Raw genomic sequence first — 57,671 nt, forward strand, 5'->3', positions numbered from 1 at the left:
GCGTTGGTGACCGGGTTGCCGCCGGCGGTGCCGGTGGCCGGGTAGTAGACGTAGGTGGTGCACGGGCGATTGCCCCGCCGCCAGTCGTACCGGCGCACACCCACGGCGAACGGCGTGGTCGGCGCGGGGTCCGCGATCGCTCGTCCGGCACCGAGCAGAGATGTGCCCGCGCCCACCGCTGCGACTGCGCCCAGACTCAGGAAGGTGCGTCGTTGCATCGACATGCTGACTCCTTGTTCAAGGGTTTACGAGTGGCTGTGAGGCTGGCCGCTCCCGGCCGCCATGGGGGTGGTTCAGAGGCTGCGGGGTCAGGATGCGGTCGAGGTGGATGTCATGCCGGCTCCGCTGCCGTTGGCTCGCAGCAACAACGTCTGAGTCTTTACCAGAGAAACGGGCGGGCGACGGGCGTGCCGGCGGCATCAACCGCGCCAGTTCCGCCGCCTGGGCCGCACCACACGGAGCTGGGAGCGCGACGAATTGCCCTCTTCGTCGCGCAGCCCGGCGCCGGCATCGGGTCGCCGTGTCTGCTCCTCACCCGGCTCCCGCAGGCCGAGATGTGTCACATAGTCTAGCCACGACATGCCAAGTGTCAAACGACTCATGTCAATGGGTTTAACTGGCGGCGCCGCGGGGACGCACAGGCCATCAGCGCTCCGGACGACTTGCCGCTGCGGATCTCGCCCTGGGCTATCGGCCGGATTACCACAGCCGCCCTGGTCGTCCTGCGCATCCAGCATCAGCGCGCCACCTGACGGACACCTTGCCCGAACGTCGCCGCCGTAACGGGGTAAGCCGCACCGCCCGCCGCGATCCGGGGTTAAAGCGTTTGTGGCCACAGGCCGCAGCTCAGGACACCACCCTTCGCCCGACCACACGCCAGACGCAGTGGTCGGAAGGGGTGATGCGGTCATTGACAGTGATGAATTGCTGTGGTTACTTGTCCTGACACAGTAAGCGTTTTACCCACCGACCGTCCCCGCCCCTACCCCCGGAGCGCCCGATGGCACGACTCTCCCGTCGCAGCCTGCTGTCAGGCGCTGCGATCACCGGCGCGGCCAACCGGTTCCCGCCGTTGGCTTCGCCGGCCGCCGAAGGCTCTGCCCACTCCTCGGCGGCCGACCCGCCCCGCACGCCCATCACCCGGACGGCGCCGTTCGGCTGCGGTGGCTCGACAAAGCGGTCAACGAGGTCAGCTTCGTGTCCACCCATGCCGGCTCCCAGAGCGGCCTGGCCGCCATCCAGTGTCTCGCCCTGGTCGGCGATCAACAGAGAGGGAAACCGATGAGACGCGTTCCGAGACTCGCTGTCGTCGCGGCCGCGGCCAGCCTCCTGACTGGCGCGGGGGTGATGGTCGCGCTCACCGCGAACGCGGCGACCACCCGGTATGAGGCCGAAACCGCCCCGGCCACCTGCGACGGAGCCATCGCCTCGAACCACGCCGGCTACTCCGGCACCGGCTTCTGCGACAGCAGCGCCGCCAGCGGTGCCGCGGCCCAGTTCACCATCACCGCGCCCAGCGCGGGTGCCGCCACCGTGGCCATCCGCTACGCCAACGGCGGCACCGCCACGCGGCCGGCGGACATCAGCGTCAACGGCGCGGTCGCGCAGGGCGGTTTCGCGTTCGATCCCACCGGAGCCTGGAACGCCTGGGCCACCCGGACGTTGACCGTGCAGGTCAGTGGCGGCACCAACACCATCCGGCTCGCCGCCACCACCGCGCCCGGGCTGGCCAACATCGACTACGTCGAGGTGACGATCGGCGATGACACCACGCCGCCGCCGTCCTCCGACGCCAGGCGGATGGAACGCCTGGGTCGCGGAGTCGTCGCGGTGCGCGCGAGCAACAACAGCGTGCTGGTGAGCTGGCGGCTGCTGGGGCTGGACCCGGCCGGCATCGGTTTCAACGTGTACCGGTCCGCCGCCGGCGGTTCACCCGTGCGGCTCAACTCGGCGGTGCTGACCGGCGGGACCAACTACTCGGACACCAGCGCCAACCTGGCGCAGTCGAACGCCTACCACGTCCGGCCGGTGGTCGACGGCGTGGAGCAGGCACCGAGCGGATCGTTCACGCTGACCGCCAACCACGCCACCGAGCCGGTGGTCCGCCTGCCGCTGCGCGCCGGCGGGGCAGTGAAGTTCGTGTGGGTCGGTGACCTGGACGGCGACGGCGAGTACGACTACGTGCTGGACCGGCAGACCTCCCCGCAGACGATCGAGGCGTACCGCGGCAACGGGCAGTTCCTCTGGTCGATGAACATGGGGCCGAACAGCACGAACCAGAACAACATCGAGGGCGGCTCGGCCACGGTCAACGTCGGCCACAACGACGGCGTCACCGTGTACGACCTCGACAGTGACGGCCGCGCGGAGGTCGCGGTGCGGATCGCCAACGGCGTCCGGTTCGCCAACGGGGTCACGTACAACGGCCTGAGCGACAACACCCGCCAGGCCATCGCCATCCTCGACGGCATGACGGGCGCGCCGCGGGCGACCGCGCCGGTGCCGACCGACTATCTGTCCGACGGCCCGATGTACGCCCGCTTCGCCGTAGGCCACCTCGACGGGGTCAACCCGAGCCTGGTCGCGTACATGAAGAACCGGATCGGCTCCGGCGACTTCAACCTCATGTTCACCGCCTGGCGGTTCACCGGCAGCGCCCTGAACATGCAGTGGAAGTTCCTGCGCGGCAGGCAGAACCTGCCCGACGGGCACAACACCCGGGTGATCGACGTCGACGGCGACGGCAAGGACGAGATCGCCGAGATCGGGTTCGTGCTCAACGGCAACGGCACCCTGAAGTACTCGCTGGCGCCCCGGGGCATCGTCCACGGCGACCGCTTCCACATCGCCAAGATCGATCCCAGCCGGCCCGGCCTGCAGGGTTACGGCGTGCAGCAGGACAATCCCAGCGGGCTGCGCGACTACTACTACGACGCGGCGACCGGCAACATGATCTGGCAGCACGTCGAGGCCGGCACCGCCGACGTGGGCCGGGGCATGGTGGGAGACATCGACCCACGGTTCCCCGGCATGGAGGTCTGGGCCTTCTCGGGTCTCTACAACGCGCCCAGCAACCGGCTCACCCAGTCCAACACCTCGCTGCGGCCGTGGCCGCAGACGGGCCTGTTCTGGGACGGTGACATCACCATGGAGCTGCTGAACGACGGCAAGATCGAGAAGTGGAACCCGAACGCGCCCACCGGCACCAGCAGCGTGCCGCGGCTGGTGACCACCTCGAACTACGGCGCCGTCGACGCCAGCCAGAACGTCCAGCCCACGTTCCACGGTGACATCCTCGGCGACTGGCGCGAGGAGGTCGTGTACACCAACGCCAGGTTCAACGAGCTGATCATCTTCACGACGAACCAGCTCACCAACACCCGGCTCTACACGCTGGCGCACAACCCCGCCTACCGCAACGACATGACAGTCAAGGGCTACATGCAGTCCCACCACGTCGACTACTTCATCGGCAACGGCATGAGCCAGCCCCCGAGGCCGAACATCACCTACGCCGGAGGCTGAACCAACCGCGGAAGTCGACAGCGGCGGCAGACACCCGGAGGCGCTACGCCCCGGGTGTCTGCCGCCGCCGGAAAACGACAGGAGAAGCGTCATGCCCACACGGCGCGTGCTGCTCGACGCCGCCGGCGCGGCGGCCAGGGCGGGCCTGTGGACCGTACTCGGACTGCTCTTCGTGGTGGCCGCACCGGCCACGCTCGCCAGCGCCCACCCGACCGGAGCCCCGTTCCAGGTCCACCAATATCACGGCCTCATCCTCACGCCCGATCAGGCGCGGGTGGTCGCGGCCGTGCACACGGCGGAGATCGTCACCCGGCAGGAGCGGCGGGTCGTGGACGCGGACCACGACGGCACGGTCGACGCCGCCGAGCGACGTCGGCACGCGCACACCGCCTGCGCGGAGCTGGCCGCCGGATTCGCCGTCGAGGTGAACGGCGAACGCCTGCGCTGGACGGTGACACCGGGCGGCTACGACTACGAACCGGGCTCACCCGGGTTACCCAGCGCCCGGCTCACGTGCGACCTTGCGGCGCCCGCGCGGCTGTCCGCCCCGGCCACGGTGACCATCGCCAATCACCACCGGCCCGACGGCACCGGATACCGGGAGGTGACCGCCGTTGGGCGCGGCGTGCGTCTGATCGACTCGCGCCTGCCGGAGCAGAGCGTGAGCGAGCAGTTGAGGGCGATTCCGCCGGCGGACGCCCTCGTCGTCAACGTGCCAGCGGCGACGGTGCGGGTGGAACCGGGAGCGGCCGTGGCGGGCGCACCGACCGCGGCGGCGCCGGCGGAACGCGCCGGGCTGCTGACGACAGTTCCGAGATGGGCGGAGCAACGGATCGAGGCGTTGGCCGCCGGCCGGCTCACCCCGCTGCTGGCGGTCCTGGCCGTGTTGACAGCGGTGCTGCTCGGCGCCGGGCATGCCGCCCTGCCCGGGCACGGTAAGTCCGTGCTCGCGGCGTACCTCGCCGGGCGCCGCGGCCGGCCGTCGGACGCGCTGGCCGTGGGTGCCACGGTCACGCTCAGCCATACCGGCGTGGTGCTGCTGGTGGGGGTCTTGATCAGCACCAGTACGGCGTTCGCCGCCGACCGGCTGCTCGGCTACCTCGGCGTGATCAGTGGACTGCTCGTCATCGCGGTCGGGGTCGGAATGCTGATCGCCGTCGTACGCGGTCGAGCCGGCCACCCGCGCGGCCACGGTCACGACCACCACCACGGTCACGACCACCACCACGATCACGCCCATCAGCACGGACGTCGGGCCGGACGGCTGGGGCTGGCCGGCATCGGTGTCGCCGGCGGTCTGGTGCCCAGCCCGACCGCGCTGGTGGTGCTGCTGGCCTCGATCAGTACGGGGAAGGCGGTCTTCGGCGTGCTGCTGGTGCTCGCGTACGGCCTTGGTATGGCCGGCACGCTCACGGCAGCCGGCCTGCTTCTGCTCGCGGTCAAGCGTTGGGTGAGCCTCGCCGAGCGCCGCCCCGTACGCATGTTGGCCCGCCTCGGCGCGGTGGCGGCCTGGCCGCTGACCACCTCGGCGCTGGTGCTCGCCATCGGCACCGGCCTTACCCTGCGCGCCGCTGCGGTACTCACCTGAGCCGCCGTCAGGAGGCCATGCCGCCGAGGTGGCAGGCCTACGTGCGCTGGCCAGTGTCGTGTCGGCGCCCGTCGCCGGATGCCGCCACCACACGGTGATCGCGACGCTGGTGGCCAGACACCCTCCTGACCGTCGATGACCTCGCCGCCAGGCTGGGCAGGCCCGAGAACACCCAGTTATGACCGCCTGTGGCCCACCAGCGACCTGCGGCGCCGGGCGACCGCCGTCCACCGGCGGGCCGGCTCCTGGCTCGCCCACGTCGATACGGCAACGGCGACGACCAGCAGCACGGCCCACCGCTCGTGGGTCCTCGCCCACTCCGTGTCGTCCGGCGGGACGAAGAGCGCCATCCGGTCCGGCAACAGACGCGCGGCCATCACCAGACCCAGCAGGACGGGGAAGGCGAGGAGGCCGCCGCTGTCCGGGCGGCCGCGAAGGCGGACAGCCGCCACCGCGAGTGCGACACCGCCGAGCGCGGCCGCCTCGACCGTGACGCCACCCAGTGGGAGCGTCGCGCCGATCCCGTCCTCGGCGCCGGCCACCGTCACCGCCAGGACGAGCGCCCACCACACCGCCGCCGCCGGCAGGATCACGCCGGCGCGGGCGGCGTACCGGACCGGGCGCGGCGTCGGTACGGTCGCGATGCTGCGCGCGGCCGGGTCGTCGAGGAGAAACCCGACGCCCAGCGCCCCGCAGACCGCCGCGACGCGCAGCAGACCCACGAGGTCTTCGCCCGTCAGCGTCACCGCGGTGGCGGCGGGCACGGTGACGATCGCCAGCCCGAGCCCGGCCGCGGCCAGGAACGTCCACCACGGCATGGCCCGCGCGACCGGCCGGAACAACCGGGGTACGACCCGAACGCTCACGCCTCGCATACGGTCCGCTCCTCCTCCGGCGGCAGCGGTGCCACCGCAACGCCGAACAGCTCGCCGGCTCGCTCCGTCGGCGTGCCCGCGGCGCTCAGCTCGGCCCACGAGCGCCGGACCAGCTCCGCGACCTCGTCGGCTGGACGCTTCAGCAGGGCCAGCGCCACCGCCATCTCGCGGTCCGGCACCGACAGCGCGACCGGGAACTGCCACTCGCCGAACGGCACACCGCCCCAACTGTTGGCGTCCACCTCTCGCAGGCCGTCAGTCGCCTTCGGGGTCGCCTGGCCGGCCAGCCAACCGACCAACACCCCCCGCGCCCCGCACACCTGTCCGCCCGCCGGGCCTCCGGCGCGCGCGACGACCTCGTACGCGACCAGGCCGGCGAACCCGATCTCGGACTCCCCATCGCCCCACCGCGTGCCGACCGTGACCGCGTTCGGGGTGCCCGCATCAGCGTCCACCCGCCGCCACGCCGCTGCGGCGGCTGCCTGCTCCTCGGCGGTCACCACCAAGCCGTTGGCAGCCCGGTCCGCAGTGGATATCCGCTGCCGCACGGCGAGCGGCTGCCGGGCCTGTGCCTCGGGTACCCGGCGCAGCACCCCGCGCACCACGGCGTCCCACCCGCCGACCCAGGGGGCGAAGTCGTCGAAGGCGCAGTATGTGACCTGGTCGATTCGCTGGCAGCTCTGCATCTCGGCAGGACGCTCGGCGGCCGTGGCCTGGGCGGTCCGGACGGCGTCACTTGTCGGGAAGAACTGCGCCGAGCCGGCCAGGACGGTGATCGACAGGCCGGCGGCGCCGGCCGCGACGAGCCGGCGGCCGCGGGCACCAGTGACGGCCAGCGCCGCCGCGGCCACCAGCACGATCAGGCCAACGACGTACGCCAGGTGCCAGCCGGCCGGGCGGGACATGAGGTCGACCGGCAGCGGCATCGGCGGCTCATCCATCGCGATCGGCAGCAACCAGCGCAGCCGGGCCGCGGCCGGAGTGGACGGGAGCAGCCCGGCCACCGTGACGACGGCCAGAACCAGTAGCAGCAGCGGCGCGACGATCACGGCCCGGACCAGTCGGGCGAGCAGCACGCCGGCGGCACCGAGCAGCAGGACGGCCGCGGGGTAGGCGGCCAACTCGTACGGGTTGGGCCGGCCCGCCGCACCAGGCACGGCGGCGAGCAGGCCGATCCGTACCGCGACCAGCACCGCGACCAACAGCCCGAACGGCACCACGGACAGCAGGAAGGCACCGGTGCGCCATGGTTGGGGTAGCACGAACGTGTCGTACAGGACGGTCGTGGCGTGCCGGTGGGCCCGCAGCGCCGCCAGGTTTGCCGCGATGAGGGCGGCGCCGCCCAGCGCCAGCAGGGCGAGGAACTGCTTGGACCGGTCCTCGTCCTGGAGGACCGGGTACCGATTCGCCCCGCCGGACAACCACCCGTACAGCTCGGGGCCGACGAACAGCAGGATGCCGGCGATCGTGACCGGATGGCGCAGGAGGCGCACCGCCTCCACCCGGGCAAGGGCGACCATGGCCCGGCGCGGGTCGCCCGGGGCCGGGTCGGGGAGAACCTGCGGCTGCTCCGTCATCACCGTGCTCATGCGTACGCCTCCTGGTCCGCCGTCGCGTCGACGAGCATGAGATATCCGTCTTCCACCGTCGGTTCGAGCAGTTCGGCGCCGGTCGGCGGGTCGCCGACGTGGCGGTAACGCCCGGTCCCGGCACGCCAGGACGCGAGCGCCTCGGGCGCGCGGGATCCGCTCGTCCACACCCGCCCGCGGGCCAGCGCGGCGAGGTCGACGGGGGTGCCCTCGAACCGGACCGTGCCCCGGTCCAGCACAATCACCCGCTGGCAGAGCGCCATCACCTCCTCCGTCTGGTGGGTGGAGAGCAGCACGGAGCGTCCCTCGCCCAGTTCCGCGACGACCTCACGGAAACGCAGCCGCTGCTCCGGGTCGAGGCCCACCGTCGGCTCGTCGAGGATCAGCAGGTCCGGATCGCCCAGCAGCGCCGCTGCCAGGGCCACCCGCTGGCGCATCCCCCCGGACAGCGCCCTGATCTTCTTTCCGCGCTGGTCCGCCAACCCCACCGCGGTCAGCACCCGGCTCACCTCCTCGTGGCGGACGCGGCGGTTGGTCAGCTCCTTGAGGATCGCCACGTAGTCCACGAACTCGAACGCGGAGAAACCCGGATGGAAGCCGGGATCCTGGGGTAGGTACCCGAGGCGGCGCCGGACAGCGAGCCGGCCGGATTCGGTGCGCGGGTCGGCACCCAGCACCGTGAGCTGGCCACGGTCGGGCACGAGCGCGGTGGCGACGATCCGCAGCAGCGTCGTCTTGCCCGCGCCGTTGGGGCCGAGCAGCCCGGTCACGCCGTCGCGCAGCGTGAACGCCACGTCGGCCAGGGCGAGCGTTCGGCCGTACCGCAGCGTCAGGTCGGACGCGCGGACCACAGGACCGGTCGCGGTGACGGTCACCAGAACCTCCTTGGGGTTTCGAACGCCCGGCGGATCCGGGCGAGCACGAGAGCGGCCAGCGCGCCGGCCAGCGCCAACGCGAGCTGTCCGGCCGGTACGAAAACGGCCGAGCCGCCGGAGCCGACGCCCAGCGTGGACGTCACCAGCGCGATCCACCCGAGGCCGACCGAAGCGGCGGCGAGGACCGGACCCAACCGGGGTGTGAGCGCCAGGCTGAGTAGGGTCAACGCCAGCGCCGGCAGGAACCAGCCCAGTGCCACCAGGCCGTAGTCAGGCAGCGCCAGGCTCGCCGCGGCGCTCAGCGCGGTAGTGGCGGACAGCACGGCCACGCAGCGCAGCAGAAGCAGCCGGAACGTGTGCATCGGCGCCACCACGGTGATCTCGTACGTGGGGTCCACCCGCGGTCCGAAGGAGAGCGCCACCCCGCCCACCGGCAGCAGCGGCGCGGTGGCCAGGAACACCACCGGGTGCGCCAGGTTGGCCAGCAACGCGACGAGCGCCAGCGTCGAGACCACCGCAGCCAGCCAGGACAGTCGCAGCACCGGCGTGGCGGCGAGCAGCCGCGCGGTGTGCTCGGCCACGCCGACCCTGACCAGCAGGCGCTCGACCGGCCCCGGGACGGGTGCGTCCAGCTCCGCGTCCAGCCTGGCCCAGCCCGCCCGCACCACCTGCGGGTCGACGACGGCGAGCCTTTCTCGGCACTGCGCACACGCCGCCAGGTGCGCCTCGATGGACCAGAGAACAGGTGGAACCAGCACTCGTTCCCCGTACCGCCGCAACTCCCTGTCTGGTGGGTGCCACCCGGTGGCGTCCATGGCTGCCTCCCCCTCGCTGATCACGACAACTCCTGACGCAGTTGCCGCCGGGCCCGCATGGCCCGGGTCTTGACCGTGCCGGCTGGAATTTCGAGCAGCACTGCCGCTTCCGCGGTGGTCAACCCGTCCAGCACCGTCGCCTGCACCACCGCCCGCAGCTCTGGTGAAAGCCGGGCGAGCGCCCCGGCGAGATCACCGTGCTCCACGCCGACCAGCACCTGCTCCTCAGCCGACGGCTCGTCGGCGTGCCGCCGCCGCGCGAGCAAGCCGGCCAGGCGTTGTCGAGCACCGTGCCCGCGCAGCGAGTCGATCAGCCGGCGCGAGCCAATCCGCCACAGCCACCCGGCGACGTCACCCCCGTGCTGCTCCCGGTATCTGGCCGTGCCGCGCCACACCGCGAGGAACGTCTCCTGCACCACGTCGTCGACCAGCGCGCCGTCCGCGCAGCGGTACCGCATGCGCAGCACCAGCCAGGTCGCATGCCGCCGGTAGAACGCCTCAAAGGCGCTCCGGTCACCGGCCGCGACACGTGTCAGCAACTCGGCGTCGGTAGGGGCGGTGCCGGGCGTACTCATCACACCCCTTCATCGGGCCCGGCACCGCAGACGGTTCACCGAACCCGGTAACTGGGGTGGAAACGACGCCGACCCACACCCTGACGACCTCGACACCGCGATCGGCCGGCTCACCGTTGCAGCACGCCTTGCCGGACAGCAAACCCGGTTTCGGGGCATTCGCTGATGGACCATGCTTGACGACATGGCTGACACCATGCGGGTGTGGCGCAGCGCGTCCCTGGCCCAGACCATCGGTGAGATCGAGGCAGAACTCGACCTGGCCTGGGCGCGCCTGCTCAGCGAGTTGGGCGTCGCCTGCGGTTCGTCGGACGAGACGGCGCTGAGCTGGCTCGTGGTCGACAGTCCCGACGAGCATGACTGGCGCGTCGTCGATGCCGCCCTCGACCGCCTGACGTGTACGGAGTGCGGATCCACCTTGACCAGGGGACCTGATACCTGCCGGCGGTGCACGTACTACCACGAAGTGCGCTTCGCGGCCCGAGAGGTGGACCGGCCGGATGTGCCGGCCGGCAACGAGCACGCCATCCGCGTCTCCTTCGCCGTTGCCCGCAGCCGCACGCGGTACAGCGCGCGGGCGAGGGTCGGCTACGAACTGGTCCTGCCCGCTCTCGTCACCGGTGACCTGCCCACCACGAGACAAGCCCAGGCAGCCAAAGCACTGATCAACAAACTGACACCCGAGGAGTGCGACCACGTCGCCACCCTCGCAGAAGTCGAAGAACTTGCACGTACCCGCCAATGAGTCAACGGAATACGAAGAGATCCACTACTCAACCCGGATCCTGGGCCTCACTGCAACAACGCGTCCACCGACTGATCGCGCCAGGAAGGGTGTACTCCACACAGCCCGCTTCGGTGACACGCTCGCTGTTGTCAACGTGCGGCGGCGCACCTGTCCACCGTCCGGCATCGGCGGTATCCGCCGGACACCACCGACGCGGAGTGGGTGCCCAAAGGCCTCCCGCGAGACGACATCGAGGGAAGGAGGATCTGCCGTGGCGCCGTTCGTCAACTTCGAGAACCGCCTTGCCGTGCTGACCGGCGGCGCGTCGGGAATCGGCCGTGAGCTCTTGCTCCAACTCGTGCGGCAGGGAACCCACGTGGCTGTCTGTGATGTTGATCAGGGAAAGCTGGAGGCGGCAGTTCGCCGCGCCCGCGCCGCCAATCCCCACGTCCGGGTGACCGCCCACGTGCACGACGTCGCCGACGAGGCTGCCGTCGGCCGGTTCCTCGACGAGGTGGTACAGGCGCACGAGTGCGACGCGGTCCACCTGCTGTTCAACAACGCCGGCGTGGTGGGTGGGGGCTCGTTCGTCGCCGGTCGGCGAGACGAGTGGGAGCGAACGTTCGCCGTGTCCTGGTTCGGTGTGTACCACTGCACCCGGGCGTTCCTGCCGATGCTGCTCGCTGCCGATCAGGGGGTTGTCGTCAACACGTCGTCGGTGAACGGGCTGTGGGCGAGCTTGGGGCCAGGGTCGGCGCAGACCGCCTACTCGTCGGCGAAGTTCGCCGTTCGGGGCTTCACCGAGTCGTTGCTGGTCGACTTCCGTTCACATGCCCCGCACCTGTCCGCTGTGCTGGTCATACCGGGCCACGTCCGCACCGGGATGCCGTCACCTCCCCGGTCCTGGCGCCGTGCGCTCGGCTCGCTGTTCGTCGACTACCAGCCTGTTCCCAGCGCCACCGCCGCAGCCATGATTCTGGACGCCGTACGCAACGGCGACTGGCGAGTCGTCATCGGCCAGGACGCCGCAGCGGTGGACGAGCGTGTCCGATCAGACCCGTGGACCGCCTACGACTGAGAACGAGCGCGGACGTCCCCGGTGTTGCGCGTGGCGAGAACCTCGTCCGTACTGGTCACGATCCTTCTGATCATTGCGATGGGAACGCGGGGTGCAGCCGCATGCCCGCTCAGCCTGGATGCAGCGGGTGACCGACGTTGAGCGGTGCGGGAGGCTAACCGGCTGTGGTGTGCCGTGGTAACCACGCCCGCGCTCGGGCCGGAGGCTCGGCGCTGCTGGGGTCATTCTGGCGGCGCCCAGGCATTGACCTGAGCGTAGGACGGAAGGTCTGGTCGTACGGCGAGGCCGTCGCGGACGGCTTCCGCGGTGTTCACGGACGCGGCCAAGGCGGCGCGGAAGAGCAGGGAGCCGGTGCTGACCCGCCGGACGCCCAGGTCTGCCAGGGCGGCGACGGTGTGCCGGCCGGGCAGGAACAGGACGTTGACCGGCACGTCGACCGCTGCCACGACGGCGGCGATGTCGGCCGGCTCCGCCAGGCCGGGAACGAACACCCCGTCGGCGCCGGCAGCCGCGTAGAGCCGCACCCGGCGCAGCGTTTCGGCGAGGTCGCCCGGTCGCTGCCAATGAGTGTCGGTCCGGGCGTTGACGAACAGCTGCGGCACCTCCTGCTTCACCGACCGGATCAACGCCGCGTGCGTCTCGGCAGGGCCCAGGGCGTCTTCCATGTTGACGCCGACCGCGCCGGCTGCGGCCACGGCGACCGCGGTGCCGACCGATCCGGTCTCGATGTCGACGGTGAGCTGGACCGGGAGCCGCGCCAGGCTGCGGGTGAGGCGCAGCGTCTCATCCTCGCCGGCGCCGGTGCCGTCGGGCAGGCCGGCTGCGGCCGCGACGCCGAGGCTGGTGGTGCCGAGCGCGGGAAAGCCGGCCTCGACCAGACACCGGGCTGAGGCGACGTCCCACACGTTCGGCAGGACGAGCGGGTGGCCGCTGCGGTGCAGGGCAGCGAAGCCCTTCATACGAGGGCCCCTTCGACGAGGGCGAGGGCATGCTCGCGCCCGGGGCAGCGGCGTGGCCCGGACCCGAACGCCAGACCGCCTGCCAGGCTCACCTGCACCACCTCGCCGGCTTCGACCCTGACGTCGCCGACGGTGCTCCTGACCAGCGCCTGCCGCTTGGTCGCCGGAACCGGTGGTTCGTCTCGCAACACGTCGTCGACAGGGCGGTGTCGAGTCCGTTCGATCAGGGCCGTGGTGGGTTCGCAAGCCTGCACGAGCAGCCCGATGCGGGCTGCGGTCGGCTCGTCGAAGACGCCACCGAAGACCGCAACCAGCCGGACGACCGCCGCGTCTGCCCTGAACTCGTCGCCAGTACCTGGCTGGTACGCCTGCGCGACATCGCGCACCAGGTCCACGACGGGCTCGCCGACGCCCATCTCGCGGGCGAGGGCCGCCACCGGATGCATCGGGCCGTAGCCTCGGAGCGACTCCGGCGCGATCGCGTCCAGGATTGCGATTGACATCGCGCGCCGGCGCTCGTGCGCCTCCCCGGTGCTGAACCGGCCGACCGTGGCGCGTAGCCAGGCGACTCCCGAGGACACGGGTGGGACCGGCGGCACCACGAAGGCCGAGTCGTTCAGGACGGCGAAGGCGGCGTCGCGGCCGCTGATCTGCTGCATGAGGCGAAGGTACGGCCGCAATCGTTCGGCGGCCGCCGAACGGAAACGACCTAGGCTGGGCAGGTGACCTCAGCCTCGGACCTGGCGTCGCTCGCGGCTCTGCTGGCCGACGAGACCCGGGCAGCGATGTGCCTCGCGCTGCTCGACGGGCGTGCGTGGACTGCGGGCGAGTTGGCGGCGCACGCCCGCGTCGCGCCCTCCACGGCGACCGGGCACCTTCACCGCCTCATCGGCGGCGGGCTGCTCGTCGAGCGGCGCCAGGGCCGTCACCGATACGTACAACTCGCCGGCGCCTCCGTCGCGCAGCTTCTCGAAGACCTGGCGGCCCGGATCGAGCACCGCCCGGCCTCGCCGCGAGGGCTGCGGGCGGTGACCGCGAACTCGGCTATGCGACGTGGTCGCACCTGCTACGACCACCTCGCCGGACGGCTCGGTGTCGCGGTGACCGACGCGATGACCCACACGGGGCTGCTGGACCAGACCAGCGGTTTCGCCCTCACCACGGCCGGCCTGGCCTGGCTCACCGACACGGCCGGGCTGAGGCCCGAGGACCTACGGCCAGGCAAACGGCCCCTCGCACGCGGATGCCTCGACTGGACGGAACGGCGGCAGCACCTCGCCGGGTTGGCCGGGGCGAAGCTGTGTGAGACGTTCCTCGGCAACGATTGGGTGGTGCGGATCGGGTCCGGCCGGGCGGTGCGGCTCACCCTGAACGGAAAAGCAGCGCTGCGGGACCTCCTGGGGCTCTCCGACGTCAACTGACGTGTGCGCTCGGTGGGTGCCCGCTCCGCGATGCCCCACAGCTTCCGCAGAACCGTCGGCGAGCACCCGGAGGATGGCAGGCGCGCTCGGTTGCTGCTGCCCGATCGCGCGGTTCCATCGGCCCGCGCGGTACCGCTGCTTTTGGCTGCCGTTCAGGTCTTTTCGACGATCCGGTTCTCCCAGGCCCATGCGGCGATCTCGACGCGGTTGCGCAGGCCGAGCTTTGTCTGGATGGTCGACACGTGACTCTTGACCGTGCTCAGGGAGATGAACAGTTCGGCCCCGATCTCCAGGTTGGTACGGCCGCGTGCGATCTCCCGTACCACCTCGATTTCGCGTTCCGACAGCGACGGCAGGGACTTGGTGGACGCGGGCACTGGTGTCGTCAGGTGGCGCAGTAGCCGTATGGTGACCGACGGGGAGACCAGCGCGTCGCCGTTGTGGGCGGCGCGTACGGCCTCGACGAGCAGGGCTGGGCCGGCGTCCTTGAGGATGAAGCCGACCGCGCCGCCGCGTAACGCCCCGTACACGTACTCGTCGAGATCGAATGTGGTGACCACGATGACCCGCATCGGGTGGGGTATGCCGGGCCCGGCGAGTGCCCTGGTCACCTCGATGCCGTCGAGCCGGGGCATGCGGATGTCCACCAGGCAGACGTCGGGGCGCAGCCGGCGGGCCTGGGCGATCGCCTCGACACCGTCTGGCGCCTCGGCGATGACGCTGATGTCCGGCTGGTCTTCGAGGATGAGCCGAAGGCCCCTGCGGATCATCGCCTGGTCGTCGGCGAGCAGTACACGGATCGTCATCGTGGCCGTCCGACCTGGGTGGGTAGGGTGGCCAGGACCGACCAGCCGGTGTCCGGGCGGGGGCCGGTGTGCAGCGTACCGCCGAGGGTTTCGACGCGTTCGCGCATGCCGATCAGGCCGTACCCGCCGCGGTGGGAGGCGCGGACAGGGCCCGGTGGTGCGTCGTCGACCACTTCGACCGTAACGCCGGAAGGGTTCTGGTCGACGGTGACGGTGACGCTGCGGGCGTGCGGCGCGTGGCGGGCCACGTTCGTCAGCGACTCCCGGATGATCCGGTACACGGTGCTGGTCACCTCCGGCGGCCATGCCGTGCTCTCGTCGGGTAGCCGCAGGCGCACCGGCGGGCCCTGCCGGCTGAAGCGTTCGACGAGTACGCCGAGCTCTTCCGGCCCGGCCGAGGCGGGCGGCGCGTCCTCGGTGTCGCGCAGCAGCCCGACCACGCGGCGCATCGCGCGCAGCGCCTCGGTGCCGGCGGCCTCGATCTCGGTCAGCGACTCGGTCACCTGCCCCGGGTTCTTGCGCGCGACGAGGTGGGCGGCCTGCGCCTGGATCAGCATGCCGGTGACGTGGTGGGCCACCACGTCGTGCAGTTCCCGGGCCAGTTCCAGCCGCTCGTCCCGACGAACCCTCTCGACGGTGGCCGTCGCGCGCTCGTCCAGCAGCCGCAGCGCCAGCCCGCCCGCGACCGCGCCGAGCCAGGCCGCTACGTTCATCATCCAGACTCCCGAGGCGCCCGAGGACTGCGGGCGAGCGGCGAGATAGGCGCCGCCGACCACCGCGAGCCCTCCGGCGGCGAGCGCACCCGCCGGTACGGGAGGCAGCGCCCGCACCGCCGACCCGACGAGTACGGCGAGCGCCAGTGCCATGGCCGGTCCCGGCTCGGTCGGGAGGTGGAACACCCGGGCCGCCGCGATGGCCAGCCCAGCGATGCCGAGCCCGGCGACCGCCGCCCACGCCCGCTGCCGCCGCCGTACCAGCGCCAGCACACAGACCACGACGGCGGCCGTACCGCCGGCGAGCCAGTACCGGGCACCCCAGGTCTGGGCGATCGCCAGGGCCTGAAGGACGATCGCGGCGAGAAAGGCCACGGCGAGTCCCGCCGTGGCCGTGACCCCGAACAGCCGATCGCAGGCCCTCATCCGATTCACGTTACGAGGCCCCGCCCGGCCACACCCAGGGTGATCCCGAACGCCACGGCAACCAGCCAGGCGACCGCGTTCACGACGGTCACCGCGGTGAAGCCCGCAGCCAGTTGCGCCCGCCCCGCTGTCCACGATCGGGTACGCCGTGAGCCCGAGCGCCAAGACGAAGACCAGCCCCCAGCACGGCGTTCGTTACCGTTCGGTGTGTCGTACCCATGCCGAGAACGCTAGGGAATCGCGGGCGCAGGCGAACCAGCCGAAAGTAGGGCCGCCGGCGTGCCGGACCCCGCTTTGGACCGATGCCCTGCCCCGCCCGCCGTTCGCAGGATGAACCCCATGCAAACACCACTCGTACTGCACGCCGAGCGGCTGACCAAACGGTACGGCCGCAGAACCGCACTGGTCGACTGCGACCTGCGAATCCCACGCGGGCATGTCGTCGGGCTGGTCGGCCCGAACGGCGCCGGCAAGTCCACGCTCCTGCAACTGGCCTGCGGCCTGATCCGGCCCACCTCGGGTACGTTGTCCGTCCTCGACTCCACACCGGCAGCCGGCGCGGCACACCTGGCCAGGGTCGGCTTCGTCGCCCAGGACACCCCGGTGTACGCCTCGTTCAGCGTCGCCGACCACCTGAGGATGGGCGCCTGGCTGAACCCGTCCTGGGATTCGAAGCTGGCCAAGCGGCGGATCGCGGAGGTCGGCCTGGACCCCGCGCAGAAGGCGGGTCGGCTGTCCGGCGGCCAGCGCGCGCAGCTCGCGATGGCCGTCGCCGCCGCGAAGCGACCCGAGCTGCTCATCTTCGACGAACCCGCCGCCGCGCTGGACCCCCTGGCGCGCAGGGGCTTCATGCACAGTCTCGTGGAGTTCGTCGGTGAGTTGGGGGCCAGTGCCGTGCTCTCCTCACACCTGTTGAGCGACGTCGAGCAGGTCTGCGACTACCTCGTCGTACTCTGCGGCTCGCGCATCCAGATCGCCGGCCCGGTACCGGATCTGCTCGCCTCGCACCGCCGGATCGCCCGCGATCCCGCCACGATGGCCGGGTTCGAGGTCATCTGGGCAGAGCGCGGCCGCGCCCTGGTTCGGGGAGACGCAACGGTACGGGCGGCGAGGGACGCCGAGCCGGTCACGCTGGAGGAGCTTGTCCTCGCCTACATGTCGCGGGCCACCGGAACGGGCGCCGCGCCCGGTGCGAGTGCGGCGGTGACGCGATGATCAGGATGAGCTTGCGGCAGTTCCGCATTCAGGCACTCGTCGGCGCGATCCTGCTGGTCCTGGCCGCCAGCTATCTGATTCATCTCGGCGGGGACATCCGTGCCGTGCGCGACACAGCCCAGCTCCAGACGCAGTACGGGCAGACGATGCTGTTCCTCGCCGCCGGTTTCGGTCTGGTACCCGCTCTCATCGGCGCGTTCTGGGGCGCGCCGCTCATCGCCCGGGAACTGGAGACCGGCACCCATCGACTGGCCTGGAACCAGAGCGTGACCCGCCGCCGCTGGCTCGCGGTCAAGCTGGCTGTGCTCGGTCTCGCCAGCATGGCCGTCGCCGGCACCCTCAGCGCGCTGTTGAGCTGGGCGGCGGGCCCCGCCGACCAGGTGAGCGGCGACCGGTTCAGCGGGCTCCTGTTCGGCGCGCGCGCTGTCGCGCCCATCGGGTACGCCGCCTTCGGCTTCACCTTCGGCGCCGTCGCCGGGCTACTGGCACGCCGCACCCTGCCGGCGATGGCGCTGGTTTTCCTGGCCGTGATCGCGGTGCAGATCGCCGTTCCGAACCTGCTACGACCGCACTACCTGCCCGCCGAGCGGGTCACCGTACCGATGAGCGTCGACACCATCAACCAGGCCCGGACGCTGGGCAGCATCACCGGCGGGCCGGTCATCGGAGGGATAGAGATACCAGACGCCTGGGTCACAGAAACCAGCAGCCTCCGGACACCCGACGGCCGGCAGCTCTCCGACACTGCTTTCAACCAGTGCCTCGACAACGCCCCGAGGACCGGCGCCACCGGCAGGTTCGGTGACGCCGCGGCATGCCTCGGCAAACTCGACCTCCACGTCGACCTGGCCTACCAGCCCAACCAACGCTTCTGGCCGTTCCAATGGATCGAACTGACGCTGTATCTCGGCCTCAGCGCACTGCTCGCGGCGGTCGGCATGTGGCGCATCCAGCGCCGGGTCAGCTAGTGCCGCGTCTTTGACCGTTGATCGGGTTATCCGTCAGTTCTGAGGACTCGTCCGGCAGGCTGTCTGCCGACGGTTGGTGTGCGGTGGCCCAAGTCGGCTCGATGGTGGGGAGGTGGTGCCCGGTGGGCAGACGCCCGAAGGTGTTCGTCCGGCAGGTGTCGATGGCCGAGGGCCAGCGGTTGCAGAAGATCACCCAGCAGAGCCAGATCCTCCCTCCGGGCGCCGGCCACAATCGACTCGATCTGCGGCATATCGCGGTAGCCCAAGCCCGCCGACACCCCAACACGCCGTAAACGACGCGGATCAGGCTGGACTGGGGACCGAGGCTGGGCAGGTGGCACCGCGACAGACCTCTACAACATCATCGTCGCCGGATGACACCGACGTCGCCTACCGGCAACGCTTTCACCGAGTGCCGAGGCATCCTTCAGTCCACAAGCCCAGGATCGAAATCTTGGAGCCCGGCAGAGCGCCGTTGCGCGAGAACATAGGTAATGAAGCTTTCCGGAGCGGTCATTTCACTGGCACGAACATCGGCAATCTGGGCGCGCCACCACGTGGGCCAGTCAGCGTGCGGAGGAGAGGGCCGGCGGCGGCGCTTCTCGGCCCTGATGGCCCGGTCAAAGGTGCGAAGCCTGCGGTCGTGATCCTTTTCCTCCGGCGACCGTGGCCCGTGCGCCACCGAGAACGCGGCCGCCAGTCCGCTGAAGTGAACCACGACGCCTGCCAGCGCCGCGAGCAGACCCCAGAGCGCTGTCCACCATGCACCCCTGAACAGTGCGAGTATGGAGACAACGGGTCCGCCAATGCAGACCAGCAGACCAGCAACAAGCATCGTGGCAGCGACAAGTCTCCTCATCATCGCAAGACCGTAGGCGCGGTGAGGCAAGTGAGTCGAGGTGAGTCATCGACGAGCCGGACGACGGCGGCCTGGGTGGGGCTGCCGGTGGTGGATCATCCCCAGGTACAGCAACCGCACGGTCATACCGGAGACCATCAGCCCGAGCGGAGAAATCCCAGCTGACAGCCTGAGCGACAGGTTTCGGCGCGGTAAGGGCATCCGTTGCAGCGAGCTTGTCGCCGGGTGTCTGCCGCTTCATCGGCTTGCCCGCGCCCCGCCCGTCGCGGTCATGGACGCACCCATGGTCGTGTCCTTGCGGTTGAGCAGGAACGTGGTCGGCGGGAACAGCCCGGCGGCGGTGCGCTCTCCCCGGGCTGTGGTGGGGTCGCCGCTGCGCAGGATGGTCGTCGTCCAGCCGCTCTGGTGCCAGGAGTTGTCCGCGTCGTCGACGGCGGCGCCGAGCTGGACGTCGCGGGCGTTGGCCAGGGCGAGGTTGCGCCTCAACCGCGAGGAGGAGTACCGGAACGCGAACCCCGTGCCGCCGTTGCGGTAGGCCGTGTTGTTGGTCAGCGTGAGCCGGCCCCGGTTACCGGCGTCCGTGAAGCCGTACCCGGCGTTGTCCCAGGACGCGTTGTCGGTGACGACGTGGTCCACGGCCGGCGCGGGGGAGCCGCCGCCGAGCTTCACCCCGTTGCCGGGGCCGTTGAAATCACTGATCTGCCACCGGTTGTGGCCGTTGCCGTAGGCCCAGTTACTGGTGACGGTCACCGGGTCGATGAAGCTGGTCAGATCCAGGCCGTCGCCGGAGTTCTCGGCGAAGCGGCAGCCCCGGACCAGGTTTCCCGCGCCGGAACCGCTCTTGATGGACAGGCCGTCGGCGTCGCCCCCGCGGTCGACCGTGTCGTGGTTGCGGGAGAAGTCGCTGTCGAGGATCTGGTTGCCGACGGTCCCGGTGCCGTGCAGTACCAGCCCGGTGTTGCCGTTGTTGTGCACCCACAACCGCCGGAAGACGTTCTGCCGGCAGGACCGGCACATGTACGCGTAGCTCGGCGCATTCTTGATCTCCAGGCCCTGCACGGTCCAGAACGACGCGGTGTGCGTGATCAGCCGGCCTCCGGCGGGCAGTCCCGCCGCATCGATCACGGGACGCTCACCCACCAGATTGCTCACCGTGATCCGCTGCTGCTCGGTGCCACTGGTGGTGATTGCCACCGGCTTTACCGGCCGATAGGTGCCGCCACGCAGCGCGATGACCTGCCCCGGACGCACCACCGACACCGCTTTGCCCAGGGTCGCGAACGGCTGCGCCGCGGTGCCGGGGCCGGCGTCGTCGCCGTCGGGCGCGACGTAGAAGTCGGCGCGGGTGACACCCACGGCGGTGCCGGCCACCGCGCCCAATGCCGGGGGCGCAGCCGGCCGGGCGCTCACCGAAGGCCCTGGTGTGGTGCCAGCTGGCGTTTGCCCCGCCGGCGTCTGCCCCGCCGGCGGCAGCGCGACCAGACCGGCCGGTGGTGCCGGGACCGGGTCGGCCACCTCCGTGACCATGTGGACGGCCAGGACCGCGGCCGCAGTGGCTCCGGCCAGGCCCGCGCCGGCCAGACCCGCGCTCTTGACGTTGACATACCCAAGCGTCCGCCGGATGGAGTCCGCGACCGCCGCGATGGTCGCCGAACCCAGCCCGCCGCCCGCCGCCGTGGCTGCCAGTGACGAGACCTGGCCCGCCAGCGCCGCCGGCACCGGCAGCAGCCACGGCGCGGCCAGCGCTTCCGCGGCGGGAGCCCGGTGGCGCCCGGCCAGCGTGCACTGCCCGCAGTCGCGCACATGACGGCCCAGCCGCTTGAGCCAGCGAGGCTCGGCGCTGCGGTCCCACGACAGCGCCGCGTCACCGAGCGCGGAGCAGCGCGGCGAGGCCTGCCAGGCGCGCACCACGGCCAGCGCCAGATCCAACCGGGCACGCATGCGCTGTACGCGTACCGCGGTGTGCGCGGGGCTGAGCGCCAGCGCCGAGGCGACCTCCGCTCGGGTGAGCGACCCCGCGACCTCCTGCGACCACAGGGCCAACAGCTGCCGGTCCGCCGGGGTGAGGAAGCCACTGGCCTGGGCGATCGTGTGCAGCTCGCGGGCCAGGTCGATGCGTTCCTCGGTGGGGAGCGTGAAGTCGGCACCGGGATCGGGCAGGCTCGCCCCGTCCACACCGATGTCCACGTCGTACGCGACCCTGGTGGCCCGACGGGCCAGCCGTCGCGACCGCTCCTGGATCTGGCGCACCGCGATGGCCACCAGCCAGGACTTGAACCCCTCCGGATCGCGCAGCCCGCGCAGGTGCCGCACGGCCCGCAGCATGGTCTCCTGCACGACGTCGTCGACGTCGGGGTCGGTGCCGAGGGCGCGGCGCACCACCCCGTAGATCAGCGGCAGGTGCTCGGCGAGCAGCGACTCCAGGGCCTGCCGGTCGCCGGAGCGGGCGGCCGCCACCTGCGCTGGGTCCGCCGCACGGTGCATGGCGGTTCATCTCCTCGGTACGGGAACACCGGTGGCACACGGTCCGGTGGTGGCCATCCGCCCGACGCGGTGGCATCCGTGATCGTTCCATGTGAAGCCTGACGAGGCACAACCTCCCGATGGGCCGGTGCCCCGTGCCGGTCGGTGCCCGCAAGTCGCGAGGGCTTTTTCGTTATGCGGCCGCCGGTTCGGCCGTCTCCTTTTCGAGGGGGAACTGGGGGGACCGTCCGCCCACCGCACGGCTGTGGGCCGGCGGGGGGCGGACGGGCACCCCGCCCGGCCTGGAAACGAGAGCCCGAGGAAGGCATGACAGGACAGACGCGAGGCCGCTCGGCCGTGCTGGTCACTGCGGCCGTGGCCGCTGTGGCGCTCGGTGCCGGGATGCTCACCGCGGTGGCGGCACGGGGCGGGACCGGTTGTGAGGCGAGCGCGGCGCGGTCGGCGTTCACGCTCGACGGCACGACCTGCAGGGGTGCCGCGGCGTCGACGCCGAGCGAAACTTCGGCCACGGATCTCGACGCCGCGACCCCGCTCAGGTCGCCTACCGGGGGCGCGAGCGTGTCACCAAGCCCGAGCCCGAGCCCGATCCTGAGCCCGAGCGGAACGCCGGGCGCGAGCACCTCGCCCTCGCGGCCCAGCCCGTCGCGCAGCGCCGGCACCCCGACCGTCGCGGCGGACGGCACCGGCCGCTACCGCACGGTGCAGGCGGCCGTCGACGCGGTCCCGGCCGGCAACAGCAGGCGCGTCGTCATCACCATCAAACCGGGCACCTATCGGGAGATCGTGACCGTGCCGGCGAACAAGCCCCACGTGACCCTGCAGGGCCTCGGTGCCTCCCGGGCCAAGGTGCTGATCGTCAACAACCACTACGCCGGAATGTCCGGCACGTCCGGCAGCGCCACCGTCTTCGTCTACGGGCACGACTTCGTGGCCCGGAACCTGACCTTCTCCAACGACTACGACGAGAACAGCGCCGACGGCGACCAGGCGCTCGCGCTGCACCTCAACGCCGACCGGACGGTGCTCGACAACGTCGCGCTGCTCGGTGACCAGGACACGCTCCTGGTCAACGAGGCCGCCCGGGCATACATCGTCAACTCCTACATCGAGGGCACCGTCGACTTCATCTTCGGCGCCGGCGTGGCGGTGTTCAACGACTGCACCATCCACGAGAAGCGCGCCGTCGGCGGCCCGATCACGGCCGCGAGCACGCCGGCGACCCGCGCCTACGGCTTTCTGATCTACCGATCCAGGATCACCGGCGACAACAGCGGCAGGACCCAGCTCGGGCGGCCGTGGCGGGCCGACGCCCAGGTTCTCTACCGCGAGTCCAACTTCACCGCGACGCTCGCCACAGGGCAACCCTGGATAGACATGTCCAGCAGCTCCTGGCAGAAGGCCCGATTCCTGGAGTACCGCAACACCGGCCCCGGCGCGACGGTCAACGGCAACCGCCCGCAGCTCAGCGACGCCCAAGCCGGGAACTACACGCCGCAGAAGTACCTCGCCGGATCTGACGGGTGGAACCCGCTGTGACGCCCGAAGGCCGCTCGAAGGAGAACAACAACATGAAACACCGGCGTCGCCCGCGACGGCTCCGCCCGCTCGGCCTGGCCGCAGCGATCATCCTGGTGATCACCACCCCGCTCGGCGTGGTGGCCGCGGTGTCGGTGCAGGCCGCCGTCGGCTGCCAGGTCACCTACCGGGTGACGTCGCAGTGGGCGGGCGGCTTCTCGGCGAGCATCGGCATCCGCAACCTCGGCGATGCGATCCGCGGATGGAAGCTGGGCTGGACATTCACGGCCGGACAGGCGGTGACGCAGGCCTGGGGGTTCACCGCGAACCCGACCTCGGGCAGTGTGGTCGCCGCCGACGCCGGCAACAACGCGGCCATCGCCACGGACGGTGTCGTGGACGTCGGGTTCAACGGGTCGTGGGACAACATGTCCAATCCGGTGCCGTCGGCCTTCACGCTCAACGGCACGGCCTGCACCGACGCCACGACGCCCAGCCCGAGCAGCACGGGCGGCACAGCCCCGTCGAGTTCGCCTTCGGCGGGCGCGAGCAGGTCGCCGCGCCCGAGCACGTCGCCGAGCCCGAGCAGCACGCCGGGCGTCAGCACCGCGCCGGGCGCGAGCGCACCGTCGGGGCCCGGCGGCCGCACCTGGTCGAACAAGGCCGACGGGTTCGCCTCGCTCAACGCCAACGGCGTCAACGGTACGACCGGCGGCGCGGCCGGCCCCACGGTCACCGTCACCACCTACGCCGATCTGCTCCGGTACGCCACCGCGAGCACGCCGTACGTGATCCGGATCAACGCGAAGATCACCGTGCCGACCTACGGCTACGAGATCCGCGTGACCTCGAACAAAACCCTGATCGGCGTAGGGCGCAACGGGGCGATCCTGCACGGCGGCATCTTCCTGGGCGCCGGCGTACGCAATGTGATCATCCGCAACCTGACCATCGGCGAGACCGACGTGGCCTCCGATGACCCCGACGACAAGGACTTCGACTACGACGGCATCCAGATGGACACCGCCGACCACATCTGGATCGACCACAACCTGATCACGAAGGTCAACGACGGCGCGATCGACAGCCGCAGGGACACGAGCTACCTGACCGTGTCGTGGAACGTGCTGCCGGGGCACAACAAGGCGTTCGGCATCGGCTGGACGGAGAACGTCACCGCGCGCATGACGATCCACCACAACTGGATCAAGGACACCAACCAGCGCAACCCGAGCACCGACAACGTGGCCTACGCCCACCTCTACAACAACTACCTGCAGAACGTCGCCTCGTACGGAAACTACGCCCGCGGCGGCACGAAGATGGTGTTGGAGAACAGCTACTTCGAGAACGTGAAGAACCCGTACTACCCGGACGCGACCGCGCAGCTGCGACAGAGCGGCAGCATCACCGTCAACTGCACGGGCCGCAAGGAGACCAGCGGCTCGGCCTTCACGCCGAGCAGCTTCTACAAGTACACGCTGGACCCCGCGTCCAAAGTGCCGGCACTGGTCCGCCAGTATGCCGGACCGCAGGCCAACATCGGCCAGTGAGGTCTCGCCGTTCGTGGCGTCGGCCATCACCCGACCCTTCGACTGGAACCAGTGCCTGCTCGCCGTCGTGCTCGTCGACGACGCGACGAAGCGGACGATGGCCGCCGCACTCGGCGCGTTCCAGGGCAGTGGTGGACCGATCTGGTGCTGCTCTGCGCTGGCTCGTTGCTCATCCTCACGCCTACGCTCATCGTGTTCCCGATCTTCCAGCAACAGTGATCAAGGCTCTGCTCCAAGGCTCCGTGAAGGGATAGCGGATTGATCGACACCCAGATCCGCGGTGACGTCGACGAGGGCTTCGGCCGGGTCGCCGACGTGTTCCGTGACAACTTCACCCACCGACGGGAGGTGGGCGCCGCAGTCGCCGTCTACCTGCGGGGCAGTAAGGTCGTCGACCTGCACGGAGGGCTGGCCGATTCCCGGTCGGGACGCCCGTGGACCGCGGACACCCCCGCCGTCGTTTTCTCCTGCACCAAGGGGATCATGGCGATCTGCGCGTACCTGCTGGTCCAGCAGGGTCGGCTCGACCTCGACGCGCCAGTCACCCGCTACTGGCCCGAGTTCGGCCAGAACGGCAAGGCGGAGATCCCGGTACGCTGGCTGCTCACCCACCAATCCGGCCTGCCGGCGCTGGACGAGCCCTTCACCCGCGAGGAAGTGCTCGCCTGGGACCCGGTGATCAGAGCGATCGAGGCCCAGGCTCCACTGTGGCAACCGGGTACCGCGCACAGCTACCACGCAATCACCTACGGCTGGCTGATCGGCGAGGTGATCCGGCGGATCACCGGCGAGATGCCCGGCGCCTACTTCTCCCGAACCCTCGGCGAGCCGCTCGGCCTGCGTACCTGGATTGGACTGCCGGCCGCCGAACGCGACGCGGTCGCCTGGATGCTGGCACCGCTCGGTGACCCTGGCCCGGCCGACGACCCGGTCGCCGAGCGCGGCATCACCATGGGCGGCGCCTTCGCCTTTCCCGCCGACGAAGACGGCCTCGTCAGCTTCAACGATCCGGCGATACAGGCCGCCCAGATCCCGGGCGCGGGCGCGGTCAGCACGGCCGAGAGCATGGCCCGCCTCTACGCCGCCTGCGTATCCGAGGTCGACGGTGCGCGGCTGCTCACTCCTGGGTCCGTCGACGACGCCGTGACGGTTCGCGCCAGCGGGCAGCAGGTGTACGGGCACCCCGATGCGGGACACCGCTGGGGTACCGGCTTCCTGGTGCATTCGGCGCCACGCCCGATGCTCGGCGAACGCAGCTTCGGCCACGACGGCGCGGGCGGGCACCTTGCCTTCGGCGACGACACCCACCAGGTCGGCTTCGGCTACGTCGTCAACCAGATGGGCGGCGTCGACGACGAGCGGGCCGAACTGCTCTGCACGGCGGTACGCGACTGCCTGGCGGGATAGGCGGTCACGGCTCGCGGCGACTCCGGGCCCTTTCACAGCGGAAGGGCCCGGGTAGCCGCAGTGCGCGCGGACGTGGCGGTCGAGGCCGGCGGGGGGTAAGGCGTGCTGCCTCAGGATTCGCGTTCCTCGACCCGGGTCCACCCGGTTCAGCCACGCTCGGCGATCAGCTCCGCGGGGCGCGACAGCGGGGAGGGCAGCATCGGCGAGCGCGTCCATCAGGCTGATGAACGCCGGGTCCGGCATGACCTCGTCCTGCATGTCCAGCTCTCCGCTGGCCGCCGCCTGCTCACGGCCGTTGAACGAGTCTCGGAACGGTACAGGGTTCTCGGGTGGCGTCAGCGCGGTGACAGTAATCCGGTCACGCTGAAAAACCTCTCGACCAGGCCTGGGCGGATGCTGCGTGCGTTGCTCGCCGGATCGGGATCTGCACCCCGACCTGCCTCCACGCCACGCCACGCCACGTCGCCTCGCGTCGCGTCGCCTCGCGTCGCCTCGCGTCGCCTCGCGTCGATGATCGGAGACAATCTCACCGTGCGGAACGACCTCGACCAGATCGAAGCGGCGTTCGTCGGCACGCCACTGGCCGGCCTGTCGATCGGGCACGGCCCGTCGGGCACTGTCCTCGTCGCCGACATCGACCCCCATCGCCTGCACGAGGCCAGGCGGATTGCCGACGCGCTGGTGCCGGTCATCGGACGCCGGCCTGTCATGGTCACCGACGATTTCGACGACACGCTGAGGATCCGGTCCGAGCCCGGGCCGGGTCCGTCGGAGTCGGAGCGCGCGCGTTCGCCGAGGCGGCCGAGCCTTCCGAACCCTGGCTGGCCTACCGTCACCACAGCGAGGTCGACGAGGACGACGAGGGCGAGGTCGAGTACCACGCGCGTGGCATGACCGACGTCGACCTGACGACCCTGGTGGCGGATGTGGCGCTGCCGACTCCGCGACAGACGCTGGAGCGGGCGCTGTACGACCGGCTACTCGCCGACGCCGACCTGCACGCCCGGGTGCTGGGCAGCGTGCGGTTCGTGACGCAGACCGACCACTGGTACACACCAGACAGCGTCCTGCTCATGTTGCTGCCCACCAGCGACGTCCGGCGCTCGGGGTACCGGCTCGGTACAGGGGTGACGGGCTGATACCAGGACCCTCAGCGAACAGCCTCGAACTTGGTCGTCCATGTGGTGTGGAACGTCATGTTCTGGCAACGGATGTCGGTGTCGGGCTTGAGCTTCACAGCGTCGGTCAGCTTGAACGGGAAGTTCGCCTCACTCACGGCGAGCGTCGGAAAAATAGAGTCGGCGCCGAGCGTGGACAGCTCGATCTGGCCGTGGCAGTAGACCTTGTCGGCGCTGTCGACAACGGTGTCGACAACAACCTCGCCGGGGGTTACAGATATCAGTTTGGCTTTCACGTTCGCATTCGGGTTCGTGAGGGTGAGGGTGACGTGCGCGCTCTCGCCGGGCAGCAGCGTGCCGGTCTGCGCGCCGGTGACAGTAACGGCCGAGAAGGACTCGGCCGAACCCGCAACCGGATCCGTGGTGCTTTCCTGGACGAACGCGGCGATCGCGAATCCGCCGACGCCCAACACCGCGCCGACCGCGGCCGTGGCCAGGGCCGCTTTGATCATCGGGGTAAAACGCATGACATTCTCCTGGATCGAGTCGGAATCACGCGGGGAGCCCCCGCGAGGTGAGTTAAGGCGTGCCGGTTGGGCAAGTCCAGCGCGATGGTTCGTGAGCGGCCCGTTGTCAACAACGAGTCGTCGGATCCAATCCGTTCGGGCTCGACAGCATGACTGCCGAAGGGCTGGTCGCGACAGGCGTGACGGGCTTGGTGGTGGACCGGCGCGGTGGTGACCGGCGCGGTGGTGACCGGCTGGGGCGCGGCCGACGTAGCCGCGACGATCGGCCCGTGCGGTGCCGGAGCCGGGTCATCGGCCAGAGTTTCGGCCGGTCCTGCGGTGGCGGCTGCCATGGAGGGTCCGGGTGGCCGTGGACGATCCGGTGGCGGGCGCCGCGAGTGCCCCCCTGGCCGGGCGCGCCGCCTACCGGCGCGGTCACCGCCACGGTCAGAGCGGACCCGACGGCTGACCCGCGGGTGGCCAGTCCCGAGTTGCCGAGTTGGGCCGCGACCACCAGCTTCACGACCGTGACGTGCCGGGCGGTGCGTGGGCCGACGATGCTCTGGGCATGCGCCGTCCGAGGGTCCCTGCCGTTGCAGAACCCGGCATCGTGGCTCACATTGCCTCCTGACCGGGTGGCAATCTATTCCCGGCACCGGGTGTATCCGGACGCCGTCCTTCCCGGAGACGCCGCGATCTCAAACTTCGCAGATGACGTAAATATCACCATGAGGAGTGGCAGCCGACGACCGATGGCTCCACCTGCGGATGGCCGCCGGGAACCTGCGCCGGCTGGTCACCCTCGGCCTCACCCGCCAGGACAGAACCTGGCTCCTGGCGGGTGACAGTGCGGGCCCAGACCGTTGAACAGGCGGATCATCCCCGGGCACAGCAGCCGTACGACCATTCGGGAGATCATCAGCCCGAGCCAAGAATTCCCAGGCCACAGCCTGCGCGGCAGGTTCTGGCCCGGTACAAGGTTCACGGTTCCGGCCGGCTGCCCACGGGCGCCGACGACCCCGAATGGTGCCGGAACGGGCGTCGACCGAGCCGCATCAACCCGGCGGGACCGAGCCCCGGACCTGACAGACCTGCCTGTCCGGCGCGAGTGGACAGACGCCCACCCGACCTAGAATTCTGCCGATAGATGCGGGCACCACCCGAATCGACATTTTGGGGAGAGTGACATGACGACGTTCCTGTGGGCGTGTTACGACGGTGGCGGCAGCATACCCCTGGCGCGACCACGGAAAAGCCCTGCACTCCTCCTCGACGGCTCAGCGGATATTCAGCGAAAATTCTCTTGGTAGAATGAGCCGGAGCCTGAGTTCGGATCCGCCGAACAGAATCCTGCAGCCTGGATCGCCAGTCGTGTCATCAGCGGGCGCAGGATCTGCGAAGCTCGGCCGGCCGCGCAAATATTCGTCCGCCTGCATGTTCGCGGTGCTGACAATCGACTCGTTGACGGCCGGTTCGTTCACACCGCTTTCTCTGCTATATCTTACGGAAAGCACCCATACGTCAGTCGCGCATATCGGGATACTGCTGACCATAGCAAATCTGATAGCGCTCCCCTTGCCGTTGTGGGTTGGCCGGATCGTGGACCGCTGGGGCGCCAAGCCCGTGGTCCTCGTAGCACAAGTGCTGCAGGCAGTGGGTTTCTTCGGGTACATGTTCGTGTCTGGTCCGACCTCCGTGCTCGCCGTCGCAACAATGGAGGCATTGGGACGTTTGGCCTTTTGGGCAGCGATCTATGCGCTGATCAGTAGCCTTACCGATGGCGACGCCGACCCTCGCGCCAGGGATCGGTGGTTCGGGATATCAGGAGCCCTGAGGGCAGCGGGCTACGGCCTCGGAGCCGCCCTTGCCGGATTCGCTCTCTCGGTCGATTCTCTGGCTCTCTACCGATGGCTCATCGCAATAAATGCGACCCTGTTGACTGTTGCTGCAATCCTTGTGCTGGCGGGAGTCCCCGGGTCCGGGGCCTCGCCCTCGAAACCGCTCGAAGGGCGCGGGTACCGCGTCCTGTTGCGAGACAGTCCCTTTCTCGCGCTGATCTCCCTCAACACGGTCTACGCACTGTGCAATATGCTCCTCAGCGTTGGCTTTCCCCTGTTCATAGCGAGCGCACTACCCAGCCTGATATGGGCCGTGGGCCCCCTGCTGGTGATGAACACCGTGGTGCAGGCGGTCCTCCAACCGGCCGTGGTCCGCTGGACGCGGAGCCTCCCTCGACAAGTCCCGCTTGGTATGGCAGGCGTGCTCTGGGCGTGTTGGGGTCTGGCAACACTCAGCGCGCGACACGTTCCGGAGGCTCTCGCCGCACCGGCGTGCATCGTCGCCGTCCTGTGCTATTCGGCCGCCCAGATGCTTCACGCACCAGCCTCCACCGCAATGGCCTCGGACGCTGCTCCGATCGATGTCCGAGGCCGTTACCTCGCGTCGTTCCAGTATTCGTTCTCGATCGCCGGCATGATCGCACCGTTGATGTTCACCAGTTTGTTGGCGGTGGGAGCCGACGTGCCGTGGGTGGTGATCTCCGCAGCAGCGATCGGTACCATCCCCCTCCTGATGGCGGTCGCGCCGCGTCTGCCCGCAGCGGCGCTCACGGGGAACCGCAATCCGACGCATAGAGCACCGTGAGCAAACACTGTAGGCTCGAGCGAGTGCTCCTTCATCCGAGGTGCAGGAGCACGAGGCCACACTGGCCACCGAGCTGATTGTCCGCGCCGGTGCCTGGCCTTGTGCCTGCCGCGCACGGCGAATGTCCACAAGCACATCGGCCACGGAGACGCCCCGACCTGAGACAGTGCCGCCCCCGCTTCAGACCGATCGCTCGACTCACCGGAAGGACGTACCTTGTCAGAGCCCTCTCTCCGTCTTGGCATGATCATCGGCAGTGTGAGGAAGGACCGCTTCGGGCCGACCGTCGCCAACTGGCTGCTGTCGCAGCTCAAGGAGCACGATGCGTTCGAGGTGGACGTCATCGACCTGGCGGACTTCCACCTTCCGGCGGACCTCGGCGGCGGCGGTGACTCCGCCGAGTTCCTGACGCGCGTCGACCGTGCCGACGCATTCGTCGTCGTGACTCCCGAATACAACCACGGCTACCCCGGTGGGCTGAAGACCGCCATTGACACCGGCAAGGAGGAGTGGAAGGCCAAGGCGGTCGCGTTCGCCTCCTACGGCGGGATGGCGGGCGGGCTGCGCTCGGTCGAACAGTTGCGCCCGGTCTTCGCCGAACTACACGCCGTCACGATCCGGGCGACCGTTAGCTTCCACTGGGCGCACTCGCTGTTCGACAGCGACGGTCGGCTGCTACAGCCGGAGAAGGCCGAGGCAGCCGTGGACGGCATGCTGAACCAACTCGAGTGGTGGGCCCGCATGCTGCAGTCGGGACGCCGAAACGGCGACTACTGCGACTGAACCGCGGAAAAACCGGCGCACGCGCCGTCGATGGTGGCGCCGTTGCTGGTGCCCAGCCTCGCGCTGACATCGCCGAGCACTTCGGCGTGTCGGCCACGCACCCGGGGCCACGGCGCAAGATGCGGCGAACAGCAGCGTCGGGCGCCGTACGGCTGTGCTGGCCGCCTGCTCGGTCCGTCGCGATGGCGGCGGACCGAGGGGCGTTGTCGGCAACGACGTGGGTCGGACTTCCTCCGCTCCCCGTCAGCAGGCAAACAGGCCCAGTACGGCCAGGTGCACCAAAGGCCCAGGACCTTCTACAAGCCCTATCGTCCCTGGTCAGAAGGAACTTGTCCGCTCTCCGCCCACGCCTTGGACAGCCCCTACCGAGGGGCCGAGGTTAGGAGACAGCCTGCCCGAGACACGACCGGAAGGGGCGGACAACACGATCAACGTTCAAAGACGAGGCACTAGTCGGATTCCTTCACGAGCTGACGTAGCTCAGTCAATTCTCCCCGCATGAGGTGGGTCATCATCTGGCGGTCCGTCGGCGGCAGGGCATCAATTATGTCGGCAGGGACACTCGTGACGAACGAGCGGGCGAGCGAGAGTGCCTCCCTCAGGCTGGCGTCGTCGTACGAATTCAGCGCGCGGAGCGCGTCCCGGATATCGCCTCGGCACATATCATCGCCATACAGTGGGATCAGCTCCGCGGCGAGTGCCGAGATGACCTCGAAGGTGTCGATTACCATGTGCATGCGGGCTACGAAGATCGCCGGTTCGTACTTTCGCTGCGTGATAGAGGGCACGCCCTGGTCCCGCATGCGCCATAGGTAGACGACCTCCGACAGCACGTCGACCGCCGACGCCTCGATGTGCGCCCGTATCATCACGGGTGCGTCCTCGAAAACCGGCAATGTAAAACCGAGTTTCTTCGCGTCCCAGAACGAGCGGCGGAACACCTTGTTCCACACCATACGGTCGCGCACCAGTGCGGTGTCGCGACGGATGTGCGCGCGACGCAGGTCACGGGCGAACGTGTCTCTGTAACCGGGATGAGATCGTACGTCCGTGCTGTTGAAACGACGTACATCTCCCGAGGCGAAGTCAGATCCTGTGGTCTCGAGAGAACCGACGAGCGCGGCGTAAGCGTTGGCGGGAACCACGTCGTCACTGTCGCAGAATGCGAGGTAACGTCCATGTGCCGCACGCACGCCGGTGTTGCGGGCGGCGCTCAGGCCGGCATTCGGTTGCTCAAGCACGCGGATACGGGAGTCCTGACGGGCCCATCGGTCGGCTATCGCCCGACTTCCATCGGTGGAGCCATCGTCGACAACGACGATCTCGATGTCATCGAGTTTCTGACAGACCAATGACTCAAGACAGGGTGAGACGTACGGTTCGACCTCGAACATCGGGACGACCACGCTCAGCACAGGCGGTGACATGAACTTGGTTCTCCATTCCTGAGATATGGTTCCTGCGAAACCGGACCCCGGCGTTCGCCATCGCCGATCCTCGCCGTGGGTGCAGGCTGCGGCGGGTCAGCTGGCCATCTGCAACTTGCGCCCACGGTGAAGGCGCTTGGACACCACGGCGTGCGCCACGGAGGCAAGGGTGGCGTGCCGGTGCCAGCCGGTGAACGTGCGTCCTGCGTAGTCGCGAATGCCCACGCGACCCGCGATCTCGGACTCCTCCAGTCGGACCCGCTGTACGAGACTGGCCGCGTACAGCGTCCCTGGAAGTCGGTCCGCGGTGAGGTTGGTCAGCCACGCGTGAAAGGCGCCGTCCGCTCGCCCAGCCCTCAAGCACAGCAACCCGAGGTCGGATGCGCGAGTCATGTCACGACCGTGTACGGGCGGCCGCAACGGGGATGTCGGCAGCTGAACCGAGACCCTGGCAACCAGGCTGGTATGTACCGTGTCGTCCTCCCACGGGTCGTACCACGGCACCGGGCACCGCATCGACTGACTCGCCCAGGTGATCTGCTCAGCCGGCAACACCGTCCCGACGCGGCCGACGAGAGCCGGATCCCGCACGACGAGCGGGGTCGCGGGCCCGACGCGCAGCAGGAACCGCGTCCCGGTGAGGGCCAGGCGTCTGACCACGGCGAGTGCGTCGAGCCTTCTGGCGTCCAGCACGAACGGGATGCCGGCGTCCACACCCTGCGGAAGGATGTTCCGGAACGCCTCGACGACACCGCCTTCGATGGTGGTCGGCCGCAGCGCGGCGGGGATGACGGCGCGCGAGCGCCGCTCGTCGTCGGCAAGCCATTCCTGCGGTACGTGCAGCCACCAGCCGACGGGGATGCTGCCGCGCTCCGACGCTGCCCAGATCCCGAAGGACAGCTGGACGTTCTGGGTCCGCCCGCCGTCGGTGAAGAACGACGGGGCCACCCCTACCGAGTGCTCGCCGGTCTTCGGCACGACCATCGGCTCCACCACCCATGCTCGCACCGGCCGGTTCGCCAGGGCATGCTCCGCCAGCGCCCGGCGAACCGGCATCCAGTCCCAACTCGAGTCGTTGATGAAGTGGTGCAGACTCTGTTCCATTCCTGGCACGTCGAACATCTGTGCGATGTTGCGGACGGACTTGCGCCCGGAGGTGTTGAGTAGGCCGGTGACGTAGCTATGCGCCTTGTCCCGCTGGTCCCGACGCCGCAACGAGCTGAAAAGCTCATCGCACAACTGCTCCACGACCTCGTCCTGATTGTCTCGCCCGCTCGACTGGCGTGCGACACCACCGATACGTTCCCTGCGTTTCTGATGCATAATATCCCCGCTTTCAGATTTACCTGAAATTCAATTCCGGGCTACGGAGACGTCTCACCAAGTCGAATTGTTTCCCGGCAGGCCGAAGTTCGTCATGTCGCACAGGTCGGCGGGACGTACGGCAAAACGCGCCGTCCGGTATCGCGGAGTTCAGGCCGGGAAGGGATGGATAGTTGTGGGCGACGGCCATACGCGCCTCACGATTGCAATACGGAAATTTCTGAGAACGGGCCCCGCCTGCGGTGGATCCCGCGAGCGCCGAGGGCCACGGCAGACGGCCGATCGGTGCCACATGGGTGTCCCGGCGAACGCCGTGCCGCCAGCCACGGGGCAACTGGCGGGCCAGAGCCCAGATGGCAGACTGAGCTAGATCATCTGTGACTATGCGGAAGTAGTCGTCCAGCGCCTCGTCGCTCATACAGGTATCCGCCAATCCTTCGGTTTCGCCAACCGTAGTCATGGCGGGTTATGCACCGGTTATCCGCTCGAATGGGCCACGTCGCCCGGCTCGTCAGGGCCGTTCAGCATCAAAAGGGCGGCGTGAGTGACCCGTCGTGATCGGGGCGCAGCGGTGTTCGCACCGCGGCGTGGGGACAAGGCTCGAATCATCTGGCCGCGTCGTACTGGCGCTGGCACTGGCGCACCACGCTCCGCCTGGCTAGACGCTCCGACGTCAGCGAAGCCGTGATGGCCCGGTCCAGAGGCACATCGACCAGCATCGGCAGGCGGCCTCAGCGGGCGAGTCGCGGTCGCCGCTCGGGCGACGCCGGTTCAGCCCGGGGGCGGGAGCCGGGGCGCACGCCGTGGATACGGCGAATGCTGGTGGCGACGATCGAGGGTCGTCAGCTGGTACATCTTCAGGCCCGCCGCAGCGCGGTGACACGCCTCACGCCCCTTCGGTGCGCCTCGCTCGTGTCAATACGCGAAGTTGCCGGATACGACAGCCATCTGTGATCGCCAACGGAACGCCTGACCCGTCAGACCAAGCTGTTCGTGAATCTCCGCCAACGCCTCGTAGGCATGCTCCGCATATCGGTCGATCTCGAGCATCTGGCGATACCACTTCATCGCGGCCCACGTGTCCCCAGCAGCCACGTCCAGCTCGCACAACCAGGTCAGCGCCTGGAGAACCTGCGTTCGTAGCCATTCCCGACGATCCGCAGCCCAACTGGCATCGCTCTCGGGAAGAAATGCCCCGTGATAGGACTGAACCGCAAGACGGAATTGCTCGGCTGCGGCAGCCCGGTCGAGGCGGGCCGCCGCACGGCGGCCCGCCTCGACGGATGCCTCGACTGCCTCGAAATCTGTCCACAATGAGTTTGCTTGCAGAACGTAGCCGTCCGCCCAGCTTTCGATCCGGACGGCGTCGGTACCCTGAATGCCACACCGCACCGCGTGGACGGCCACCTTGAGCGAACTCGACCCATCCGGGCGTTTGCCAGGCCACAGCGCGTCATACAGTTGGTCTTTGGTGACCAGTCGCTCCCGGTGAACGACAAGGTACTGGAACAGTGCCGTGGCCTTGCCGGCTCGCCACGCCAGCGCCGGGCGGCCGCCGATAGTCAGCGTGTAGCCGCCAAGAAATCGGGCCTTCACGGTAGCGCCGTCGTGCCGGACCATCTCCACTCCCGCCTGTCCCCAAGGCCAACGTTGGTTCTGGACGCTAGGCGCACGGCGGAGGCTGGCCAAGGTAGCGGCTACTTTCCAGAAAGAATGATCTACCAAGGTCGTAGGAGGTCGTGCGACAAACAGGGCGGGCGGCGCCGTCTCCCGCACCGCCCGCAGGTGACGAAGATCGGCGTCGATCGTTGGCAGCCGGCCGCCTGGCGTCCACGATCGTGGGGTCCTGGTCGAATCGGAGGCCCTGAGATGGAGAAGCGTGTCGCATTCGTCACCGGATCGGCCGGTGGCATCGGTGCCGCAATCGCCCGGCGGCTGGCCGAGGACGACATGGCGGTCGCACTGGTCGATCTCCCGTCGCTACGGCTGTCACAAGTCGCCGAGGTGCTGACCGACAAGGGAATGGTCGTCTGCACCGTGCCCGCCGACGTGTCGGACCGGGCGCAGGTCCGTGCCGCCGTCGCCGACGCCGAACGCCGGCTCGGTCCCATCGACGCGCTCGTGAACGCTGCCGGCGTGCTGCGGCTCGGGAAGGTGGGCGAGTTGACCGACGACGACTGGGCCGCCACGTTCGCGGTCAACGCGTACGGCGTTTTCTGCACGTCGCAGGCCGTCGTGGAACGGATGGCGCCACGCGGGCGCGGCGCGGTCGTCACCGTTGCGTCGAACGCGGCGGGCACACCGCGGATGTCCATGGCCGCGTACTGTGCCTCCAAGTCGGCGGCGACGATGTTCACCAAGGTGCTGGGCCTGGAGATGGCGGAACACGGCATTCGGTGCAACGTGGTCGCGCCCGGGTCCACCGACACCCCCATGCTGCGCTCGATGTGGTCCGGCGGTAGCGGCCCCGAGACGGCCCTCGCCGGGTCGCCGGAGGCATACAAGGTGGGCATCCCGCTGCGAAAGCTGGCGTCCGCCGAAGACATCGCGGATGCCGTCGCGTTCCTGCTCTCCGATGCCGCCGGGCACATCACGATGCACAGCCTCACGGTCGACGGTGGCGCCGCGTTGGGTGCCTAGGTGCCGTACCGGTTCCCATAGAGGAGAAGAACATGGGTGAACTGTCAGCCGCCGGTACGGCCTTCGCCACCGACGCCCGGGAGGGTTCGGTGAGCGCGGCCGAGGCGGAGCTGTCCCTGCTGGACCGCGTCCTGTCCGCGGAACCACCTCCCTTCGCGCTGGTGTACCGGCCGGAACGGGGCGGCACGGAATGGGTCGATGTGATGGTGGGCGAGGTTGGCACACCCGAGACGCTTGCGGAGGTGCCGCTGCCGCCGGCCGGCGGCACCGGTCCCAGCCAGGACGTGCTGGTCCTGATCCCCTTCCGGCAGATCGCCGAGCGCGGGTTCGAGTGCGTCGACGACGGCACACCGCTGGTTTCCATGGCCGTCAGGGAACACGCGCGGCTGCCACTCTCCGCGGTCCTGGACCGGCTCCCGCGACTGCGGAACCGGTTTCTCAACGAACACTTCGACATCGCCGACGACGAGTACGAGCGGATTGTCCGGCGGGTGATCACGGACGAGATCGGTACGGGCGAGGGCGCCAACTTCGTCGTGCGACGCTCCTTCGTCGCCGACATCGCGGACTACTCGCCCGGCCACGCGCTCGCCTGGTTCCGGCGCCTGGCACGGCTCGAAAAGAACGCCTACTGGACGTTCATCGTGCACACCGGCAAGGGCACCCTGCTCGGGGCCAGCCCGGAGCGCCACGTCAGCTGGTACGACGGCACCGCGGTGATGAACCCGATCAGCGGCACCTATCGGTACCCCGAATCGGGGCCGTCACTGCTGGGCGTGCTCGATTTCCTGGCCGACCGCAAGGAGGCGGACGAGCTGTACATGGTAATGGACGAGGAGCTGAAGATGATGGCCCGAATCTGCGACAGCGGCGTCCGGGCAGTCGGTCCCTTCCTGCGTGAGATGGCGAACCTGGCGCACACGGAGTACTTCCTCGAAGGTCGCAGTGCCCGTGACCCGCGCGAGATCCTGCGGGAGACGATGTTCGCCCCAACGGTGACCGGCAGCCCACTGGAGAGCGCATGCCGCGTGATCGGTCGGTACGAGCCGAAGGGACGCGGTTACTACAGCGGCGTCGCGGCACTCATCGGGAGGGACTCCTCGGGCGCACGCACGATGGACTCGGCCATCCTCATCCGAACTGCCGACATCGACGTGAACGGACGGGTGCACATCGGCGTCGGCGCCACCCTGGTACGCCACTCGGACGCCTCAACCGAGGCCGACGAGACCCGGGTGAAGGCCGCGGCGCTCATCGCGGCGGCCGACGACGAGCCCCAGCCGCTCGCCGAGCATCCACAGGTGCGGACGGCCCTCGCGGACCGGAACTCGCTCATCGCGGGGTTCTGGCTGACCGAGGACGCGCAACGGCATCGTCCGGAGCCGGCCCTCGACGGTCGTCGCCTGCTCGTGGTGGACGCCGAGGACACGTTCACCTCCATGATCGGGCAGCAGTTGCAGGCGATGGGATGCGTGGTGACGGTGCGGCGCTTCGACGAACCGTACGATCTGGACGGCTACGACGCGGTCGTCATGGGTCCCGGGCCCGGTGATCCACGCGTCACCGACCATCCCAAGATTCGCCAGCTGCGGTCGACGGTGTGCGAGCTGCTCGCCCGGCGTCGCCCGTTCCTCGCCGTCTGCCTCAGCCACCAGGTGCTGAGCCGGGAACTGGGGCTTCCGCTGCACCGGCGCGGCGTGCCAAGCCAGGGCGTCCAGCGCGAGATCGACCTGTTCGGCCGTACCGAGCGGGTGGGTTTCTACAACACGTTCGTGGCCCAGAGCACCCACGACGAGGTCGACTGCGCCGGGATCGGCACCGTCGAGGTCAGCCGGGACCCGCGGACCGGTGAGGTGCACGCGCTGCGCGGGCCCCACTTCGCCTCGTTGCAGTTCCACGCCGAGTCGGTCCTCACCCAGGACGGTCCCCGAATTCTCGGCTCGCTCCTCTCCTCGCTGCTGCCCCGACGCGTCCGTCGAAGGTGATGTCGATGCGTTGGGCCCGCTCTTTCGGCCTGGACCGGCGTTTTCGGCCTTGTCCGGTTGGGTCCAAACTCAACACCGCGAGGTAGACGCGCTTGAGCGCCGCGGCGAACTCAGGAACCGATCGTTTGTACAGTCCCCCGAACGGAGGGCCACTGGCCGCCACGCCCGCCCGGTAAACACCACCAACACAACGACAAGCATCGACCCGGCCCTAATTCTGTAGGCGAGCGTGCGCGACAAATTCCGCCGCCGCCCGACCGGCTCTCCGGCTCACCTGACGAATTATCCGACGAGGATTTGCGGCGCCCGACGAGCGGTCAAAGACTTGGAATGCCGAAAGCGAAACAGTTACCGAACGGATCCGGGGGATCGCCGTGCTTGCCACACAACTGTCTCTGGACGGATCTGTCGACGCCGTCGAAGGCGTCATACCCGGCAGGGACCTGGGGCCGGCCCTGCAGCAGCCAGAGTGGAGCGACGAGTCGCTGGTCCGGCGGGTGCGCGAGACGCTGGCCGCCCGCCCCGGCCTGGTCGACGGCCGGGACGTGGACACCTTGCGTTCCCTGCTGGCCGTCGTCGCCGCGGGTGGCGCGGCGGTGATCCAGGCCGGCGACTGCGCCGAGGACCCCGCCGAGTGCACCCCCGGTTACGTGGAACGCAAGGCCGGGCTGCTGGACTCGCTCGCGGGCACCTTGAGAATGAACATCGCCAAGCCGGTGCTGCGGGTGGGCCGGATTGCGGGCCAGTTCGCCAAGCCTCGCTCGAGCCCCACGGAGCGGGTCGGGGAGTCCGAGCTGCCGGTGTACCGCGGCCACATGGTGAACGGCCCCGAACCCGATCCAGAAATCCGGCGGCCGGATCCCCGGCGGATACTCAGCGCGTACCGGGCAGCCAGCGCGGTCATGGACCACCTCGGCTGGCCGGGCCGTAACCACGAACACCACATCGGTCCGGCGGTGTGGACCAGCCACGAGGCACTGCTGCTCGACTACGAGATTCCCCTGGTGCGCAAGCTCGAGGACGGCAGGCTGTTGCTCGCCTCCACCCACTGGCCGTGGCTGGGCGACCGCACCCGCCAGCCGGACGGCGCCCACGTCGCCCTGCTCTCGCGGGTCGTCAATCCGGTGGCCTGCAAGGTCGGGCCCAGGATGACGGCAGGCGAGCTCCTCGCCCTCTGCGACCGGCTCGACCCCCGACGGGAACCGGGGCGACTCACGCTGATCGCCAGGATGGGAGCCGACATCGTCGGCGACCGCCTGCCGGCACTGGTGTCCGCGGCCCGCGCAGCCGGGCATCCGACGATCTGGCTGTGCGACCCCATGCACGGCAACACGGTAGGGACGCCGGACGGATTCAAGACCCGTTCGGTGCGGACGATTACCGAGGAGGTGCTCCGCTTCCAGGTCGCCGTCCGTACCGCCGGAGGCGTCGCGGGCGGCCTCCATCTGGAGACGACCCCCGACGACGTGACCGAATGCGTGCGGTCTGACTCCGACGTCGAGAACGTCCGGCACAACTACACCAGTTTCTGCGACCCCCGGCTCAATCCCGCGCAGGCGCTCTCCGTGGTCTCGGCATGGCACAGGTGAGACTTACGGCAGGACATCGAACGCGGTGTTCGACAGATTTCCATGGAAAGGAGAGATCTATGGCGGGCATTCCGGCGATTGCGCCTTACTCGATGCCGACGGCGGATGAGCTGCCCGACAACGTCGCGCAGTGGGTTGCCGAACCCCGGCGCGCGGCTTTGCTCATCCATGACATGCAGCGATACTTCCTCCGCCCGCTGCCGGAGAGCGTCCGGCACGAGCTCGTCCGCAATGTGGTTCTCCTGAGGCAGAGGTGCACCGCGCTCGGCATGCCGGTCGCCTACACGGCGCAGCCCGGCGACATGACGCAGGAGCAACGCGGCCTGCTCAAGGACTTCTGGGGCACCGGCATGACCACGACACCCGCCGACCGGGAGATCGTCGAGCCGCTCGCACCCACCACCGACGACTGGATGTTCACCAAATGGCGCTACAGCGCCTTCTTCCGCTCCCACCTGCTGCAACGACTGCGTGCGGCCGGCCGGGACCAGCTCGTCATCTGTGGCGTGTACGGGCACGTCGGTGTCCTGATGACCGCGATCGAGGCATTTTCCAACGACATCCAGCCGTTCCTCGTCGCGGACGCCATCGCTGACTTCTCCGCCGACCATCACCGCATGACCATCGACTACGCAGCCCACCGCTGTGCGGTGCTCACCACCGTGGCAGAGATTCTGGCCTGACAAAGCCAACGCGGACGTGGCCGACCGCACCCGGGCCGGCACCGCCCGCGCCCGAACCTGACAGACCTGCCCGGCCCGGGCCGACGACGGGCGCCCGACCTGGAATCTGTCGACAGGTGCGGGCACCGCCCGGATCGACATGATGGGGAGAACGACATGGCAACGTTCCTGTGGGCGTGCTACGACGGTGGCGGCAACATGCCGTACGGGCTCGGCGTAGCCCGTGCGCTGGCGCGACGGGGTCACCGCGTGGTCTTCGCCGGCCGCCCGGAGATGACGCGCAAGGTCCGGCCGACCGAGTTCGATGCCGTCGAGCTGCGCCAGGCGTACGCGAACGCCGACCGCTACCAGGACGATCCGCGTGGTCGCACGCTGGCGTACCTCACCTCGCCCGCCGTCGCCGAGGAACTGCTCGCGGTCGCCGCCGCGGAGCGCCCCGACGCGGTCGTGATCGACTCGAACTTCGGCGGCGCACTGGCGGTGGCACCGCGCTTCGGCGTGCCCACCGCGGTGATCCTGCACTCCTTCCTACGCCGGACCCTGGGTAGCTGGCGAACGATGATGCGCCACCAGAGCCAAACCCGAGTGTCCCTCGGCTTCGAGCCGTTGCCCGAGTTGGACGAACTGTTCGGCGCCCGGGATTTGTTCATGGTCAACGCGATCGACGAGTTTGACGGCCCGGTGGGCAACCCCTGGCCCAACGTCCGCTACGGCGGTCCTGTCCTCGAGGACGACACCCAGTGCCGCCCGTACGAGCTGCCGTGGGCACCCGACGACCCGACCCCACTGGTGCTGGTCAGCTTCACCACCGACGAGCTCCAGAACTCGGTCACCAAGTTGCAACGCACGCTCGACGCACTCGCCGCGCTGCCGGTCCACGTGCTCGCCACGACCGGCACGGTCGACCCGGGCCGGATCACCGTACCGGCCAACGCCCGCGCCGTCGCGTTCGCGACGCACGGTCCACTCATGAGACGGGCCTCGCTCGTGGTCAACCACGCCGGCTACGGCACGGTCATGCGTGCGCTCACCCACGGCGTCGGCATCCTGTGCCTCACCGGGCAAGCCGAGGACCAGCGGGTCATCGCCTTCGACCAGCCGCCCACCGCCGAGTTCGTCGAGGAGCACCGGGTCGGGCTGAGCGTGGCGGCCACGGCGAGCGTGGCGAAGATCCGGGCAGCCGCGCGAAGGATGCTCGACGAGCCCGACTTCCGGTCCAACGCGCGGCGACTGGGCACCCTGGTCCTGGACAGCCAGGGGGCGGACGCCGCGGCGCGGCACCTCACCGCGCTGACCGATCGGGTCACGGCCGATTCGAACTGACCCGTCGTCACGGCCGGGCGGCGACGCAGACGCCCGGCCGTGACGACGTCCGGAGCCGTCGCGCAATCATGAGCTGCTGGGCCGTCAGGAGCGGGCGCGCAGCAGGTATTCGGGCGCGGCCGGCAGCCGGTGGCCAATCAGCGGGCGCAGCACCGGATAGGCTGCGGCGTCGCCGACGAGCACCCCGCCGAGCAAGGTCGCGTCGTCGGCGGCGAGCACCAGCCGTGCGTACGTACCAGCATCCTCGTCGGCGTAGACGAGATCCCACGCGCCCTCGGTCCGCCCGTGCGCGTCGCCGAAGCTCGCGACGTCGACGCCGAATAATTTGAGCTTCGTCGACATGTCAGCACCCGGGAAGGCCGCGTCGCCCTGACCGAGCAGCACCGCCGCGACCGCGTCCGCCATGCGGTAACCGGGAACCACCAGGCCGTAGACGCGACCGTTCACTGCGGCGCACTCGCCGACCGCCCAGATGTGCGGGTCCGGCGTACGGCAACGGTCGTCCACGAGGAAGCCGCCGCGCTCGCCCCGGGGCAGCCCGGCGCCGTCGGCGAGGTCGTCCCGGGCACGCACCCCGGCGGAGAAGACGACCACGTCCGCCTCGATGGTGCTGCCGTCGGACAGCTTCACCGCCCGGACCCGCCCGTCTGCGCCGGCCTCCACGCGCTGCGTGGCGACCCCGCAGTGCGCCGTGATGCCGACCCTACCGACGAGGTCGCCGAGCAACCGTCCGGCGTCCGGGTCGATTTGCGCCGGCATGAGGTGCGGGGCCATCTCCACGACCCGCGGCCGCATGCCGAGCAGCCGCAGCGCGTTGGCCGCCTCGAGGCCGAGCAGCCCTCCCCCGATCACGACGCCCGGCCGGTCCGGCGCCGCCGCGGCCCGGAGGAGGTCCAGGTCGTCGAGCGTCCGGTAGACGAAACACCCGGGCAGGTCACGCCCCGGGATCGGAGGCACGAACGGCCGCGAACCGGTCGCCAGGACCAGGGCGTCATAGCGCACGGAGGCACCGTCGGACGTGGTCACCAGGCAGGCGACCCGGTCCACGTGGGTGACTCGGACCCCGAACCGCCACTCGACCAGCGAATCGTGCAACAGGTCGTGTCCCAGCAGGGTGAGATCATGCGCGCTCTTGCCATCCAGATAGGACGAGAGTGCCGTCCGGTCATAGGCCGGGCGATTCTCCTCGCCGAGCACCACGACCCGCCACCGGCCCGCGGTATCGCGGGAGCGCAGCTCCTGCACCAGCCGGTGGCCGACCATGCCGTGGCCGACCACGACGAGCACCGCGGTCACCGCAGCGCCTCGCAGATCCGCCGCACCACGTCGACGCATCGGCCGCAGCCGGTGGTGGCCCGGGTGGCGGTTGCCAGCGCGCCGACATCCCGGGCGCCCCACTCATGCCACGCATCGTGCAGGGCCTGCTTGGTGACGTTGTTGCACATGCAGATCACCGCCTCAGCCGGCATCTCGTAGTCGGGGTCGTCGCACCCGGCGGCGCCGAGCAGGAGGCCGAGCATGCCGCCGGGCAGCGGCGTGTCCCGGTCGTACAGCTGGGTGAGTGCGGCGGCGGCATGTGGCAGGCCCACCACCACCGCCCGGGCGACCCGCTCGTGCCGCAGGGTCACGCGGGCGTACCGGCCACGCACCGGATCGGACAGCAGGACGGTCTGCCCGTCCGGGACATCGGTTGGGCCGATCGCGGCGACATCGACGCCGCCGGCGCACAGGCGGGTGAGCGGGCGGCTGGGCCGGTGCCGAGCGGGCTCGCCGGTCAGCACGGCGGCCAACGTGTCGGCCTGCTCCCAGGCGACGGTGACCCGGCCGGCAACGACGCCGTCGAGCTCCGCGCAGTCGCCGATCGCGGAGATGCGGGGATCGCTCGTCCGCAGCCGCGCGTCCACCACCACGCCGTGCCGCACCTCGAGGCCGGCGCGGCGGGCCAGCCGGGTGTCCGGCTCGGCGCCGACGCAGAGCAGCAGCACGTCGGCGGGCAGGCGCCGGCCGTCCGCCAGCCGGAGGACGCCGCGCCGGTATTCGACCGCCCGACCGTCCAGCAGCACCTCGACCCTGGCCGACTCCAGGTGCCGGACGAGCATGCCGCCCGCGGCCGGGTCCAGCTGGCGGTTCATCGGGGCAGGGTGGCAATGCACGAGAGACACCGCTCGACCGGCTGCACGTAGCGCCGCGGCCACCTCGACACCCAGCACGCCGGCGCCCAGCACGACGACGCGCCCGGCGGGCAGATTCGTGCAATCATCCAGCGCCCGGACCACCCGCACCCGCGGGTGCGGCCGCCCGTCGACGCGCCGCAGGCCGGCGACGGCGGGCACCCGGGCACGCGCGCCCGTGGCCAGGACCAGATGGTCGTACGGGTAGCCGTGCCCATCGCCGGTTAGCACCAACCGCCGCCGGCGGTCCACGGCGACCGCCGTGACCCCGAGGCGCACGTCGGCGGTTCCCGGCGGCCCGGGCAGCGCCACCGCGGCCGGTGGCAGCACGCCGGCCAGCACGGACGGCAGCAGTACCCGGTTGTAGGCGGCGACCGGTTCCGCGCCGAGCACGGTGATCGTCCCGCGGTAGCCCCGCCGGTGCGCCTGGCCGACGAACCGGTGTGCGGCCGGGCCGTTGCCCACGATGAGCAGCCTGGTCACGACGCCACCGCGTGCGGCTGGATCCGGACGGCGCAGACCTTGAGCTCGGGCATCCGGCTGCGCGGGTCCAGCGCGGGGTTGGTAATCAGGTTGGCGCGACCGGCCCCGGGGAAGTGAAAGGGCAGGAACACGGTGTCCGGGCGCAGCGTGCTGACCAGCCGGACGCGGGCCACCGTGCTGCCGCGCGCGGAGGTGATCAGCGCCGGCACGCCCTCGTCGAGCCCGGCCCGGGCTGCGGTGTCCGGGTGGACCTCGACAAACGGCTCCGGCGCGGCGTCGTTCAGTGCGGCCACCCGCCGGGTCTGTGAACCGGACTGGTAGTGGGCCAGGATCCGTCCGGTGGTCGCGTAGAGCGGGTAGCGCGCGTTCGTGGTCTCGGCGGCGTCCCGATGCTCCACCGCCGCGAACCGGGCCCGCCCGTCGGGATGGTGGAACCGGTCGAGGAACATTCGGGGCGTGCCGGTGGGTGCGGACGTCGCGTCGCACGGCCAGTACAACCCTTCGCCGGCGGCGAGCCGCTCGCGGGTGATGCCGGAGTAGTCCGCGGTTCCGCCGCTCGACGCCCGCCGCAACTCGTCGAAGACCTCGCCGGGATCGGCCGGGAAGCGGTCCGAGGGCTGGCCGAGCCGCACCGCGAGGTCGTGCAGCACCTGCAAGTCGGTGCGGATACCGGCGGATGGCGGGCGCACCCGCCGGCGCAGCAGCACGCGGCCCTCCAGGTTGGTCATCGTGCCGTCCTCCTCGGCCCACTGGGTGACCGGCAGCACGACGTGGGCGAGCCGTGCCGTCTCGGACGGAACGAAGTCGGCGACCACGAGCAGATCCAGGGCGGACAACCGGCGGACGACCCGGCCGGCGTTGGGCGCCGAGACCGCTGGGTTGGCCCCGAAGACGAGCAGCGCCCGGGGGCCGGAGGCGGTGCCGAGAGAATCCAGCAGCTCGACCGCGCTGCGGCCGGGACCGGGCAGCGAATCCGCCGGCACGCCCCACACCGCGGCCACGTGGGCGCGGGCGGCCGGATCGCTGATCGACCGATATCCGGGCAGCTGGTCGGCCTTCTGCCCATGCTCCCGGCCGCCCTGACCGTTGCCCTGGCCGGTGAGGCAACCCCAGCCGCTGCCCGGGCGGCCGGGCAGACCCAGCGCGAGGGCCAGGTTGATCGTCGCCGCCACGGTGTCCGTGCCCTTGCTGTGCTGCTCCACGCCCCGTCCGGTGAGGATGTAGCGGCGCCGGGCTCCGTGCAGCATCTCGACCGCCCGGCGTTGCAGGGCGACCGGGACGCCGGTGACGCGTTCGACAAGCTCCGGCCACCAGGCCGCGACGGCCCGGCGGGTCTCGTCGAACCCGGTGGTGCGGGCGCGGATGTAGTCGTCGTCGCACCGGCCGTCGACGATCGCAAGGTGCAGCAGGCCGAGCAGAAGCGCCAGGTCGGTGCCGGGCGTGGGCTGTAGGTGCAGGGTGGCGAGCTCGGCCGTGGGGGTCCGGCGCGGGTCGATCACGATGAGGTCGGGTTGCTGAAGCTGTCGGACCAGGGGTGGCATCGTCTCGGCGACGTTCGCGCCGGCCAGCATGATGACGTCCGCCGCCGCGAGATCGGTGACCGGGAAGGGCAGCCCCCGGTCGGCGCCGAAGGCCGCGTTGGCGGCGGTCGCGGCCGACGACATGCAGAACCGGCCGTTGTAGTCGACCTGGCTGGTGCCCAGCGCCACCCGGGCGAACTTGCCGAGCTGGTACGCCTTCTCGTTGGTCAGGCCGCCACCGCCGAACATCGCGACCGCGTCCGGCCCGTACGTCTGCCGCAGGTGCCGCAGGCGACCGGCCACGACGTCGAGTGCCTCGTCCCAGTCGCACGGCACGAGGTCGCCGGCGGCGTCGCGGACCAGTGGCCGGCGCAACCGATCGGGAGTGTCCAGCACCGCCGCCGCGGTCCAGCCCTTCTGGCACAGGGCGCCCTGGTTGACCGGGAAGTCGGCCGGCGACACCGTGACCTGGTCGCCGTCGCGGCTCAGCCAGGTGCCGCACTGCAGCGCGCAGTAGGGGCAGTGCGTCGCCACCCGGTCAGGCCCGGCCAACGTGCACCATCCCGTCCGCGCGCGCGGCGCTGCCCTGCGGCTCGGCCTCGGCGCCCGGCCTGCGGCGCATGTACACGACCCAGGTCACCACCATGCAGAGGGCGTAGATCACGATGAAGGACGCGAAGGCGGATGTTCCGCTGCCGGTCGCCGAGCCATAGCTGCCGCGGAAGGCGAGGTTGATGGCCACGCCGCCGAGCGCGCCGACCGCGCCGGCGATGCCGATCACGGCGCCGACGAGCCGGCGGGCGTCGGCGAAGGCGCGCCCAGCGTCCCCACCGGCCGTGATGACGTGCTCGGCCCGCCGGGCGAAGACCACCGGGATCATCTTGTACGTCGACCCGTTCCCGACGCCGGTCACCACGAACAGCAGGGTGAACGCGGCCACGAACGCCGGAAAGGACTCCGCCGTGGAGGCTCGGATCAGCCCGACGGTGCCGGCGGCCATGGCCGCGAAAGTCCAGAACGTCACCCGCGCCCCGCCCCAGCGGTCGGCCAGCCAGCCGCCCATCGGCCGGGAGATCGAGCCCAGCAGCGGCCCGAGGAAGGTGTAGGACGCCGCCTGCAGCGGGGTGGCACCGAACTCCGCCTGCAGCACGAGACCGAACGCGAACCCATAGCCGATGAACGAGCCGAAGGTGCCGACGTAGAGCAGCGAGATGATCCAGGTGTGCCGGTCGCGGCTCGCGTCGCGCAGCCCGCCCGGATCGGCGCGGGCCGCGTCGACGTTGTCCGCCCACCGGGCGACAGCGAGGCTGACGAGGACGATGGCCGGAAGATAGGCCGCCGCCACGTACGCCGGGTGCGTGTCACCCGCCGTGGCGATGACCAGCAGGCCGACGAGCTGGACCGCGGCGACGCCGAGGTTGCCGCCGCCGGCGTTGAGGCCGAGCGCCCAGCCCTGGTGGCGGCGCGGGAAGAAGTGGGTGATGTTGGTCATCGACGAGGCGAAGTTTCCACCGCCCACGCCGGCCGTCGCGGCGATGACCAGGAACACCCACAGTGGCGTGTCGGGCCGCTGGACGAAGAAGAACGCCAGCGACGTCGGCACGAGCAGCACTGCGGACGCGAACACCGCCCAGTTTCGGCCGCCGAAGCGGGTGACGGCCCTGCTGTACGGCAGACGCAGCACCGCACCCACCAGGGTGGGGGTGACCACGAGCAGGAACTTCTCGTCCGGCCGGAAGTCGAAGCCGATCTCCGGGGACATGAACAGCACCAGAACCGACCACATACACCACACCGAGAAGCCCACATGCTCGGAGATGATGGAAACGACCAGGTTGCGGCGGGCGATCCGCCGGCCGTGCCGGTGCCAGAGCTCGCGGTTCTCGGGATCCCAGTTCGCGATCCACCGGCGGCGTGCGGGCGCCGTTGTCGTCCGCACGGCTACGATCGCTCGGTCAGCAGACGGGCCAACTCCAGTCGCTTGATCTTCGTGGTGGCGGTGTGCGGCAGGTCCTCGAGCCGCCACTGCACCGGATCGGCCATCGACGGCAGGCCGGCCACGGCCGCGTCCCACCGGTCACGGTCGAGGGGCTCGTCGTCACGGGTGCAGACGACCGGCACGGCGCGGCCGTCCGGCCCGGGCACCAGGATCGCCTCGATGATCTCGTCCATCCGGGCGAAGAGCGCGTCCTCCACGGCGAGCGTGCTGTCGATGCCCGGGATCAGGTCGACCTCCCGGTCGAGCAGGTGCAGGCATCCCCAGCGGGTGCGGTAGCCGACGTCGCCCATGCGCCACCAACCGTCGTTGACCTGCTTCGCATAGCGCTCGTGCTCGCCAAGGTAGGTGACGATCCGGCCGTCGCTGCGGACCTCGATGTAGCCGGGGGTCGACTTCGACGGCGTGGCTCCGTCGCGGCTGACCACTCGCACGGCGGTCATGCCGGGGAATGGCACGCCGACGCAGCGGCCGTCCGCGTCCGCGCCACGATGCCGGCTGTACGGGCGGCCCGCGATCGGCCCCACCTCGCTCTGGCCGTACATCTGCATGAACACCGGCGCGCGCCGGCGGGAGGCGCCGAGCATCCGGTGCACCGTACGCGGGTGGATCGCGTCGAACGTGCTGCTGAAAACATTGACGTTGCCCAGCGGCTCGCGCGGGTCGTCGGCCAGTTCCTCCCAGCGCATGAAGGAGTTCGGGTGTGCCTCGATCAGCCCGGGCGGGGCCTGGGTGAACACGTCGGCGACCACGGCGGGGTCGTCGTGGGCGAGCACGATGAGCTGGTGTCCCTGGAGCACCGCGATCGGCATCGCGGTGAACATCCGCGAGTGCACGAAGGAGACGTGGATCGCGACCGGCTCGCGGCTCGGCACCAGCGCGGCGATGGCACCCTGCGGCCGGTAGCGGGACTGGAAGGTGAATCCGGTGTGCACGGCCAGTTTCGGCGTGCCGGTGGTGCCTGAGGTGTGCGTGATCAGCGTGGGGTGGTCGGGCGGCATCTGCACCGCCGGCACGCGGCTTGTTCCGGCGAGCGAGGGTAGCTCGGTGGCGCCCTCGTGACTGCCGGAGGCGAGCAGTACCCGGGACGCGAGGTCGAACACCGATCCGGGCAGGTCGTTGTCCAGTTTGGCCTGGTCGGTGAGCAGGTACGGCCGGTCCATCCGGCGCAGCAGCTCCGCGACCGTGTCGCCATCCAGCTTCGGCGACAGCAGCGCCGGAACCGCGCCGATCCGGGCCGCACTGCAGGCCAGCAGGGTGATGTCGAAGCCATTCGACTTGTGGATGACCACCCGGTCGCCGGCGCGCGCGCCGGCCGCCCACAGCCGGGACGCGAAGTCGTCCACCAGGTCGGCGACCTCGGTCATCGTCAGGCGGCGTCCGCGCTCGGGCGCGATGTCCAGGGTGTGGTCGAGAACGACGACGTTGGCCGGGTACCGGGCGGCCGCGCGGTCGAATAGGGTACCCAGCCGGATACCTCGGTTGCCGATCCTCTGCAACAACATCTTCCTACCCCCTCCGCGGCTCGTTAGCCTTCAATGACGGACTTGATGCGCCCGAGGGTCCAGGCGATATCCTGGGCCAGCTTCTCGGACCATTCCCGGATAAATCGCTCGCGCTCGTCCTCGTCCAGGTCGGCGACGATCTTGTAGATTCCTTCGGTGGGCCTTTCCATCCGGAAGTGGTGCACCAGAACGCAACCCCGCGCGGCCGGCTCCAGGTCGAATCCCCACACGCTCGACTGGTTCTCGCCGGCGTGCGTCAGCATGGCCCACTGGAAGGTCCGGCCCGGCTCGGCCGCGATGATCCGCGCCTCGGTGTACCAGGTGCCACGGACCAGCGGCGCCCAGCCCACCACGTCCTCGCTGCGCAGGTTCTCACCCCGGAAAACCGCGCCAACGGCGGCCGGCTCGCCGGAGATCCACTCTCCTCCGCGGCATTCTGGGCTCCATTCGGAACTGCGCGTCAAATCGCTGACCACGGCATACACCTGACCCGGGTCGGCATTAACGGGGATCTGTCCACGCAGATCGAACAACGGCGACTTCTCGACAATTGACAGTGTCATATCTCTATCGTGGCGACCTCTTCCAGAAGGGTCAAAGAACGGTTCAGGGGTCCGTCAGGTCGACCGTTTCCCGCAGATCGGTGCGCAGGATCAGCCGCCGGCCGTGCGTCTCACCGGCCTCGACCCGCCGGTGTGCTCCGGCCATGGCGCTCAACGGCAGGAACTCGGAGACCCGGGGACGCAGCCGCCCGTCGGCGAGCAAGCGGTTGATGGTGACCGCAGCCTCCGCGAGCTCACCGGTGCCGGCCTGCGAGATGGCGAAGCCGACGACCGTGCAGTCCTTCAGGTACAGCGGGCCCACCGGCAGCACCTTGCGGGTGCGAAGGCCAGCCATCAGCACCAGCCGCCCCCGATGAGCGAGCAGGTCCACCGCCCCCTCGAGGTCGTTCACGCCAGCGGTGTCGACATAGAGGTCCGCGCCGCCCGGGCACGCCTGGCGGAGACGCCCGGCGAGCTCGGGATCGCGGTAGTCGAGCACCTCGTCCGCGCCGAGCCCGCGGCAGTAGTCGGCGTCGTCGGCGCTCGCCGTGGCGACGACCCGGGCGCCGGCCGCGACGGCCAGCACGACGGTCGCTGCGCCCACGTTGCCGCCGGCGCCAATGACGACGACGGTTTCGCCCATCCGCAGCCGGCCGTGGGTGAACAGCGCGAGGTAGGCCGTCGCCGCCGGGTGCGCCACGGCGACCGCGTCCTCCGGCCGGACGCCGTCGGGCAGGTGATAGAGCCGGTCGGCCGGGACCACCGCCTGCTCGGCGGCGGCGCCCTGCCGGCCGCCGTGTCCGAGGCTGTTCGACCACACCGGATCGCCGGCCTTGAATCCAGGAGCACCCGGGCCGGCCACGGTGACCGTGCCGACGAGGTCCCGCCCGACGACGAACGGGAACTCGACCGGGGTGCGCCAGGCGCCCGACCGGACGAAGGTGTCGACGTTGTTGACCGTGACGGCGATGACGTCGACGAGCACGTCGTTCGGCCCCGGGACCGGCGCGGGCAACTCGCCGATCCGGATGTTGTCGGGCGGGCCCAGTTCTTCGAGGTAAGCAGCACGCATGACGCGTGATTCTGGCAGCGCTCGCTAGACCTTCCGAAGCAATCGCCCAGCCTCTGTCAGGTCCAAAGCTCCCGAGGCTGGGCGGTTGGCGGAGTCCTTGCGTGTGCCCTGGGACGTGGCGGTACTGGTGCTGCCCGCAGGCGTGGGGCCGGCCGAACGCGTACGGCACCACGCTTCCGGTCAGGACGTGACACATCCGGTTCCAGACAACCTCCTGCGGCCGCTGCGGCTGATATCAAGGTGGTCGAGCTGTTCACCCCGGGCCGTGGCCGCCCCAGTCATCGCCTCAAGCCGAATACGCACGAGAGGGTCACCTCAATTCCCTGACGCGGCGGACAGCGCCGCTCCCGCTCAGCACGGAAGGACAAGACGATGGCAGCCCTCAGGACGTGCTTCGTCGTCATCAGCGATTCGGTTGACGATTCTTTCGAGGACTTGGTACTCAGTATCAGAGCCTTCTGTCCGGGCTCTGACATCGCCTGGTACAACTCAGGTCAGCGGCGCGAAGCACCGTTCGGCCTGGAGCGGGTGCTGCCCGACCGACCGCTGAAGCAAGGCAGGATAACGCCTGCGTTCTTCGATACTTTCGAGTGGGCTGCCGACCGCGACTACGACTGCGTCGTCAACGTCGACACCTACCTCGCCTTCATCAAGCCGGGTTTTCTGGGATTCATCGAGTCCCAACTGCGGGACGCCGACTATCTGGGTTCGGGCCTGCGGTACCGCGTTCCTCGGATATCGATGTGGCCGCCCTTTCGCACCCTCGGTGAGGAACGCGAGGAACTGACCGGAATTCTGGGAACCGATCACTTCAAGCGGGCCTTCGGTTGCGTTCAGGTGTTCGGCCGGGGATACATCTCGGCTCTGCTGTCCAGTGACCGGTATCCGGCAGTGCGGGCTTTCGTGGAGCGAAACCAGCGCCCCGATCGATCGAGGACGCTGCACGAACTGATTTTGCCAACGTTGGCCGAGAGCGTCGGAGTAAAGTCTCGGTCCTACCCGGACCATCTGACCACCTTCAACCGGTTCCGGCCATTCCAGTCCGAGCTCGACCTGACAACAGCCCTGGCTACAACGGATGCCTTCTTCGTCAACCCGATCCGCCGTAGCGCTGCGGATCCGGTCCGGAGATTCGTCAAGGAACTCGTCGGCAGCGGGGCTCGGCGGTCCGGCGAAACCACGCACGCCACAGCCGTCAGGGAGAATGCCATTTCTAGTGTGAGGAGCGAAAATGCCTGACGGAATTCACGCTGTGGCGTGGAAGTCGACCGTCCCAACGGAGACGACCAGCGAGAAGTTCTTCCATGGCGCAGACCACGGCGGCAAGGATGTGAGTGGCGCCGATCTTTCCGGGAAGGGGCTGCGGGGGGCGAGCTTCTCGAATGCGGCCCTCATCGAGACCGTTCTGCGGAGGGCTGACCTCTCCGGAGCATCCTTCTCCTCAGCCGACCTAAGCCGTGTGGATCTCAGCATGGCATCTCTCGGCGGCGCTTTTCTGGGCTGGGCGAAGCTGAGCGAGGCCGATCTCAGCGGTGCATACCTGCGGGGGGCTGACCTTCGTGAGGCGAATCTGACCGGCGCCTTCCTGAATGGTGCTGACCTCTCCGGCGCGTTCCTAGGCGACGCCGATCTGCAGGACGCCGACCTGAGGCGCGCGAATCTTGACGGTGCTGATCTGCGTGAGGCCAACCTGGTGGGCGCCAATCTGGAGGGGGCCAGCCTTCGCGGCACCCTGCTCGCCGAGGTGAGGTGGAGCGATGGGACGCGATGGCCGAGCGATGCCGAGGAGGCGATCAACGGGATGTCGCGGACCGAGCCCACCGGTGCTTTCACGATAAACGATGAGGGGTACGGATCTGCCGACATCCGGCTGCCGGCTCCGCTGGAATGACACGAAATACCGCACGGCGCCAGAGCGGGTTGCATCCTGGTCGACGGCCAGCAGCATGCCAGCGCGGTACCGACCGAGGACGTCCGACATTTCAGCCACCATCGGCCGAACCAAGGCCACGGGCAGATACCACCCAAGGCCGGCTCCACGCCGGGCCGGGCATGACGGGAGGAGCTGGCGGCCCGGAACCGGGTGGAGATCGCCGCGTGGGCGTGGGAGTGGCAACTCGTCGGGTGGCGGGCGATCCTGACCGACAGCAGACGACTAGACGGTGTCTACTCATCCTTGGTAGACACCGTCTATGCGAGCTGACGAAGGCCTACGCGATCGCCTCATCCGCGTCGGCGGCCAACTAGTCGACCACGAGGGCCCGTCCGCGATCTCGCTGCGCGAGATCGCCCGTCGCGCCGGCGTCTCCCACGGCGCGCCGCGCCGATACTTCCCCACCCACCTCGAGTTGCTGTCGGCCATCGCCCGCGACGGATACACCGAGCTCACCGCCCGAGCGACCGCCGCGCTGGCCGAGACCCCCGCCGACCCTCGCGCCCGGCTCGCAGCACTCGCCCGGGTCTACTTCGACTTCGCCGCCACCCGCAGTGGCCGGTACGAATTGATGTTCCGCCATGACCTGCTGGAGAGCGGTCACCTGAGACTGCGCGACACCAGCCTGCCGCTCTTCCTGCTCCTCACCGACCTGGTCGCCCAGGCCCGACCCGAGCCGGAGCCGCCGGCTCAGGTCGTCGCAGGAGCGCTGTGGGCGAACCTGCACGGCATCGCCCAACTGTGGAACTGGGGCAGCCTCCCCCTCGCGACCGGCGCCACCGATCCCGGCGCGCTGCTCGACGCCACCCTCACCGCCCACCTCGGACCCGCCGCATGACCCGCACCCCACCCTTGTACGCGTTGGCCCGGCACACCATCGGCCGATACCTGCGCCATTCCTGGCGCCCCACCGCCACCGGCCTCGGGCACCTCCCACACACCGGCGGCGCGATCCTCGCCGCCAACCACCTGTCCGTCGCCGACCAGTTGTTCCTCGGAATCCTGACGCCCCGGCACATCGCCTTCTGGGCCAAGGCCGAATACTTCCGCTCCGCCGGGCCCCGTAGCCGCCTCACCCGACGGGTCGTCACCGGGATGGGCGCCATCCCGGTCGAGCGCGGCGGCGGCCGGGCTTCCCTCTCGGCGATCGACGCCGCCTTGCCCGTACTGCGCTCCGGCAGCCTGGTTGCCGTCTTTCCCGAGGGCACCCGTTCCCCCGACGGCCGCCTCTATCGCGGTCGCACCGGCGCGGTCCGCCTCGCCCACCAGGCCGGCGTGCCCATCATCCCGGTCGGAATCCGTGGCACAGATCGCGTGCGCCCGCCCGGCGCGCGCCTTCCCCGGCGCCACCCGATCAGCATTACCTTCGGGCCAGCCATCCCGGTGCACATCGAGGCGCCAGCGGACATCCGCCGGCTCACCGACACCTTGATGGCCACCATCCAGTCCCTTACCGCCCAGGAGTACGTGCCGCACTACGCCCGAACCTGATCGCAGGCCGGCTACCGCTCGACGTATCGAACTCCCGCGAGCCTTCGTCAAGATCAGGTGCGCACATCTGGCTGCAAGGCGCACCAGGCTCTGAGGACGTCACGGTGGATAGAAACTGATCACCGGGCCGCCGGGCAGTGGGTGCGCGGATCTGCCGATGACCGTGCGTGCCGCCTGAGTGCTCGCACTCGTCCAGATCTCCCGGGCTGTTAACGTTCGATCCTATGTGGACCGAGGAAGTCGTGGCCGAGCGGCCGGCCTGGCGGCACATCCCATCCGGCATGGTCTTCCGAAGGGTGCCGGGTGGGACGTCCCGCATGGGGCTGTCCGAGGCGGAAGTGGCGGCGGTGCGCGCAATCGAGCGAAGTGAAGGAGTCGAGAACTCTTGAGCCGTTTTTCGCCGGTGCCGGGGCCGCCCAGCCGGTACGCGAGGTGCGGGTCGCACCATTCCTGATCGCCCGGCATCCGATGACGGTCGCGCAGGTCCAGCACTGGTTGCCTGAGTACGAGGACGACTACGCCGACGCGGACTCCGGCACGGCACGAATCGAGGATGAACTGGACGACCTGCTCGACGCTTTGCCGTTCCGGCTGCCCAGCGAGGCGCAGTGGGAGTACGCAGCCCGAGCCGGCACCACCACCCTGACCTTTCGCGGTGACGGGAAGCCCGGCGAGGACCACCTGCTCGACGACTTCGGTGATGAGCAGCGGATCGCTGCCGCTGAGAATGCGTTCGGGCTGGCGGCCATGGGCTCGGCGAACGAGATCTGCGCCGACGTGTGGATCCCCGGTTTCGTGGGCGCGCCGACGGATGCCCGCCCACGCACCGGTGACGGTCCCAGGGTGGTGCGCGGCGGTGGCGCCGACGTCTATCCCTGGCAGGGCTGCGACGAATGGCTCCTACTGCTCGCCGCCACCCGGTATGAGCACGCCGAGTTCACCGCGGTCCGCCCGGTCGCACCACTGCCACCCGGCAAGTAGCCAGAGCTGCTGGACGAGACGGACACACCGCAACGTCCGCTCATACCAGACCAAGCGTCACTCCGTGGCGAGGTGGGGTGGGTCGAACGGTCGGTAGCCGAGATGAGTGCGTGGCTGGCACAGGCGGGAACAGCGCATGCCGGCTCCGCTGTCGCGCCGTACGCCGGGATCAGCCGCCGGGGCAGCCATGGCCACCGCTGATCGGGATGCATTGGGTGATCCGAGGTGCTGGTTCCTGGTCAGCCGGCGTCCAGCCGATCAACGGTGCCGTAGCCACACTTCCCGCGATCGAGACAGCAAGGTAGACCAGCGCCATACCCGCCAGCGACCAGACGAAGTGGCGCGTCCAATACTGATCGCGGACGAGCCGGGCGAGCAGCACCCCAGCTACCGGTGCCAGGTTGAGCAGCAGTGCCGCGGTCAGGATGGTGTCGGTGGTCGCGCCGAACGCCTGTGCCGCCGCGTGCGTCGCCATATAGGGCGACGAAGTACGTCTCATCAAGCCAACGATGAGCAGGAACGGCACGCCGTAGAGCCAGGCGAAGAGCAGCACGCCGAATCCGACGCGCTTCATCGGACACCTTGCCAGACCGCGCCGGCCACAGCCACAACAACAACACCGCCCAACGCCGACAGGGTGCCGGTGAGGATCGAAGAGGGTACTAGGCGCGCGAGTAGACCGGTGACCACCAGCGTGCTGACCAGGAGACCCGCGAGGATCGGCCCGCCGAGGATCACCATCAGACCGATTTCCTCTTGCGGTGTCAGACAGCTGAACATCGCCGAGCAGTCCCGGTTCGGTGCAGCCGGTACGCCTGACCAGCCGACGAAAATCGCGGTGATCACCGTGGCGTACCAGCCAAGCGCGACGAGAACGCTCAACCCGAACGACGCTCGGCGCGTCGCATCCACTCCATCCATGTCCAAGAATCTGCCACGCCTTCGGGACCCGGCCTATCCGTTCTCGTCTTCTGGATACCCGACCGTCGAGGCAAGTCCGGCGGCGTCACCAGCCCTTCTCACCGCACGTCCTGATCTGCCGCAGACCGGGTGCTGTGTGCAGTCACGGTCGTCTGGCGCGTACGTCGCGTGCGAGTAGCCGAGAGGAGGGCGGGAGCTTCGGTGATGGCCGCCCTCGTGAGAACCGAAGGCCTGTCGGACTCCCACAGCGGCATGGTGTTCGGCGGTCAGCCCATCACCATCGCCGACCCTACGGCGCCGTCCCTTGACGCCATGTCTCCGCGAGCAAGAGGCACTCGCCGGGGCGGGGCGGCGGAGGGTCACGCACCGCTCGTCACGTGAGGGGCATGGGTGGTATGTCATCCTCGGCCCGCTGCCGGGTGTTGGATCGCCTCGCTGGGGGTATCCGGCGCGGATGGCACGAGCTCCGAGCCCGGAGGACATCTACGACAGCGCCCGCGTCGAGGGCGAACGGCGGCTGTCGATGAGCGCCCTGGAACAGGCATCCACCGGCTTCATCGCCGGGGTCACGATCGTGTTCGGGATCGTCGCGTTGGGCATGACCCGCGAGCTGGTGGCCCCCACCTACGCCTCCGGGGTCGGGCAGTTGGTTGGGGCGGTGGCATTCGGCATCGGCTTGGTCTTCGTCGTGATCGGGCGCACCGAGCTGTTCACCGAGAACTTCTTCGACCCGGTCGCCGCGGCGCTTGCCCGCAGGCGGCTCGCGGCCGTCTGGCAGCTGGCCCGGCTGTGGATCCTGGTGTTACTCCTCAACCTCGTGGGCGGCGCGGTGATGGCCGCCGTGTTCTCCGTCGAGGGGACCCTGCCATCTGGCGCCCACCACACTCTCGCTCTCGTGGCAGAGGAGATCGCCGCCAGGGAGGGCTTCGCCACCGTCACTAGGGGCATCGCCGCCGGTACGCTGCTCACCCTGCTGTCCTACCTGCTGCACGCGGTCGGCTCCGCCGGCAGCCGCATCGCCCTGGCGTGGTTGGTGGGGTTCTTCCTCGCCCTCGGGCCGTTC

The 57,671-nt window shown here is 69.7% G+C and carries 49 protein-coding genes and 3 pseudogenes (1 of these 52 running past the window's edge); 26 read left to right on the forward strand and 26 right to left on the reverse strand.

The annotated features are described in order from the left end of the window. Nucleotides 1-224 (reverse strand): annotated as a pseudogene (locus E1193_RS06330) (hypothetical protein); the annotation flags it as partial. Nucleotides 225-1,281: 1,057 nt separating this feature from the next. Between E1193_RS06330 and E1193_RS06335 the strand changes: the two are divergent. Both E1193_RS06335 and E1193_RS06340 read left to right on the forward strand, forming a co-directional pair. Further along, nucleotides 1,282-3,525 carry a carbohydrate-binding protein gene (locus tag E1193_RS06335; RefSeq protein WP_132181164.1) on the forward strand — a complete coding sequence of 748 codons (2,244 nt, stop codon included), beginning with the start codon at nucleotides 1,282-1,284 and terminating at the stop codon, nucleotides 3,523-3,525. Between the two features lie 91 nt (nucleotides 3,526-3,616). Continuing rightward, nucleotides 3,617-5,113: a sulfite exporter TauE/SafE family protein gene (locus E1193_RS06340; RefSeq protein WP_132181166.1), complete on the forward strand. Its 1,497-nt coding sequence runs from the start codon at nucleotides 3,617-3,619 to the stop codon at nucleotides 5,111-5,113. Nucleotides 5,114-5,289: 176 nt separating this feature from the next. Here E1193_RS06340 and E1193_RS06345 read toward each other — a convergent pair whose 3' ends face one another. From E1193_RS06345 to E1193_RS06365, 5 genes are read right to left on the reverse strand one after another with little or no spacing between them, the layout of a single operon-like run. Further along, the gene (locus E1193_RS06345; protein ID WP_132181168.1) at nucleotides 5,290-5,979 is read right to left on the reverse strand and encodes an ABC transporter; all 690 of its coding nucleotides are present in this window, start codon (nucleotides 5,977-5,979) and stop codon (nucleotides 5,290-5,292) included. Next, nucleotides 5,976-7,577 (reverse strand): hypothetical protein, encoded by a 1,602-nt coding sequence (locus E1193_RS06350; RefSeq protein WP_132181170.1) that lies wholly within the window; start codon nucleotides 7,575-7,577, stop codon nucleotides 5,976-5,978. Before E1193_RS06350 ends, E1193_RS06345 begins: the two co-directional genes overlap by 4 nt. Beyond that, nucleotides 7,574-8,452, reverse strand: a complete 879-nt coding sequence (locus tag E1193_RS06355; RefSeq protein ID WP_132181172.1) for an ATP-binding cassette domain-containing protein — start codon at nucleotides 8,450-8,452, stop codon at nucleotides 7,574-7,576. Before E1193_RS06355 ends, E1193_RS06350 begins: the two co-directional genes overlap by 4 nt. After that, on the reverse strand, nucleotides 8,449-9,291 hold the full coding sequence (locus E1193_RS06360; RefSeq protein ID WP_207922591.1) for a hypothetical protein: 843 nt from the start codon (nucleotides 9,289-9,291) through the stop codon (nucleotides 8,449-8,451). The genes E1193_RS06355 and E1193_RS06360 overlap by 4 nt, the downstream gene beginning before the upstream one ends. Further along, nucleotides 9,288-9,842 (reverse strand): RNA polymerase sigma factor, encoded by a 555-nt coding sequence (locus E1193_RS06365; RefSeq protein ID WP_132181173.1) that lies wholly within the window; start codon nucleotides 9,840-9,842, stop codon nucleotides 9,288-9,290. The genes E1193_RS06360 and E1193_RS06365 overlap by 4 nt, the downstream gene beginning before the upstream one ends. Nucleotides 9,843-10,026: 184 nt before the next feature. On the opposite strand from E1193_RS06365, the gene E1193_RS06370 reads away from it, so the two are divergent. Then, entirely contained in the window at nucleotides 10,027-10,587 is a 561-nt protein-coding gene (locus E1193_RS06370) for a hypothetical protein (protein WP_243707325.1), read from the forward strand. Between the two features lie 253 nt (nucleotides 10,588-10,840). Next, nucleotides 10,841-11,647, forward strand: a complete 807-nt coding sequence (locus tag E1193_RS06375; RefSeq protein ID WP_132181175.1) for an SDR family oxidoreductase — start codon at nucleotides 10,841-10,843, stop codon at nucleotides 11,645-11,647. Between the two features lie 221 nt (nucleotides 11,648-11,868). On the opposite strand, the gene E1193_RS06380 is transcribed toward E1193_RS06375, so the two are convergent. Then, nucleotides 11,869-12,606 (reverse strand): isocitrate lyase/phosphoenolpyruvate mutase family protein, encoded by a 738-nt coding sequence (locus tag E1193_RS06380; protein WP_132181177.1) that lies wholly within the window; start codon nucleotides 12,604-12,606, stop codon nucleotides 11,869-11,871. After that, a complete protein-coding gene (locus E1193_RS06385; RefSeq protein ID WP_207922592.1) occupies nucleotides 12,603-13,265 on the reverse strand; it encodes a hypothetical protein in 663 nt (220 codons plus the stop codon). The genes E1193_RS06380 and E1193_RS06385 overlap by 4 nt, the downstream gene beginning before the upstream one ends. 63 nt (nucleotides 13,266-13,328) lie before the next feature. On the opposite strand from E1193_RS06385, the gene E1193_RS06390 reads away from it, so the two are divergent. Continuing rightward, on the forward strand, nucleotides 13,329-14,027 hold the full coding sequence (locus tag E1193_RS06390) for a winged helix-turn-helix domain-containing protein (protein ID WP_132181179.1): 699 nt from the start codon (nucleotides 13,329-13,331) through the stop codon (nucleotides 14,025-14,027). A 152-nt stretch (nucleotides 14,028-14,179) separates the two neighbouring features. Here E1193_RS06390 and E1193_RS06395 read toward each other — a convergent pair whose 3' ends face one another. After that, entirely contained in the window at nucleotides 14,180-14,833 is a 654-nt protein-coding gene (locus tag E1193_RS06395) for a response regulator transcription factor (RefSeq protein ID WP_132181181.1), read from the reverse strand. Continuing rightward, on the reverse strand, nucleotides 14,830-15,972 hold the full coding sequence (locus tag E1193_RS06400) for a sensor histidine kinase (protein ID WP_132181183.1): 1,143 nt from the start codon (nucleotides 15,970-15,972) through the stop codon (nucleotides 14,830-14,832). Before E1193_RS06400 ends, E1193_RS06395 begins: the two co-directional genes overlap by 4 nt. A gap of 339 nt (nucleotides 15,973-16,311) precedes the next feature. Between E1193_RS06400 and E1193_RS06405 the strand changes: the two genes are divergently transcribed. The 3 genes from E1193_RS06405 (at nucleotide 16,312) to E1193_RS32435 (ending at nucleotide 18,448) form a co-directional block, all read left to right on the forward strand. After that, nucleotides 16,312-17,187, forward strand: a complete 876-nt coding sequence (locus tag E1193_RS06405; protein WP_132181185.1) for an ABC transporter ATP-binding protein — start codon at nucleotides 16,312-16,314, stop codon at nucleotides 17,185-17,187. Beyond that, a complete protein-coding gene (locus tag E1193_RS06410; protein WP_132181187.1) occupies nucleotides 17,184-18,155 on the forward strand; it encodes an ABC transporter permease subunit in 972 nt (323 codons plus the stop codon). Before E1193_RS06405 ends, E1193_RS06410 begins: the two co-directional genes overlap by 4 nt. Before the next feature lie 122 nt (nucleotides 18,156-18,277). Then, nucleotides 18,278-18,448, forward strand: coding sequence for a hypothetical protein (locus E1193_RS32435; protein WP_207922593.1), 171 nt, complete (start codon nucleotides 18,278-18,280; stop codon nucleotides 18,446-18,448). Nucleotides 18,449-18,582: 134 nt separating this feature from the next. Here E1193_RS32435 and E1193_RS06420 read toward each other — a convergent pair whose 3' ends face one another. Continuing rightward, on the reverse strand, nucleotides 18,583-19,014 hold the full coding sequence (locus tag E1193_RS06420) for a hypothetical protein (RefSeq protein ID WP_132181189.1): 432 nt from the start codon (nucleotides 19,012-19,014) through the stop codon (nucleotides 18,583-18,585). A 237-nt stretch (nucleotides 19,015-19,251) separates the two neighbouring features. Continuing rightward, nucleotides 19,252-21,498, reverse strand: a complete 2,247-nt coding sequence (locus tag E1193_RS06425; protein WP_132181191.1) for a sigma-70 family RNA polymerase sigma factor — start codon at nucleotides 21,496-21,498, stop codon at nucleotides 19,252-19,254. A 558-nt stretch (nucleotides 21,499-22,056) separates the two neighbouring features. On the opposite strand from E1193_RS06425, the gene E1193_RS06430 reads away from it, so the two are divergent. The 3 genes from E1193_RS06430 (at nucleotide 22,057) to E1193_RS06445 (ending at nucleotide 25,973) form a co-directional block, all read left to right on the forward strand. Then, complete coding sequence (locus E1193_RS06430) at nucleotides 22,057-23,034, forward strand: pectinesterase family protein (RefSeq protein ID WP_132181193.1); 978 nt, start codon at nucleotides 22,057-22,059, stop codon at nucleotides 23,032-23,034. A 32-nt stretch (nucleotides 23,035-23,066) separates the two neighbouring features. Beyond that, the gene (locus tag E1193_RS06435; RefSeq protein ID WP_132181195.1) at nucleotides 23,067-24,566 is read left to right on the forward strand and encodes a cellulose binding domain-containing protein; all 1,500 of its coding nucleotides are present in this window, start codon (nucleotides 23,067-23,069) and stop codon (nucleotides 24,564-24,566) included. Nucleotides 24,567-24,824: 258 nt separating this feature from the next. After that, nucleotides 24,825-25,973: a serine hydrolase domain-containing protein gene (locus tag E1193_RS06445; RefSeq protein WP_132181197.1), complete on the forward strand. Its 1,149-nt coding sequence runs from the start codon at nucleotides 24,825-24,827 to the stop codon at nucleotides 25,971-25,973. Between the two features lie 146 nt (nucleotides 25,974-26,119). Here the strand turns inward: E1193_RS06445 and E1193_RS32955 are convergent. Continuing rightward, nucleotides 26,120-26,261, reverse strand: a pseudogene (locus E1193_RS32955) (MerR family transcriptional regulator); the annotation flags it as partial. A 243-nt stretch (nucleotides 26,262-26,504) separates the two neighbouring features. Here E1193_RS32955 and E1193_RS06450 point away from each other — a divergent pair. Continuing rightward, on the forward strand, nucleotides 26,505-26,867 hold the full coding sequence (locus tag E1193_RS06450; RefSeq protein ID WP_132181199.1) for a hypothetical protein: 363 nt from the start codon (nucleotides 26,505-26,507) through the stop codon (nucleotides 26,865-26,867). After that, nucleotides 26,864-27,112, forward strand: a complete 249-nt coding sequence (locus tag E1193_RS06455; protein ID WP_132181201.1) for a hypothetical protein — start codon at nucleotides 26,864-26,866, stop codon at nucleotides 27,110-27,112. Before E1193_RS06450 ends, E1193_RS06455 begins: the two co-directional genes overlap by 4 nt. Nucleotides 27,113-27,123: 11 nt before the next feature. Here the strand turns inward: E1193_RS06455 and E1193_RS06460 are convergent, their stop codons facing one another. After that, complete coding sequence (locus E1193_RS06460; RefSeq protein ID WP_132181203.1) at nucleotides 27,124-27,618, reverse strand: hypothetical protein; 495 nt, start codon at nucleotides 27,616-27,618, stop codon at nucleotides 27,124-27,126. A gap of 1,413 nt (nucleotides 27,619-29,031) precedes the next feature. Here E1193_RS06460 and E1193_RS06465 point away from each other — a divergent pair. After that, nucleotides 29,032-30,240: an MFS transporter gene (locus E1193_RS06465; RefSeq protein WP_165945658.1), complete on the forward strand. Its 1,209-nt coding sequence runs from the start codon at nucleotides 29,032-29,034 to the stop codon at nucleotides 30,238-30,240. A 243-nt stretch (nucleotides 30,241-30,483) separates the two neighbouring features. Next, nucleotides 30,484-31,023, forward strand: a complete 540-nt coding sequence (locus E1193_RS06470; RefSeq protein WP_132181207.1) for an NAD(P)H-dependent oxidoreductase — start codon at nucleotides 30,484-30,486, stop codon at nucleotides 31,021-31,023. Nucleotides 31,024-31,472: 449 nt separating this feature from the next. Here E1193_RS06470 and E1193_RS06475 read toward each other — a convergent pair whose 3' ends face one another. The 3 genes from E1193_RS06475 to E1193_RS06485 all read right to left on the reverse strand — a co-directional run bounded on the left by E1193_RS06475 (nucleotide 31,473) and on the right by E1193_RS06485 (nucleotide 35,393). Further along, a complete protein-coding gene (locus E1193_RS06475) occupies nucleotides 31,473-32,450 on the reverse strand; it encodes a glycosyltransferase (protein ID WP_132181209.1) in 978 nt (325 codons plus the stop codon). A 96-nt stretch (nucleotides 32,451-32,546) separates the two neighbouring features. Then, a complete protein-coding gene (locus tag E1193_RS06480; RefSeq protein WP_165945660.1) occupies nucleotides 32,547-33,698 on the reverse strand; it encodes a transposase in 1,152 nt (383 codons plus the stop codon). A 990-nt stretch (nucleotides 33,699-34,688) separates the two neighbouring features. Beyond that, nucleotides 34,689-35,393, reverse strand: coding sequence for a BTAD domain-containing putative transcriptional regulator (locus E1193_RS06485; RefSeq protein WP_132181213.1), 705 nt, complete (start codon nucleotides 35,391-35,393; stop codon nucleotides 34,689-34,691). A 249-nt stretch (nucleotides 35,394-35,642) separates the two neighbouring features. Between E1193_RS06485 and E1193_RS06490 the strand changes: the two genes are divergently transcribed. The 5 genes from E1193_RS06490 (at nucleotide 35,643) to E1193_RS06510 (ending at nucleotide 41,993) form a co-directional block, all read left to right on the forward strand. Continuing rightward, nucleotides 35,643-36,413, forward strand: coding sequence for a 2,3-dihydro-2,3-dihydroxybenzoate dehydrogenase (locus E1193_RS06490; RefSeq protein WP_132181215.1), 771 nt, complete (start codon nucleotides 35,643-35,645; stop codon nucleotides 36,411-36,413). A 110-nt stretch (nucleotides 36,414-36,523) separates the two neighbouring features. After that, nucleotides 36,524-38,398: an anthranilate synthase family protein gene (locus E1193_RS06495; protein WP_243707332.1), complete on the forward strand. Its 1,875-nt coding sequence runs from the start codon at nucleotides 36,524-36,526 to the stop codon at nucleotides 38,396-38,398. Nucleotides 38,399-38,772: 374 nt separating this feature from the next. Continuing rightward, nucleotides 38,773-39,987, forward strand: a complete 1,215-nt coding sequence (locus E1193_RS06500) for a 3-deoxy-7-phosphoheptulonate synthase (RefSeq protein ID WP_132181219.1) — start codon at nucleotides 38,773-38,775, stop codon at nucleotides 39,985-39,987. 59 nt (nucleotides 39,988-40,046) lie between these two features. Then, entirely contained in the window at nucleotides 40,047-40,670 is a 624-nt protein-coding gene (locus E1193_RS06505; RefSeq protein WP_132181221.1) for an isochorismatase family protein, read from the forward strand. Nucleotides 40,671-40,826: 156 nt separating this feature from the next. Next, nucleotides 40,827-41,993 (forward strand): glycosyltransferase, encoded by a 1,167-nt coding sequence (locus E1193_RS06510; protein WP_132181223.1) that lies wholly within the window; start codon nucleotides 40,827-40,829, stop codon nucleotides 41,991-41,993. A gap of 84 nt (nucleotides 41,994-42,077) precedes the next feature. On the opposite strand, the gene E1193_RS06515 is transcribed toward E1193_RS06510, so the two are convergent. The 7 genes from E1193_RS06515 to E1193_RS06545 are packed head-to-tail and all read right to left on the reverse strand — an operon-like array spanning nucleotide 42,078 to nucleotide 51,282. Continuing rightward, complete coding sequence (locus E1193_RS06515; RefSeq protein ID WP_132181225.1) at nucleotides 42,078-43,289, reverse strand: FAD-dependent oxidoreductase; 1,212 nt, start codon at nucleotides 43,287-43,289, stop codon at nucleotides 42,078-42,080. Next, on the reverse strand, nucleotides 43,286-44,647 hold the full coding sequence (locus E1193_RS06520) for an FAD-dependent oxidoreductase (protein ID WP_132181227.1): 1,362 nt from the start codon (nucleotides 44,645-44,647) through the stop codon (nucleotides 43,286-43,288). The genes E1193_RS06515 and E1193_RS06520 overlap by 4 nt, the downstream gene beginning before the upstream one ends. Beyond that, nucleotides 44,644-46,701: a molybdopterin oxidoreductase family protein gene (locus E1193_RS06525; RefSeq protein ID WP_132181269.1), complete on the reverse strand. Its 2,058-nt coding sequence runs from the start codon at nucleotides 46,699-46,701 to the stop codon at nucleotides 44,644-44,646. Before E1193_RS06525 ends, E1193_RS06520 begins: the two co-directional genes overlap by 4 nt. Before the next feature lie 4 nt (nucleotides 46,702-46,705). Then, nucleotides 46,706-48,106 carry a nitrate/nitrite transporter gene (locus E1193_RS06530; protein ID WP_132181229.1) on the reverse strand — a complete coding sequence of 467 codons (1,401 nt, stop codon included), beginning with the start codon at nucleotides 48,104-48,106 and terminating at the stop codon, nucleotides 46,706-46,708. Between the two features lie 2 nt (nucleotides 48,107-48,108). Continuing rightward, entirely contained in the window at nucleotides 48,109-49,668 is a 1,560-nt protein-coding gene (locus tag E1193_RS06535; RefSeq protein ID WP_132181231.1) for an AMP-binding protein, read from the reverse strand. A gap of 23 nt (nucleotides 49,669-49,691) precedes the next feature. Further along, a complete protein-coding gene (locus E1193_RS06540) occupies nucleotides 49,692-50,231 on the reverse strand; it encodes an SRPBCC family protein (RefSeq protein WP_132181233.1) in 540 nt (179 codons plus the stop codon). A gap of 43 nt (nucleotides 50,232-50,274) precedes the next feature. Next, nucleotides 50,275-51,282 carry an NADPH:quinone reductase gene (locus tag E1193_RS06545; protein ID WP_132181235.1) on the reverse strand — a complete coding sequence of 336 codons (1,008 nt, stop codon included), beginning with the start codon at nucleotides 51,280-51,282 and terminating at the stop codon, nucleotides 50,275-50,277. Between the two features lie 372 nt (nucleotides 51,283-51,654). On the opposite strand from E1193_RS06545, the gene E1193_RS06550 reads away from it, so the two are divergent. The 5 genes and pseudogenes from E1193_RS06550 (at nucleotide 51,655) to E1193_RS06570 (ending at nucleotide 55,687) form a co-directional block, all read left to right on the forward strand. Beyond that, complete coding sequence (locus tag E1193_RS06550; RefSeq protein WP_132181237.1) at nucleotides 51,655-52,521, forward strand: hypothetical protein; 867 nt, start codon at nucleotides 51,655-51,657, stop codon at nucleotides 52,519-52,521. After that, nucleotides 52,514-53,173, forward strand: a complete 660-nt coding sequence (locus tag E1193_RS06555; protein WP_132181239.1) for a pentapeptide repeat-containing protein — start codon at nucleotides 52,514-52,516, stop codon at nucleotides 53,171-53,173. The genes E1193_RS06550 and E1193_RS06555 overlap by 8 nt, the downstream gene beginning before the upstream one ends. A 301-nt stretch (nucleotides 53,174-53,474) precedes the next feature. Further along, nucleotides 53,475-54,053: a TetR/AcrR family transcriptional regulator gene (locus tag E1193_RS06560; RefSeq protein WP_132181241.1), complete on the forward strand. Its 579-nt coding sequence runs from the start codon at nucleotides 53,475-53,477 to the stop codon at nucleotides 54,051-54,053. Continuing rightward, nucleotides 54,050-54,706, forward strand: coding sequence for a lysophospholipid acyltransferase family protein (locus E1193_RS06565; protein ID WP_132181243.1), 657 nt, complete (start codon nucleotides 54,050-54,052; stop codon nucleotides 54,704-54,706). Before E1193_RS06560 ends, E1193_RS06565 begins: the two co-directional genes overlap by 4 nt. Nucleotides 54,707-54,930: 224 nt before the next feature. After that, nucleotides 54,931-55,687 (forward strand): annotated as a pseudogene (locus E1193_RS06570) (SUMF1/EgtB/PvdO family nonheme iron enzyme). A 169-nt stretch (nucleotides 55,688-55,856) separates the two neighbouring features. On the opposite strand, the gene E1193_RS06575 reads toward E1193_RS06570, so the two are convergent. Both E1193_RS06575 and E1193_RS06580 read right to left on the reverse strand, forming a co-directional pair. Then, nucleotides 55,857-56,261: a hypothetical protein gene (locus tag E1193_RS06575; RefSeq protein ID WP_132181245.1), complete on the reverse strand. Its 405-nt coding sequence runs from the start codon at nucleotides 56,259-56,261 to the stop codon at nucleotides 55,857-55,859. Continuing rightward, nucleotides 56,258-56,608, reverse strand: a complete 351-nt coding sequence (locus tag E1193_RS06580) for a hypothetical protein (RefSeq protein ID WP_132181247.1) — start codon at nucleotides 56,606-56,608, stop codon at nucleotides 56,258-56,260. Before E1193_RS06580 ends, E1193_RS06575 begins: the two co-directional genes overlap by 4 nt. Nucleotides 56,609-57,062: 454 nt before the next feature. Between E1193_RS06580 and E1193_RS06585 the strand changes: the two genes are divergently transcribed. Beyond that, nucleotides 57,063-57,671, forward strand: partial view of a formate/nitrite transporter family protein gene (locus tag E1193_RS06585; protein ID WP_132181249.1) — the 5' portion only. 168 nt of this gene lie beyond the right edge of the window; the window shows 609 of its 777 coding nt (coding positions 1-609); it begins with the start codon at nucleotides 57,063-57,065; the stop codon falls past the right edge of the window.

The sequence above is a fragment of the Micromonospora sp. KC606 genome, from assembly GCF_004348675.1.
In the GTDB taxonomy this organism is placed as follows: Bacteria; Actinomycetota; Actinomycetes; order Mycobacteriales; family Micromonosporaceae; genus Micromonospora.

Excerpts from the sequence above, each read along its gene's own strand:
- E1193_RS06575 (WP_132181245.1), bottom strand. The coding sequence starts at position 56,261 with ATGAAGCGCGTCGGATTCGGCGTGCTGCTCTTCGCCTGGCTCTACGGC.
- E1193_RS06580 (WP_132181247.1), bottom strand. The coding sequence starts at position 56,608 with ATGGATGGAGTGGATGCGACGCGCCGAGCGTCGTTCGGGTTGAGCGTT.
- E1193_RS06395 (WP_132181181.1), bottom strand. The coding sequence starts at position 14,833 with ATGACGATCCGTGTACTGCTCGCCGACGACCAGGCGATGATCCGCAGG.
- E1193_RS06545 (WP_132181235.1), bottom strand. The coding sequence starts at position 51,282 with ATGCGTGCTGCTTACCTCGAAGAACTGGGCCCGCCCGACAACATCCGG.
- E1193_RS06560 (WP_132181241.1), top strand. The coding sequence starts at position 53,475 with ATGCGAGCTGACGAAGGCCTACGCGATCGCCTCATCCGCGTCGGCGGC.
- E1193_RS06410 (WP_132181187.1), top strand. The coding sequence starts at position 17,184 with ATGATCAGGATGAGCTTGCGGCAGTTCCGCATTCAGGCACTCGTCGGC.
- E1193_RS06485 (WP_132181213.1), bottom strand. The coding sequence starts at position 35,393 with ATGGTCCGGCACGACGGCGCTACCGTGAAGGCCCGATTTCTTGGCGGC.
- E1193_RS06505 (WP_132181221.1), top strand. The coding sequence starts at position 40,047 with ATGGCGGGCATTCCGGCGATTGCGCCTTACTCGATGCCGACGGCGGAT.
- E1193_RS06400 (WP_132181183.1), bottom strand. The coding sequence starts at position 15,972 with ATGAGGGCCTGCGATCGGCTGTTCGGGGTCACGGCCACGGCGGGACTC.
- E1193_RS06340 (WP_132181166.1), top strand. The coding sequence starts at position 3,617 with ATGCCCACACGGCGCGTGCTGCTCGACGCCGCCGGCGCGGCGGCCAGG.
- E1193_RS06535 (WP_132181231.1), bottom strand. The coding sequence starts at position 49,668 with ATGTTGTTGCAGAGGATCGGCAACCGAGGTATCCGGCTGGGTACCCTA.
- E1193_RS06540 (WP_132181233.1), bottom strand. The coding sequence starts at position 50,231 with ATGACACTGTCAATTGTCGAGAAGTCGCCGTTGTTCGATCTGCGTGGA.
- E1193_RS06555 (WP_132181239.1), top strand. The coding sequence starts at position 52,514 with ATGCCTGACGGAATTCACGCTGTGGCGTGGAAGTCGACCGTCCCAACG.
- E1193_RS06385 (WP_207922592.1), bottom strand. The coding sequence starts at position 13,265 with ATGCAGCAGATCAGCGGCCGCGACGCCGCCTTCGCCGTCCTGAACGAC.
- E1193_RS06455 (WP_132181201.1), top strand. The coding sequence starts at position 26,864 with ATGACCGACGTCGACCTGACGACCCTGGTGGCGGATGTGGCGCTGCCG.
- E1193_RS06550 (WP_132181237.1), top strand. The coding sequence starts at position 51,655 with ATGGCAGCCCTCAGGACGTGCTTCGTCGTCATCAGCGATTCGGTTGAC.
- E1193_RS06565 (WP_132181243.1), top strand. The coding sequence starts at position 54,050 with ATGACCCGCACCCCACCCTTGTACGCGTTGGCCCGGCACACCATCGGC.
- E1193_RS06370 (WP_243707325.1), top strand. The coding sequence starts at position 10,027 with ATGGCTGACACCATGCGGGTGTGGCGCAGCGCGTCCCTGGCCCAGACC.
- E1193_RS06380 (WP_132181177.1), bottom strand. The coding sequence starts at position 12,606 with ATGAAGGGCTTCGCTGCCCTGCACCGCAGCGGCCACCCGCTCGTCCTG.
- E1193_RS06475 (WP_132181209.1), bottom strand. The coding sequence starts at position 32,450 with ATGTCACCGCCTGTGCTGAGCGTGGTCGTCCCGATGTTCGAGGTCGAA.
- E1193_RS06365 (WP_132181173.1), bottom strand. The coding sequence starts at position 9,842 with ATGAGTACGCCCGGCACCGCCCCTACCGACGCCGAGTTGCTGACACGT.
- E1193_RS06465 (WP_165945658.1), top strand. The coding sequence starts at position 29,032 with ATGTTCGCGGTGCTGACAATCGACTCGTTGACGGCCGGTTCGTTCACA.
- E1193_RS06405 (WP_132181185.1), top strand. The coding sequence starts at position 16,312 with ATGCAAACACCACTCGTACTGCACGCCGAGCGGCTGACCAAACGGTAC.
- E1193_RS06490 (WP_132181215.1), top strand. The coding sequence starts at position 35,643 with ATGGAGAAGCGTGTCGCATTCGTCACCGGATCGGCCGGTGGCATCGGT.
- E1193_RS06510 (WP_132181223.1), top strand. The coding sequence starts at position 40,827 with ATGGCAACGTTCCTGTGGGCGTGCTACGACGGTGGCGGCAACATGCCG.
- E1193_RS06460 (WP_132181203.1), bottom strand. The coding sequence starts at position 27,618 with ATGCGTTTTACCCCGATGATCAAAGCGGCCCTGGCCACGGCCGCGGTC.
- E1193_RS06425 (WP_132181191.1), bottom strand. The coding sequence starts at position 21,498 with ATGCACCGTGCGGCGGACCCAGCGCAGGTGGCGGCCGCCCGCTCCGGC.
- E1193_RS06350 (WP_132181170.1), bottom strand. The coding sequence starts at position 7,577 with ATGAGCACGGTGATGACGGAGCAGCCGCAGGTTCTCCCCGACCCGGCC.
- E1193_RS06335 (WP_132181164.1), top strand. The coding sequence starts at position 1,282 with ATGAGACGCGTTCCGAGACTCGCTGTCGTCGCGGCCGCGGCCAGCCTC.
- E1193_RS06435 (WP_132181195.1), top strand. The coding sequence starts at position 23,067 with ATGAAACACCGGCGTCGCCCGCGACGGCTCCGCCCGCTCGGCCTGGCC.
- E1193_RS06420 (WP_132181189.1), bottom strand. The coding sequence starts at position 19,014 with ATGAGGAGACTTGTCGCTGCCACGATGCTTGTTGCTGGTCTGCTGGTC.
- E1193_RS06470 (WP_132181207.1), top strand. The coding sequence starts at position 30,484 with ATGATCATCGGCAGTGTGAGGAAGGACCGCTTCGGGCCGACCGTCGCC.